At 75.2% G+C, this 57357-nt stretch carries 50 protein-coding genes (1 of these 50 only partly in view); 31 read left to right on the forward strand and 19 right to left on the reverse strand.

The window, feature by feature from the left end; genetic code table 11:
• The 5 genes from scpA to AB0J00_RS03915 all read left to right on the forward strand — a co-directional run.
• Positions 1 to 435 carry the 3' end of a methylmalonyl-CoA mutase gene (gene scpA, locus AB0J00_RS03895; protein ID WP_357740438.1) on the forward strand. Its footprint begins 1788 nt before the window's first position, so 435 of the gene's 2223 nt are visible here — the last part of the coding sequence; its start codon lies beyond the left edge, outside the window; its stop codon occupies positions 433 to 435.
• The gene (meaB, locus tag AB0J00_RS03900) at positions 425 to 1408 is read left to right on the forward strand and encodes a methylmalonyl Co-A mutase-associated GTPase MeaB (protein ID WP_357740441.1); all 984 of its coding nucleotides are present in this window, start codon (positions 425 to 427) and stop codon (positions 1406 to 1408) included. The genes scpA and meaB overlap by 11 nt, the downstream gene beginning before the upstream one ends.
• Before the next feature lie 146 nt (positions 1409 to 1554).
• Complete coding sequence (locus AB0J00_RS03905) at positions 1555 to 2814, forward strand: acyltransferase (RefSeq protein ID WP_357740443.1); 1260 nt, start codon at positions 1555 to 1557, stop codon at positions 2812 to 2814.
• 118 nt (positions 2815 to 2932) lie between these two features.
• On the forward strand, positions 2933 to 4342 hold the full coding sequence (locus tag AB0J00_RS03910) for an NAD(P)H-quinone dehydrogenase (RefSeq protein ID WP_357740446.1): 1410 nt from the start codon (positions 2933 to 2935) through the stop codon (positions 4340 to 4342).
• Positions 4343 to 4467: 125 nt separating this feature from the next.
• Positions 4468 to 7116: a reprolysin-like metallopeptidase gene (locus AB0J00_RS03915; protein WP_357740449.1), complete on the forward strand. Its 2649-nt coding sequence runs from the start codon at positions 4468 to 4470 to the stop codon at positions 7114 to 7116.
• A 60-nt stretch (positions 7117 to 7176) separates the two neighbouring features.
• On the opposite strand, the gene AB0J00_RS03920 is transcribed toward AB0J00_RS03915, so the two are convergent.
• Genes AB0J00_RS03920 through AB0J00_RS03935 form a run of 4 tightly spaced genes read right to left on the reverse strand, consistent with a single transcriptional unit; the run spans position 7177 to position 11438 of the window.
• Positions 7177 to 8949 (reverse strand): biotin carboxylase N-terminal domain-containing protein, encoded by a 1773-nt coding sequence (locus AB0J00_RS03920; RefSeq protein ID WP_357740452.1) that lies wholly within the window; start codon positions 8947 to 8949, stop codon positions 7177 to 7179.
• 49 nt (positions 8950 to 8998) lie between these two features.
• Positions 8999 to 9601, reverse strand: coding sequence for a Maf family protein (locus tag AB0J00_RS03925; RefSeq protein WP_357740454.1), 603 nt, complete (start codon positions 9599 to 9601; stop codon positions 8999 to 9001).
• Positions 9598 to 9813 carry an acyl-CoA carboxylase subunit epsilon gene (locus AB0J00_RS03930; protein WP_357740457.1) on the reverse strand — a complete coding sequence of 72 codons (216 nt, stop codon included), beginning with the start codon at positions 9811 to 9813 and terminating at the stop codon, positions 9598 to 9600. Before AB0J00_RS03930 ends, AB0J00_RS03925 begins: the two co-directional genes overlap by 4 nt.
• Positions 9810 to 11438 (reverse strand): acyl-CoA carboxylase subunit beta, encoded by a 1629-nt coding sequence (locus tag AB0J00_RS03935; protein WP_357740460.1) that lies wholly within the window; start codon positions 11436 to 11438, stop codon positions 9810 to 9812. The genes AB0J00_RS03930 and AB0J00_RS03935 overlap by 4 nt, the downstream gene beginning before the upstream one ends.
• Before the next feature lie 94 nt (positions 11439 to 11532).
• Here AB0J00_RS03935 and AB0J00_RS03940 point away from each other — a divergent pair, with 94 nt between their 5' ends.
• The 4 genes from AB0J00_RS03940 (at position 11533) to AB0J00_RS03955 (ending at position 17397) form a co-directional block, all read left to right on the forward strand.
• The gene (locus tag AB0J00_RS03940; protein WP_357740463.1) at positions 11533 to 12354 is read left to right on the forward strand and encodes a biotin--[acetyl-CoA-carboxylase] ligase; all 822 of its coding nucleotides are present in this window, start codon (positions 11533 to 11535) and stop codon (positions 12352 to 12354) included.
• A gap of 166 nt (positions 12355 to 12520) precedes the next feature.
• Positions 12521 to 13192 carry a PH domain-containing protein gene (locus tag AB0J00_RS03945; RefSeq protein WP_357740466.1) on the forward strand — a complete coding sequence of 224 codons (672 nt, stop codon included), beginning with the start codon at positions 12521 to 12523 and terminating at the stop codon, positions 13190 to 13192.
• A 90-nt stretch (positions 13193 to 13282) separates the two neighbouring features.
• On the forward strand, positions 13283 to 14440 hold the full coding sequence (locus AB0J00_RS03950; RefSeq protein ID WP_357740469.1) for an exonuclease SbcCD subunit D: 1158 nt from the start codon (positions 13283 to 13285) through the stop codon (positions 14438 to 14440).
• Complete coding sequence (locus AB0J00_RS03955) at positions 14437 to 17397, forward strand: SMC family ATPase (RefSeq protein ID WP_357740471.1); 2961 nt, start codon at positions 14437 to 14439, stop codon at positions 17395 to 17397. The genes AB0J00_RS03950 and AB0J00_RS03955 overlap by 4 nt, the downstream gene beginning before the upstream one ends.
• Positions 17398 to 17508: 111 nt before the next feature.
• Here AB0J00_RS03955 and AB0J00_RS03960 read toward each other — a convergent pair whose 3' ends face one another.
• Complete coding sequence (locus AB0J00_RS03960; RefSeq protein WP_357740474.1) at positions 17509 to 18009, reverse strand: GtrA family protein; 501 nt, start codon at positions 18007 to 18009, stop codon at positions 17509 to 17511.
• 149 nt (positions 18010 to 18158) lie between these two features.
• Between AB0J00_RS03960 and AB0J00_RS03965 the strand changes: the two genes are divergently transcribed.
• The 6 genes from AB0J00_RS03965 (at position 18159) to AB0J00_RS03990 (ending at position 26507) form a co-directional block, all read left to right on the forward strand.
• Positions 18159 to 19334, forward strand: coding sequence for a 5-(carboxyamino)imidazole ribonucleotide synthase (locus AB0J00_RS03965; RefSeq protein WP_357741339.1), 1176 nt, complete (start codon positions 18159 to 18161; stop codon positions 19332 to 19334).
• Between the two features lie 4 nt (positions 19335 to 19338).
• On the forward strand, positions 19339 to 19842 hold the full coding sequence (purE, locus tag AB0J00_RS03970; protein ID WP_357740477.1) for a 5-(carboxyamino)imidazole ribonucleotide mutase: 504 nt from the start codon (positions 19339 to 19341) through the stop codon (positions 19840 to 19842).
• Positions 19843 to 19959: 117 nt separating this feature from the next.
• Entirely contained in the window at positions 19960 to 21660 is a 1701-nt protein-coding gene (locus AB0J00_RS03975; RefSeq protein WP_357740480.1) for a class I SAM-dependent methyltransferase, read from the forward strand.
• Positions 21657 to 22016: a DUF6752 domain-containing protein gene (locus AB0J00_RS03980; RefSeq protein ID WP_357740483.1), complete on the forward strand. Its 360-nt coding sequence runs from the start codon at positions 21657 to 21659 to the stop codon at positions 22014 to 22016. The genes AB0J00_RS03975 and AB0J00_RS03980 overlap by 4 nt, the downstream gene beginning before the upstream one ends.
• Positions 22017 to 22079: 63 nt before the next feature.
• Positions 22080 to 23234 carry an acyl-CoA dehydrogenase family protein gene (locus AB0J00_RS03985; RefSeq protein ID WP_357740486.1) on the forward strand — a complete coding sequence of 385 codons (1155 nt, stop codon included), beginning with the start codon at positions 22080 to 22082 and terminating at the stop codon, positions 23232 to 23234.
• Positions 23235 to 23573: 339 nt separating this feature from the next.
• On the forward strand, positions 23574 to 26507 hold the full coding sequence (locus AB0J00_RS03990; protein ID WP_357740489.1) for an arabinosyltransferase domain-containing protein: 2934 nt from the start codon (positions 23574 to 23576) through the stop codon (positions 26505 to 26507).
• Positions 26508 to 26583: 76 nt separating this feature from the next.
• Here AB0J00_RS03990 and AB0J00_RS03995 read toward each other — a convergent pair whose 3' ends face one another.
• The 4 genes from AB0J00_RS03995 to AB0J00_RS04010 are packed head-to-tail and all read right to left on the reverse strand — an operon-like array spanning position 26584 to position 29758.
• Positions 26584 to 27405, reverse strand: a complete 822-nt coding sequence (locus AB0J00_RS03995) for a DUF1028 domain-containing protein (RefSeq protein WP_357740491.1) — start codon at positions 27403 to 27405, stop codon at positions 26584 to 26586.
• A gap of 13 nt (positions 27406 to 27418) precedes the next feature.
• Complete coding sequence (locus AB0J00_RS04000) at positions 27419 to 28087, reverse strand: CoA transferase subunit B (RefSeq protein ID WP_357740494.1); 669 nt, start codon at positions 28085 to 28087, stop codon at positions 27419 to 27421.
• Between the two features lie 3 nt (positions 28088 to 28090).
• On the reverse strand, positions 28091 to 28900 hold the full coding sequence (locus AB0J00_RS04005) for a CoA transferase subunit A (RefSeq protein ID WP_357740497.1): 810 nt from the start codon (positions 28898 to 28900) through the stop codon (positions 28091 to 28093).
• Between the two features lie 54 nt (positions 28901 to 28954).
• The gene (locus tag AB0J00_RS04010) at positions 28955 to 29758 is read right to left on the reverse strand and encodes a TIGR03089 family protein (RefSeq protein WP_357740500.1); all 804 of its coding nucleotides are present in this window, start codon (positions 29756 to 29758) and stop codon (positions 28955 to 28957) included.
• Between the two features lie 81 nt (positions 29759 to 29839).
• Here AB0J00_RS04010 and AB0J00_RS04015 point away from each other — a divergent pair, with 81 nt between their 5' ends.
• Complete coding sequence (locus AB0J00_RS04015) at positions 29840 to 30382, forward strand: phosphatase PAP2 family protein (RefSeq protein WP_357740503.1); 543 nt, start codon at positions 29840 to 29842, stop codon at positions 30380 to 30382.
• On the forward strand, positions 30379 to 31371 hold the full coding sequence (locus AB0J00_RS04020) for a decaprenyl-phosphate phosphoribosyltransferase (protein WP_357740506.1): 993 nt from the start codon (positions 30379 to 30381) through the stop codon (positions 31369 to 31371). The genes AB0J00_RS04015 and AB0J00_RS04020 overlap by 4 nt, the downstream gene beginning before the upstream one ends.
• Here the strand turns inward: AB0J00_RS04020 and AB0J00_RS04025 are convergent.
• Together AB0J00_RS04025 and AB0J00_RS04030 are read right to left on the reverse strand one after the other, a co-directional pair.
• A complete protein-coding gene (locus AB0J00_RS04025) occupies positions 31361 to 32257 on the reverse strand; it encodes a PhzF family phenazine biosynthesis protein (RefSeq protein WP_357740509.1) in 897 nt (298 codons plus the stop codon). The two genes, AB0J00_RS04020 and AB0J00_RS04025, sit on opposite strands and share 11 nt — an antisense overlap.
• 82 nt (positions 32258 to 32339) lie before the next feature.
• The gene (locus tag AB0J00_RS04030; protein WP_357740512.1) at positions 32340 to 33869 is read right to left on the reverse strand and encodes an LCP family protein; all 1530 of its coding nucleotides are present in this window, start codon (positions 33867 to 33869) and stop codon (positions 32340 to 32342) included.
• A 378-nt stretch (positions 33870 to 34247) separates the two neighbouring features.
• Between AB0J00_RS04030 and AB0J00_RS04035 the strand changes: the two genes are divergently transcribed.
• The 5 genes from AB0J00_RS04035 (at position 34248) to AB0J00_RS04055 (ending at position 40813) form a co-directional block, all read left to right on the forward strand.
• Positions 34248 to 34865 (forward strand): hypothetical protein, encoded by a 618-nt coding sequence (locus AB0J00_RS04035; RefSeq protein ID WP_357740515.1) that lies wholly within the window; start codon positions 34248 to 34250, stop codon positions 34863 to 34865.
• Positions 34862 to 38155 carry a hypothetical protein gene (locus tag AB0J00_RS04040; protein ID WP_357740518.1) on the forward strand — a complete coding sequence of 1098 codons (3294 nt, stop codon included), beginning with the start codon at positions 34862 to 34864 and terminating at the stop codon, positions 38153 to 38155. Before AB0J00_RS04035 ends, AB0J00_RS04040 begins: the two co-directional genes overlap by 4 nt.
• 110 nt (positions 38156 to 38265) lie before the next feature.
• Positions 38266 to 39093, forward strand: a complete 828-nt coding sequence (locus AB0J00_RS04045) for an ABC transporter permease (protein WP_357741341.1) — start codon at positions 38266 to 38268, stop codon at positions 39091 to 39093.
• A 2-nt stretch (positions 39094 to 39095) separates the two neighbouring features.
• A complete protein-coding gene (locus tag AB0J00_RS04050; protein ID WP_357740520.1) occupies positions 39096 to 39887 on the forward strand; it encodes an ABC transporter ATP-binding protein in 792 nt (263 codons plus the stop codon).
• Positions 39884 to 40813, forward strand: a complete 930-nt coding sequence (locus AB0J00_RS04055) for a glycosyltransferase family 2 protein (RefSeq protein WP_357740523.1) — start codon at positions 39884 to 39886, stop codon at positions 40811 to 40813. Before AB0J00_RS04050 ends, AB0J00_RS04055 begins: the two co-directional genes overlap by 4 nt.
• Positions 40814 to 40877: 64 nt before the next feature.
• On the opposite strand, the gene AB0J00_RS04060 is transcribed toward AB0J00_RS04055, so the two are convergent.
• Complete coding sequence (locus AB0J00_RS04060; RefSeq protein WP_357740526.1) at positions 40878 to 42845, reverse strand: glycosyltransferase; 1968 nt, start codon at positions 42843 to 42845, stop codon at positions 40878 to 40880.
• A gap of 22 nt (positions 42846 to 42867) precedes the next feature.
• Positions 42868 to 44055: a UDP-galactopyranose mutase gene (gene glf, locus AB0J00_RS04065; protein WP_357740529.1), complete on the reverse strand. Its 1188-nt coding sequence runs from the start codon at positions 44053 to 44055 to the stop codon at positions 42868 to 42870.
• Positions 44056 to 44228: 173 nt separating this feature from the next.
• Between glf and AB0J00_RS04070 the strand changes: the two genes are divergently transcribed.
• From AB0J00_RS04070 to AB0J00_RS04085, 4 genes are read left to right on the forward strand one after another with little or no spacing between them, the layout of a single operon-like run.
• Positions 44229 to 45146 (forward strand): glycosyltransferase family 2 protein, encoded by a 918-nt coding sequence (locus tag AB0J00_RS04070; protein ID WP_357740531.1) that lies wholly within the window; start codon positions 44229 to 44231, stop codon positions 45144 to 45146.
• Positions 45147 to 45148: 2 nt separating this feature from the next.
• Entirely contained in the window at positions 45149 to 46252 is a 1104-nt protein-coding gene (locus AB0J00_RS04075) for a sugar phosphate nucleotidyltransferase (protein WP_357740533.1), read from the forward strand.
• A gap of 31 nt (positions 46253 to 46283) precedes the next feature.
• Positions 46284 to 47054, forward strand: coding sequence for an SDR family NAD(P)-dependent oxidoreductase (locus tag AB0J00_RS04080; protein ID WP_357740535.1), 771 nt, complete (start codon positions 46284 to 46286; stop codon positions 47052 to 47054).
• Between the two features lie 29 nt (positions 47055 to 47083).
• A complete protein-coding gene (locus tag AB0J00_RS04085; protein ID WP_357740538.1) occupies positions 47084 to 48016 on the forward strand; it encodes a DNA-3-methyladenine glycosylase 2 family protein in 933 nt (310 codons plus the stop codon).
• 9 nt (positions 48017 to 48025) lie between these two features.
• Here AB0J00_RS04085 and rfbA read toward each other — a convergent pair whose 3' ends face one another.
• Entirely contained in the window at positions 48026 to 48886 is an 861-nt protein-coding gene (gene rfbA, locus AB0J00_RS04090; protein WP_357740540.1) for a glucose-1-phosphate thymidylyltransferase RfbA, read from the reverse strand.
• 110 nt (positions 48887 to 48996) lie between these two features.
• On the opposite strand from rfbA, the gene rfbB reads away from it, so the two are divergent.
• Complete coding sequence (gene rfbB, locus AB0J00_RS04095) at positions 48997 to 49992, forward strand: dTDP-glucose 4,6-dehydratase (RefSeq protein ID WP_357740543.1); 996 nt, start codon at positions 48997 to 48999, stop codon at positions 49990 to 49992.
• Positions 49989 to 50873: a dTDP-4-dehydrorhamnose reductase gene (rfbD, locus tag AB0J00_RS04100; RefSeq protein ID WP_357740547.1), complete on the forward strand. Its 885-nt coding sequence runs from the start codon at positions 49989 to 49991 to the stop codon at positions 50871 to 50873. Before rfbB ends, rfbD begins: the two co-directional genes overlap by 4 nt.
• An 83-nt stretch (positions 50874 to 50956) precedes the next feature.
• Here the strand turns inward: rfbD and rfbC are convergent, their stop codons facing one another.
• The 3 genes from rfbC to cofD are packed head-to-tail and all read right to left on the reverse strand — an operon-like array spanning position 50957 to position 53634.
• The gene (rfbC, locus tag AB0J00_RS04105) at positions 50957 to 51568 is read right to left on the reverse strand and encodes a dTDP-4-dehydrorhamnose 3,5-epimerase (protein ID WP_357740549.1); all 612 of its coding nucleotides are present in this window, start codon (positions 51566 to 51568) and stop codon (positions 50957 to 50959) included.
• 43 nt (positions 51569 to 51611) lie between these two features.
• Entirely contained in the window at positions 51612 to 52691 is a 1080-nt protein-coding gene (locus AB0J00_RS04110) for a coenzyme F420-0:L-glutamate ligase (protein WP_357740551.1), read from the reverse strand.
• Positions 52684 to 53634 carry a 2-phospho-L-lactate transferase gene (gene cofD, locus AB0J00_RS04115; protein ID WP_357740553.1) on the reverse strand — a complete coding sequence of 317 codons (951 nt, stop codon included), beginning with the start codon at positions 53632 to 53634 and terminating at the stop codon, positions 52684 to 52686. Before cofD ends, AB0J00_RS04110 begins: the two co-directional genes overlap by 8 nt.
• Before the next feature lie 387 nt (positions 53635 to 54021).
• Here cofD and AB0J00_RS04120 point away from each other — a divergent pair, with 387 nt between their 5' ends.
• Positions 54022 to 54285 (forward strand): WhiB family transcriptional regulator, encoded by a 264-nt coding sequence (locus tag AB0J00_RS04120; RefSeq protein WP_357741344.1) that lies wholly within the window; start codon positions 54022 to 54024, stop codon positions 54283 to 54285.
• Positions 54286 to 54331: 46 nt separating this feature from the next.
• Positions 54332 to 55228 carry a hypothetical protein gene (locus AB0J00_RS04125; protein WP_357740555.1) on the forward strand — a complete coding sequence of 299 codons (897 nt, stop codon included), beginning with the start codon at positions 54332 to 54334 and terminating at the stop codon, positions 55226 to 55228.
• Here the strand turns inward: AB0J00_RS04125 and AB0J00_RS04130 are convergent.
• On the reverse strand, positions 55203 to 56249 hold the full coding sequence (locus tag AB0J00_RS04130) for a hypothetical protein (RefSeq protein ID WP_357740558.1): 1047 nt from the start codon (positions 56247 to 56249) through the stop codon (positions 55203 to 55205). The two genes, AB0J00_RS04125 and AB0J00_RS04130, sit on opposite strands and share 26 nt — an antisense overlap.
• Positions 56250 to 56329: 80 nt before the next feature.
• Positions 56330 to 56788, reverse strand: coding sequence for a metallopeptidase family protein (locus tag AB0J00_RS04135; RefSeq protein WP_357740561.1), 459 nt, complete (start codon positions 56786 to 56788; stop codon positions 56330 to 56332).
• Between the two features lie 173 nt (positions 56789 to 56961).
• On the opposite strand from AB0J00_RS04135, the gene AB0J00_RS04140 reads away from it, so the two are divergent.
• Entirely contained in the window at positions 56962 to 57312 is a 351-nt protein-coding gene (locus AB0J00_RS04140; protein WP_357740564.1) for a DUF3499 domain-containing protein, read from the forward strand.
• The last annotated feature ends 45 nt before the right edge of the window (positions 57313 to 57357 follow it).

Genomic DNA, 57357 nt, shown 5'->3' on the forward strand with positions numbered 1-57357 from the left:
CGGATGGCCGAGGAGTTCGCCGAGGCCGAGGGCCGCCGGCCGCGCATCCTGGTGGCCAAGATGGGCCAGGACGGGCACGACCGCGGCCAGAAGGTGATCGCCACCGCGTTCGCCGACCTCGGCTTCGACGTCGACGTCGGCCCGCTGTTCCAGACGCCGGACGAGGTCGCCCGGCAGGCGGTGGAGGCCGACGTGCACGTCGTCGGCGTCTCCTCGCTCGCCGCCGGGCACCTCACCCTGGTGCCCGCGCTGCGCGACGCGCTGGCCGAGCTCGGCGCGGACGACGTGCTGGTCGTGGTCGGCGGCGTCATCCCGCCGGACGACGTGCCGCGGCTGGAGGAGATGGGCGCGGCGGCGGTGTTCCCGCCGGGGACGGTCATCGCCGACGCCGCCCAGCAGCTGCTGCGCACGCTGTCGTCCCGCCTTGGCCACTGACGTCGCCGCCCTCGTCGAGGGGGTGCTGGCCGGTGACCGGCGGTCGGTGGCGCGGGCGATCACGCTGGTCGAGTCGCGGCGCACCGACCACCGGGCGGCCGCCCAGGAGCTGCTCGTGCAGCTGCTGCCGCACGCCGGGAACGCCCGCCGGGTGGGCATCAGCGGGGTGCCCGGGGTCGGGAAGTCGACGTTCATCGACACCCTCGGCGTCCGGCTGACCGCGGCGGGGGCGAAGGTCGCGGTGCTCGCCGTCGACCCGTCGTCCGCGCGGTCGGGCGGGTCGATCCTCGGCGACAAGACGCGGATGAGCCGGCTCGCCGTCGACCCGCACGCGTTCATCCGGCCGGCGCCGACCGCGGGCACGCTCGGCGGGGTCGCGCAGGCGACCCGGGAGTCGATGGTGGTCGTGGAGGCCGCCGGCTACGACGTGGTGCTCGTCGAGACCGTGGGCGTCGGCCAGTCGGAGATCGCCGTCGCGGAGATGGTCGACACGTTCCTGTTCCTCACCCTGGCCCGCACCGGCGACCAGCTGCAGGGCATCAAGCGCGGCATCCTCGAGATCGCCGACGTGATCGCGGTGAACAAGGCCGACGGGCCGGGGGAGTCCGACGCCCGGGTCGCCGCCCGGGAGCTGCGGACGGCGGTGCGGGTGCTGCGCGGGCCCGGCGACGACGTGCCGGTGCTGACCTGCGCCGGGCTCACCGGCACCGGCCTGGACGAGGTGTGGGCCGCGGTCGTCGGTCACCAGGACCGGCTGCGCGCCGGCGGCGAGCTCGACCGCCGGCGCCGCGACCAGCAGGTGCGCTGGACCTGGCAGCTGGTGCGGGACGGGCTGGAGCACCGGCTGCGCACCCACCCCGGCGTCCGGTCGCTCGCGCCCGGGCTGGAGGCCGCGGTCACGGCCGGCGAGCTGACCCCCGCGCTGGCCGCGCGGCAGCTGCTGGACGCCTTCCTCGCCGGCCCCGAGGCCTGACTCCGCGTCCCAGTCGTCCCACGCCCACCGTGGGGAACAGACACCTCGCCGGCTGCCCCGTGCCGGCCGGCGCCGACCTAGCCTCGGCGGGTCGGCCGGACGCACCCGGGTCGCGGGTGCCGCCGACGCGAGAGACGAGGTGTGCGGTGGCCCGCGGGGGGACCGACGTCCGGACCGGCGCCCAGCGGATGCGGGCGCTGGACGCGCTCCGGTTCGTCGCGGCGCTGGCCGTGGTGGCCTTCCACTACACGGGGCGCGACAGCGGCGCCTGGGGTGACAGCGTGCGCACCGTCTTCCCGTCGCTGAGCCGGTTCACCGTCTACGGCGGCTTCGGCCCGTACCTGTTCTTCATCATCAGCGGCTTCGTCGTGCTGATGAGCGCGCAGGGGCGGTCGGCCGCGCAGTTCATCGCCTCCCGGGTCGGGCGCCTGTACCCGGCCTACTGGGTGGGCGTGCTGCTCACCGGCGCCGTCGTCCAGCTGTGGCCGATCGTGCCCGCCTGGCGCGACCTGACCGGCACGGACGTCGCGGTGAACCTCAGCATGTTCCAGTCGGCCTTCGGCGTCCGCGACGTCGACGGCGTCTACTGGACGCTCTGGGTGGAGCTGAAGTTCTACCTGCTGCTGCTGGTCCTGGTGGGCCTCGGCATCACCCGGGCCCGGCTGCTCGCGCTGTGCTTCGCCTGGCCGCTGCTCGGGGCGCTGGCGCTGCAGACCGGCAGCCCGCTGCTCACCGCCCTGCTCGAGCCCCACTACGCCCCGTTCTTCTGCCTCGGCATCCTGCTGTACCTCGTCCACCAGCACGGCTGGAACGCGCCCACCGGCCTCCTGCTCGGCCTCAACTACGTGGCCGCGCTGTGGGTGTCGGCCACCTACTACGTGCAGTGGTCGATCGACGTCGCCGGCCACCCGGTGTCGGTCCGCGGTCTGGCCGTGCTGCTCACCGGCTGCATCGCGGCGGTGGTCGTCGTGACGCTCACCCCGGTGGCCCGGGTGGACTGGCGGTGGCTCACCGTGCTGGGCGCGCTGACCTACCCGCTCTACCTCGTCCACCAGGACATCGGCTGGGTCGTGCTGCACGGCCTGTCGAAGTACGTGCCGGCGCACCTGGCGGTCCCGCTCGTCGTGCTCGGGATGCTCTGCCTGGCGTACGCGGTGCACCGCTGCGTCGAACGGCCCCTCGGCCGGCGGCTGCGGCGGGCCGTCGAGCGCGAGCTCGAGCAGCTCCGGGTCCCCGCCGCCGGCCGGCACGTCCCGGCGCCCCGCCACCCGGCGGCGCAGCCCGCGGCCGGGCCGCCGGCGCCGCCGCGGCACCCGGTCCGGCCCGCGCGGGACCTGCCACCCGCCCCCCGGCCCGCCGGTGTCCCGCCCGAGGCGGCGCCGGTGTCCGGGCGGCAGCCGGGCTGATCGCCGGGCCGGGAACGGGTCGTCCGCGTCGGTCGCGCGGGGCAGCGGGTGCAGCGGGGACAATGGGTGCTGCAACTCAGCACACAGCACACGACGTCCAGCTTGGAGAGCAGCAGCAATGACCCGCGTGGTGATCATCGGTGGCGGACCAGCCGGCTACGAGGCCGCGCTCGTCGCCGCCCAGCTCGGTGCGCAGGTCACCGTGGTCGAGCGGGACGGCATCGGTGGCGCCAGCGTGCTGTCCGACTGCGTCCCGTCCAAGGCCTTCATCGCCGCCGCCGGCGCGATGACCTCCGTCCGCGACTCGGCCGCCCTGGGCCTGCGCGGCACCGACCCGGCCACCGTCGAGCTCGACCTGACCGCGGTCAACAGCCGGATCCAGCACCTGGCCAAGGCCCAGTCCGCCGACATCCACCACCGCCTGGAGTCCGAGGGCGTCCGGATCATCGCCGGGGCGGCGCGGCTGTCCGACGAGATCCGCAACCTCACCGTGCACCGGGTCGAGGTGCTCGGCGCCGACGGGGGCGTGGCGGAGGAGCTCGAGGGCGACGTCGTCCTCATCGCCACCGGCGCCGACCCGCGCGTGCTGCCCGGCGCCGAGCCCGACGGCGAGCGGATCCTGTCCTGGCGCGACGTCTACGACCTCACCGAGCCGCCCGAGCACCTGGTGGTCATCGGCTCCGGCGTCACCGGCGCCGAGTTCGCCTCCGGCTACCTGGAGGCCGGCGTCCCGGTGACCCTGGTCTCCTCCCGCGACCAGGTGCTCCCCGGTGAGGACGCCGACGCCGCCGCCGTGGTCGAGAAGGTCTTCCAGTCCCGCGGCGGGCGGATCGCCGAGCGCGGCCGCGCCGACAAGGTGACCCGCACCGACGACGGCGTGCGGGTCGAGCTCACCGACGGCCGCGTCGTCGAGGGCTCGCACGCGCTGATGACCGTCGGCACCGTGCCCAACACCGCCGGGCTGAACCTCGAGGCGTGCGGTGTCGAGCTCACGCCGTCCGGCCACGTCGTCGTCGACCGGGTCAGCCGCACCACGACGTCGGGCATCTACGCCGCCGGCGACGTCACCGGCGTCTTCCAGCTCGCCTCGGTCGCGGCCATGCAGGGCCGGATCGCGATGTGGCACGCGCTGGGCGAGGCGGTGGCCCCCATCCGGCTGAAGACCGTGTCGGCCAACGTCTTCACCCACCCGGAGATCGCCACCGTCGGCGTGCAGGAGAAGACCCTGCCCGACGGTGCGGACGTCGAGGTCGTGCGGCTGCCGCTGGGCACCAACGCCCGGGCGAAGATGGGCGACCTGCACGACGGGTTCATCAAGCTGTACGCGCGCCGGTCCACCGACGTCGTGATCGGCGGCGTCGTGGTGGCGCCGGGCGCCTCGGAGCTGATCCTGCCGATCGCGCTCGCCGTCACCAAGGGCCTCACCGCCGCCGACCTCGCCCAGACGTTCGCGATCTACCCCTCGCTGTCGGGGTCGATCACCGAGGCCGGCCGCCGGCTGATGGGCATCGACGACGAGCACAGCTGACACCGGCGGCGGGCCGACCGGGCCCGCCGCCACCCGGCCGGCGCAGCGCGCCTGACGGCCGCGCTCAAGCCGCGGCGCCCGGACGCCGATGGAGCACCAGGTCCCTCTCGACTTGGAGCTCCGCCGTGCCCGTCGCCGTCCGCACCCGATCCGCCCGGGTGGCCCTCCTGGCCACCACCGGCGCGCTGGTGGCCGCCTCCGTGCTGGCCGCGCCCGTCCCGGCCCGCGCCGACACCGCCCCGGGCACCGGCAGCACCGTCGTCGGGGAGCTGGTGCAGGGCTACGCCGACCCCGGGCCGGAGCACGACGAGGGCGCCACCGGCGAGCCGCCGCTGCTCAGCTGGGTGCGCACCGACGACACGGCCGCCGTCCGGGTGCCGACCGACGACGTCGACCACCTGGCCGCCGGCTCGACCGTGCGGGTCACCCTCGGCGGCACGGTGCGCGACGAGGCGAGCACCGACGGCCTGGCACCCGCCCGGGACGTCGTCGCCGCGCAGGTCGTCGCGCCCCCGACCACCGACCCGGGCACCCCGCTGGCCGCGGCCGGCAGCGTCGTGCACGAGGTCACCGTCGCGATGGTGGTGCCCGCCGGCGCCGCGGCGCAGCAGGCCGCCGACCCCGCGACCCTCGCCGGCGTGACCGCGCTGGTGAACGGTGCGGTCGACGACTTCTGGGCCGGCCAGACCGGTGGCGCGGTCCGCTTCTCCGCCGTCGCCGGCGCCGACTGGACCCCCTCGGCCGCCACCTGCGCCTCGCCGTGGAGCCTGTGGGCCGACGCCGCCGCGGCCGCCCACTGGACGGCCGGTCCCGGCCGGCACCTGCTCGTCTACGTCCCGAAGAACACCCCCGGCTGCGCCTACGGGCTGGGCACGATCGGTGAGCAGGGCGGCGGCGGTGGCGCCTTCGCCTACGTGCGCGACGACCAGCTCTCGGTGGTCGCCCACGAGCTCGGCCACAACCTGGGCCTGGGTCACTCGTCGGCGCGGCAGTGCGACGGCGCGGTCGACTCCGGCACCTGCCAGGTGCAGTCCTACCGCGACTACTACGACGTCATGGGCTACTCGTGGGGCCCGGTCGGCTCGCTGAACGTGGCGCAGGCCGCGCTGCTCGGTGCCCTCCCGGCCGGCTCGGTCGCGACGGTGCCCGCCGGCGGAGGCACGTTCACGCTGGCCCGGCTCGACGCCCGGGTCGCGTCGGGCACGTGGGCGCTGCGGCTCGACGACGAGGCCGGCCGGGCGAACTGGCTGGAGTACCGGGCGGCGGCCCCCGGCGGCCGCGACGCCTGGCTGGGCACCAGCGCCAACGCGCCGCGGCTCCAGCAGGGCGTGCTGCTGCGGGCGTCGTTCGACGACGGCGACAGCACCTCGCTGCTGCTGGACCCCACCCCCTCGCCGCGCAGCGGCTGGGCCGGTGACTACGCGACCGCGCTGCCGGTGGGCGTCGCGGTGCCGGTGGCCGGCGGGCGCTTCAGCGTGATCGTGCGGTCCGCCGACGCCGACGGGGCGACCGTCGAGGTGCGCTCCGGGGTGCCGGCCGCCGCGCTGACCGCGATCACCGGCTACCTGCGCACCGCGCCGCTGGGCGACCCGGTCGGCTCCTACACCTGCGGCCTGCCCGCCGGTGGCTGCCGGCTGGACCTCACCGGCGGCTCGGTCTACTGGTCGCCGGCCACGGGCGCGCACGCCGTCCGCGGGGCCATCGCGGCCAAGTACGCCGCCTTCGGCGGGCCCGGGCGGCTGGGCTACCCGGTCGGCGAGGAGGGCTCGGACCCGCGGGTGCCGGGCGCCTCGTACTCGAACTTCCAGTACGGCGACGTGATCTGGTCGGCCGGCACCGGTGCGCACGCGGTGGTGGGGGAGCTGCTGCGGTGGTGGCAGCGCCTCGGTGGGGCCACCGGCCGGCTGGGTCTGCCCACCGGTGACGACTCCTGGCTGGCCGGCGGCTCGGTCACGACGTTCCAGGGCGGGACGGTCTACTGGTCGCCGGCGACCGGTGCGCACGCGGTGCTGGGCGCGATCGCGGCGAAGTACGCGGCCTTCGGCGGCCCCGCGCGCCTCGGCTTCCCCGTGGGCGAGGAGGGCCAGGACCTCCGCGCGCCGGGCACGTACTACTCGAACTTCCAGCGCGGCGACGTGATCTGGTCGGCCGGCACCGGTGCGCACGCGGTGGTGGGGGAGCTGCTGCGGTGGTGGCAGCGCCTCGGCGCGGCCGCGGGCCGGCTGGGTCTGCCCACCGGTGACGACAGCTGGCTGGCCGGCGGTTCGGTGACGACGTTCCAGGGCGGGGCGGTCTACTGGTCGCCGGCGACGGGGGCGCACGCGGTGCTGGGCGCGATCGCGGCGAAGTACGCGGCCTTCGGCGGCCCCGCGCGGCTGGGCTACCCGGTCGGCGAGGAGGGCACGGACCGGCGGGTGCCGGGTGCCTGGTACTCGAGCTTCCAGTACGGCGACGTGATCTGGTCGGCCGGCACCGGCGCGCACGCGGTCGCCGGGGAGCTGCTGCGCTGGTGGCAGTCCACCGGGGCGGCCGCCGGCCCGCTCGGACTCCCCACCGGCGACGACACCTGGCTCACCGGCGGCTCCATGACCGCGTTCCAGTTCGGCAGCATCTACTGGTCGCCGTCCACCGGCGCGCGCGACCTGCGGGGCGCCGTCCTCACCGACTACCTCGCCCGCGGCGGGCCCGCCGCGCTCGGCTTCCCGGTGACCGCCACCTACCGCACGGCGGCGGGGCTGCGCGCGGACTTCCAGTTCGGGTCGATCACCCGCTGACGTCCGGCTGCCGGTCCGCGGACCGGCAGCCGGACCACCCTGCTCGGTCCGCGACCGTGCTCAGTCCGCGATCGTGCAGAGGACGGCGCCGCTGCTGACCGTGGCGCCGACCTCGGCGGACAGCCCGCTGACGGTGCCCGCCTTGTGCGCGGTGATCGGCTGCTCCATCTTCATCGCCTCGAGCACCACGACCAGGTCACCGGCGGCGACGGTCGCGCCGTCCTCCACGGCGACCTTCACGATCGTGCCCTGCATCGGCGAGGTGAGGGAGTCACCGGACGCGGCGCTGCCGCCGTGCCCGCTGCCGCGCTTGCGCGGCCTGGCACCGCCCGCCGCCGCGGTCGTTCCACCGCCCACCCCGGCACCGCCGCCGGCCGCGAGCCCCGCGGGCAGCGACACCTCCAGCCGGCGGCCGCCGACCTCGACCACGACGGTCTGCCGCGGCGCCTCCTCGGCCTGCTCGGCCGGGACGGCGACGTAGGGCGGGACCTGGTTGTCCCACTCGGTCTCGATCCAGCGGGTGTGCACGGTGAACGGCTCGCTGGTGAAGGCCGCGTCGCGGACGACGGCCCGGTGGAAGGGCACGACGGTCGCCATGCCCTCCACGACGAGCTCGTCCAGCGCGCGGGCGGCCCGCTGCAGGGCCTCGGCGCGGGTGGCGCCGGTGACGATCAGCTTGGCCAGCATCGAGTCGAACGCACCGGCCACCTCACCGCCGGTCTCCACCCCGGAGTCCCAGCGGACGCCGGGCCCCTGCGGGATCTCCAGCCGGGTCACCGGGCCGGGGGCGGGCAGGAAGTTGCGGCCCGGGTCCTCGGCGTTGATCCGGAACTCGATGCTGTGCCCGCGCGGCGCGGGGTCCTCGGTGATCTCCAGCGGGAGGCCCTCGGCGATGCGGAACTGCTGGCGCACCAGGTCGATGCCGGAGGTCTCCTCGCTGACCGGGTGCTCGACCTGCAGCCGGGTGTTGACCTCCAGGAAGGAGATCGAGCCGTCGGTGCCGACCAGGTACTCGACGGTGCCGGCGCCGACGTAGCCGGCCTCCGCGCAGATGGCCTTGGCCGAGGAGTGGATCCGGGCCCGCTGCTCGTCGGTGAGGAACGGGGCGGGCGCCTCCTCGACCAGCTTCTGGTTGCGCCGCTGCAGCGAGCAGTCGCGGGTGCCGACGACGACCACGTTGCCGTGCGTGTCGGCGAGCACCTGCGCCTCGACGTGGCGGGGCTTGTCCAGGAACCGCTCCACGAAGCACTCACCGCGGCCGAACGCCGAGACCGCCTCGCGGACGGCGGAGTCGAACAGCTCGGGGATCTCCTCGAGCGTGCGCGCCACCTTCAGGCCGCGGCCACCGCCACCGAAGGCGGCCTTGATGGCGACCGGCAGGCCGTGCTCGCGAGCGAAGGCGACGACCTCGTCGGCGTTCTCGACCGGGTCCTTGGTGCCGGGCACCAGGGGGGCGCCGGCCCGGGTGGCGATGTGCCGCGCGGCGACCTTGTCGCCGAGGTCGATGATCGCCTGGGGCGACGGGCCGATCCAGGTCAGCCCGGCGTCGAGCACGGCCTGGGCGAAGCCGGCGTTCTCCGAGAGGAAGCCGTAGCCGGGGTGGACGGCGTCCGCGCCGGACTGCTGCGCCGCCGCGATGATCTTCTCGATCACCAGGTACGAGTCGCCCGGCGTCGTGCCGCCGAGGGCGAACGCCTCGTCGGCGGCCCGGACGTGCAGGGCGTCGCGGTCGGGCTCGGCGTAGACCGCGACGCTGGTCAGCCCCGCGTCCTTGCACGCGCGGGCCACCCGCACCGCGATCTCGCCGCGGTTGGCGATGAGGACCTTCTGCACGGGTCGTTCTCCTTCGAGGGGGCGGGTGTCGAGGTCGGCAGGGGCGCGGTCAGCGTTGCCAGAGGTCGGTGATCGGGACGCCGAGCCGGCCCAGCTGGGTGCGCAGCAGCGGCAGCGACAACCCGATCACCGACGACGGGTCGCCCTCGATCCGGCGCACGAACGAGGCGCCCAGCCCGTCGAGGGTGAACGCCCCGGCCACCTGCAGCGGCTCACCGGTGGCCACGTAGGCCTCGATCTCCGCGTCGGTGGGCTGCGCGAAGTGGACGACGGTCGAGGTGACGCCGACGTCCCGGGCGGCCACCTGGCCGTCGCGCACGTCGAGCACCGCCTGACCGGTGTGCAGGGTGCCGCTGCGGCCGGCCATCCGGCGCCAGCGGGTGCGCGCGTCGTCGGCGTCGGTCGGCTTGCCCAGCGGGCGGCCGCGGAACTCCAGCAGCGAGTCGGCACCGACCACCAGGGCGTCGGCCACGTCCTGGGCCACCGCCTGCGCCTTGGCGGTGGCGAGCAGGGCCACCAGGTCGGAGACCCGCGGCGCCGTCACCGCCGTCTCGTCGACCCCGCTGACCAGCACCTCCGGCGTCAGCCCGGCCTGGCGCAGCAGCTGCAGCCGCGCCGGGGACTGCGACGCGAGCACCAGCCGGCGGCTCACACCGGCCTCCGGGAGGCGGCCCAGGCGCCGGGCCCGGTGCGCGGCAGCGTGCCGAACAGCGCGCTGCGCTCGCCCCAGCCACCCACGGCCACCGACCGGCGGCGGGGACGGCGCTGCTGGGAGAGCGCGGCGACCACGACGGTGAGCGCGGCGAGCTCCTCGGCGTCCGGCGTGCCCCTCACGACGCGCAGCAGAGGGACGTCCCCGCTCACAGGGGCACGTTCCCGTGCTTCTTGGGCGGCAGCGTCTCGCGCTTGTTCGCCAGCAGGCGCAACGAGCGGACCACGTGCAGCCGGGTGTGCGAGGGCGGGATCACCGCGTCGACGTACCCGCGGTCGGCCGCGACGTACGGCGACAGCAGCGCGTCCTCGTAGTCGGTGATCAGCTCGGCGCGGCGGGCCTCGGGGTCCTCGGCGGCCGCGAGCTCCCGGCGGTAGAGGATGTTCACCGCGCCCTGCGCGCCCATGACCGCGATCTGCGCGGTCGGCCAGGCCAGGTTCACGTCGGCCCCGAGGTGCTTGGAGCCCATCACGTCGTAGGCGCCGCCGTAGGCCTTGCGGGTGATGACGGTGATCAGCGGGACGGTGGCCTCGGCGTAGGCGTAGATCAGCTTGGCCCCACGCCGGATGATGCCGTCCCACTCCTGCGACGTCCCGGGCAGGAAGCCGGGGACGTCGACGAAGGTCAGCACCGGGACGTTGAACGCGTCGCAGGTGCGCACGAAGCGCGCGGCCTTCTCGCTGGCGTCGATGTCCAGCGTGCCGGCGAACTGGGTGGGCTGGTTGGCGACGACGCCGACCGGGCGGCCCTCGACCCGGCCGAAGCCGGTGAGGATGTTCGGCGCGAACAGCGCCTGCACCTCGAGGAACTCGCCGTCGTCGAGGACGTGCGTGACGACCTCGTGCATGTCGTACGGGGTGTTCGCCGAGTCCGGGATGAACGTGTCCAGCTCGAGGTCGGTCCCGGTGAGCCCCTCGGGCAGCGCGGCGTCGACCGGCGCGACCTCGAGGGCCGGCAGCGGGTCGAGGTTGTTGCTGGGCAGGTAGCTCAGCAGCGCCTTCACGTAGTCCAGCGCGTCGGCCTCGTCCTCGGCCAGGTAGTGCGCGACGCCGGACTTGGTGTTGTGCGTGCGGGCGCCGCCGAGCTCCTCGAGCGTGACGTCCTCGCCGGTGACGGTCTTCACCACGTCCGGGCCGGTGATGAACATCTGGCTGGTCTTGTCGACCATCACGATGAAGTCGGTGAGCGCGGGGGAGTAGACGTGGCCGCCGGCCGCGGGGCCCATGACCAGCGAGATCTGCGGGACGACGCCGGAGGCGTGCACGTTGCGCCGGAAGATCTCCGCGTACAGGCCGAGGGAGACCACCCCCTCCTGGATGCGCGCGCCGCCGCCCTCGTTGATGCCGATGACCGGGCAGCCGGTGCGCACCGCCAGGTCCAGCACCTTGACGATCTTCTCGCCGTAGACCTCGCCGAGGCTGCCGCCGAACACGGTGACGTCCTGGGAGAAGACGCACACCGGACGGCCGTCGATCGTGCCGTGGCCGGTGACGACGCCGTCGCCGAAGGGCCGGTTCGCGTCCAGCCCGAAGTTCGTGGACCGGTGCCGGGCGAACTCGTCGAGCTCGGTGAACGACCCCGGGTCCAGCAGCGCCTCGATCCGCTCGCGCGCGGTCATCTTCCCCGCGGCGTGCTGCCGCTCGACCGCCCGCTCCGAGCCGGCGTGCGTGGCCTGGCGCACCCGGCGCTCGAAGTCGGCCAGCTTGCCGGCGGTCGTGTGGATGTCGATGCCCTCGGGGACGTGGTCCCCGGCGCTCTCCAGCTCAGCCGCACTCATCGCGACACACCTCGCTCCGCGAGGCCGTTCGCTCCGCTCCTCGCTCGCTGGCGCTCGCTGCGATGCTCACTCACGGAGCCGTAGCGTAGGTGACGTGCCGGGACCCGACCTCTCCACGCCCGCCGGCGACCGGCCCGCGCTGGACCAGCAGGCCCTCTCGACCGAGCTCACGGCCGGCAGCGCGGTGTGGCGGGAGCTGCGCGTGGTCGAGCGGGCCGGGTCCACCAACGCCGAGCTCGCGGCCGCCGCCGCCGACGCGGCCGGGGGCACGGTGCTCGTCGCCGAGCACCAGGACGCCGGCCGGGGGCGCCTGGACCGCGTCTGGACGTCGCCGCCGCGGGCCGGCCTGACCGTGTCGCTGCTCGTGCGCCCCGACGTCCCCGCCGCCCGGCGCGGGTGGCTGTCGCTGCTGACCGGCGTCGCGCTGGCCGAGTCGGTGCGGGACACCGCGGGCGTGCGCGCCTCGCTCAAGTGGCCCAACGACCTGCTCGCCGCCGACGGCCGCAAGCTCGCCGGGATCCTCGCCGAGACCGCCGGGTCCGCGGTGGTGGTCGGCGTGGGGCTCAACGTCTCCACCCGCGCCGACGAGCTCCCCGCCACCGGCACATCGCTGGCCCTGCAGACCGGCGGCCCGGTCGACCGCGGCGCGGTGCTGCTGGGCTTCCTGCGGGCGTTCGAGCGGCGCTACCTGCCGTGGGTCGCCGCGCTGGGCGACCCGGTGGCCTCCGGGCTGGCCCGCGACTACCTGGCCTGGTGCTCCACGGTGGGCGCCGAGGTCTCCGTCACGCTGCCCGACGGGTCGGCGCTGGACGGCGTCGCGGAGTCCGTCGACTGGGACGGGCGCCTCGTCGTCCGCACCTCCGGCGGGGTCGTCGAGCTCGCCGCCGGCGACGTCCGGCACGTCCGGGGGCTGTGACCCGGTCGGCCTGCCGGCCGACACCGCGGCCAGGTGCCGTCCACGGCCTGCGCCGAGCCGTTGCCGGCGTCCTCGTCGGGAGCGTCCGGCCCCGCGACGAGCCCACCGAGCGCGCTGTCGCGCGCCGGTCCGTGACCCGCGGCGGGCGGTCGGTCATCCTGGCGGGATGCCGTACCCGGACAAGCTGCTGGCCGAGGACGAGGAGGTCGTCAGCCACCTCCACCCGCACTGGACGACCGTCTTCTGGCCGATCGTCTGGTTCCTGCTGATCGTCGGCGCCGCCTCGTTCGGCTGCGCCCTCGTCCCCGCGGGCCGCGACCAGGGGGTCTGGCGGCTGGTCCTCGTCGCCGCCGCGCTGCTGCTGGCGCTGGTCGTGGTGGCCCGCCCCCTGCTGCGCTGGCGGACGACGCACTACGTGATCACCACGCACCGGCTGCTCTGGCGCCACGGCGTGCTGTCGCGGACCGGCCGGGACATCGGGCTGAGCCGGATCACCGACGTCTCCTACCGGCAGACGCTGTGGCAGCGGCTGATCCGCTCGGGCACCGTCACCCTGGAGACCGCCGGCGAGGGCGGCCCCACCGTGCTGAGCGCGGTCCCCGACAGCGAGAGCGTGCAGCAGCTGGTCAACCAGCTGGTCGAGGAGGACGCCGACCGCCGGGCGCGGGAGAGCGCCGGCTACATCGGGGAGCACGCCCGCGGCTGGCACGCCCCGGACGACGACGGGTGGGCGGACGACGGGTGGGCGGACGACGACTGGGCGGGCGGCGAGGACCGGTCCGGGCAGCCGGACGAGGGCCCGGACCGCTGGGGCCGCGGCCCGACCCGGCGGCAGTAGCGCACCTCACGGCCCGCCCGGGCAGCCCGGACCGGTTCGTCCCGGCGTGGGGCACCGGTTCTGTCGGAGGGGCCACCTACCGTCGCGGGCATGCGGTTGCTGCACACCTCCGACTGGCACATCGGGCGGTCGCTGCACGGCACCGACCTGCTCGCGGAGCAGGAGGCGGTGCTGGCGCGGCTGGCCGAGGTGGTGGCCGGCGAGTCCGTCGACGTGGTGCTCGTCGCCGGTGACGTCTACGACCGCGCCGTCCCCTCCGCCGACGCGACCGCGGTGCTCAGCCGGGCCGTCGCCCGGCTGCGCCGCGCCGGCGCCGAGGTCGTGCTCACCCCCGGCAACCACGACTCCGCCCGCCGGCTGGGCACCTTCTCCGAGCTGCTCGCCGCCGGTGGGCTGCACGTGCGCGCCGCCACGCCCGCGCTCGACGAGCCCGTGCTGTTCCGCGACGAGCACGGTGAGGTCGCCGTCTACGGGCTGCCCTACCTGGAGCCGGAGGTCGCCCGGCACGAGCTCGGCCTCGACGGCACCGCGCTCGGCCGCAGCCACGAGGCGGTGCTGACGGCGGCGATGGACCGGGTGCGGGCCGACCTGCTCCTCCGGCCGGGCGTGCGCTCGGTGGTGCTCGCGCACGCCTTCGTCGGCGGCGGGCTGCCCAGCGAGAGCGAGCGCGACATCTGCGTCGGCGGGGTCGACCTGGTGCCGGCCCCGGTCTTCGACGGCGTCGACTACGTGGCGCTGGGGCACCTGCACCGGCCGCAGACGCTCACCCCGCGGCTGCGCTACAGCGGCTCGCCGCTGGCCTACTCGTTCGGCGAGGCCGGGCAGCAGAAGCAGGCCTGGCTGGTCGACCTCGACGCCGCCGGGCTGGCCGACGTGCGGCCCGCGCCGCTGCCGGTGCCGCGCCCGCTGACCGTGCTCACCGGCACCCTGCCCGACCTGCTGGCCGACCCGGCGCACGCCCCGGTCGAGGACCACTTCGTCTCCGCCCGGCTCACCGACCCGGTCCGGCCCACCGACCCGATGCGCCAGCTGCGCGGCCGGTTCCCGCACTGCGTGCACCTCGAGTGGTCCGGCGGCGCCGCCGTCGACGACGGCCGCAGCTACCAGGAGCGGCTGCGCGGCCGCAGCGACGTCGAGGTGGCCGAGGAGTTCGTCAGCCACGTCCGCGGCGTCGCCGCCACCGCGGCCGAGCGCGAGCTGCTGGCCCGCGCGCTCGGCGCGGCCGACCGGGTCGAGGTGACCCGGTGAGGCTGCACCACCTCGAGCTGACCGCGTTCGGCCCGTTCGCCGGCACCGAGCGGGTCGACTTCGACGAGGTCGGCGCCGACGGCCTGTTCCTGCTGTGGGGCCCGACCGGCGCGGGCAAGACGACGCTGCTCGACGCGGTCGTGTTCGCGCTCTACGGCACCGTCCCCGGCGCCCGCGGCGAGGAGAAGCGGCTGCGCAGCGACCACGCCGGCGTCGACGTCCGCACCGAGGTCAGCTGCGAGCTGACCCTCTCCGGCGAGCGGCTGCTGGTCACCCGCCGCCCCGAGCAGCAGCGGCCCAAGAAGCGCGGCGAGGGCTGGACGGTCGAGCAGGCCAAGCTCACCGTGCAGCGGCTCACCGACGGTGGCTGGGAGCCGGTGAGCACCCGCATCGACGAGGGCTCCGAGCACCTGCGCACCCGGCTCGGGCTCGACGTCCACCAGTTCTGCCAGGTGGCGCTGCTGCCGCAGGGCGACTTCGCCCGGTTCCTGCGGGCCGAGCCGGAGGACCGCGCGAAGCTGCTGCGCACCCTGTTCGACGTCGGCCGGTTCGCCTCCGCCGAGGAGTGGCTGGCCGGGGAGCGGGCCACCGCCCAGCGGCAGCTGGACGCCGTCCGGGTGCGCACCAGCGGTGTCATCGCCCGGGTCGCCCAGGTGGCCGAGGCCGCCGTGCCCGAGGAGCTGGCGCCCGAGCTGCTCGGGGTGGCGCCCGGCACCCGCGCCAACGCCTGGGTGGCCCGCCTGCGCGCCGACGCCGCCCGGCAGCGGACGGCCGCCGGGACGGCCGCCGAGGAGGCGGGCGCGGACGTCGCCCGCGCCGACGCCGAGCTGGCCGCCGCGCGCGCCGAGGAGGAGCGGCACGTGCGCCGGGACCGGGCCCGCGCGGAGCTCGCCCGGCTGGACGCCGAGCAGCCCGAGCTGGCGCCGCTGCGTGCCCGGCTGGACGCCGGCCGCCGGGCCGAGCCCGCCCGCGACGTGCTCGAGGCCGCCGGCCGCGCGGCGCTGGCCGCCGAGCAGGCCGAGGAGGTGCTCGCCGCGGCCCGGCGGTCCTGGGCCCAGGTGGCTCCCGGCGAGACCGCCGACGGGCTGCGCGCCCGGGAGCTGCGCGACGAGGTCGCCGGGCTGCGCACCCTGCTGCCCGAGGTCGAGCGGGCCGCGCAGCTCGCCCGGCAGGTGCGCACCGGGGAACGGCGGGTCACCGAGCTCACCGCCCGGGTCGGCGGGCAGGAGGCCGAGCTGGCCGGCTGGCCGGCGCAGGTCACCGCCCAGGAGGCCGCCGTCGCCGCGGCGGGGGAGGCGGCCGCCCGGCTGCCCGGGCTGCGGGCCACCGTCACCGCCTCGTGGGCCGCGCTCACCGCCGCCCGGGCCGCCGCCGACCTGGCGCCCCGGGTCGGCGACCAGCGCGCCGCGGTCGCCCGCCTGCACGAGCGCTGGAACGACGCCCGCGAGCGCTGGAACGACCTGCGCACCCGGCGGCTCGACGGGATGGCCGCCGAGCTCGCCGCCGGCCTGGTGCCCGGGGAGGACTGCCCGGTCTGCGGGAGCACCGAGCACCCGGCCCCCGCGCAGCGGGCCGGCGAGCAGGTCACCCGAGCCGACGAGGACACCGCCCGGCAGCGCGCCGAGGCGCTGGAGGCCGAGCTGGCCACCGCCCGCGACGCGCTGGGGGAGGCAGAGCGGTCGCTCGCCGAGCTGACCGCCCAGGCCGGGACCGCACCGGTGGCCGAGCTGTCCGCCGCGCACGACGCGGCGGTCGCCGACGAGCGCGCCGCGGCCACCCTGGCCGGCACCCTCGACGCCGCGCGGGACCGGCTGGCCGAGCTCACCCGCCGGCGCGAGACGGCCACCGCCGCGCTCGCCGCCGCCCGCGAGGAGCTGGGCGTCACCCGCACCGAGGTGGCCGCGGCCCGCGCCGCCGCCGAGGAGGTCACCGCCCGGCTGGCCGCCGCCCGCGGCGACGACCCCGACCTCGACGCCCGCATCCGGCGGCTCACCACCGCCGCGGAGCGCTGCGAGGCGCTGGTGCAGGCCGAGGGCGACGAGCTGCGGGCCCGCACCGCCGCCGGCCAGGCCCGGGAGGCCGCCGAGGAGCGGGTCGCCGCGCTCGGGTTCCCCGACCTGATCGCCGCCGCCGACGCGCTGCTCGACCCGGCCCGTGCCGCCACCGCCGCCCGCCGGGTCGAGGAGCACGACGCGCAGCGCGCCGCCGCCACCGCCCGGCTCGCCGAGCCCGAGCTCGCCGACCTGGGCCCGCGCCCCGACGTCGCCTCGCTCACCGGCGCCTGCCGCTCGGCGACCGCGTCCCGGGAGGCGGCGGTCGCCGCGGCCGAGGACTGCCGGCGGCGGGCCGCGGCCCTCGACGCGCTGTCCGCCGAGCTCACCGGCGCCGAGGTCGAGCTCGACGAGCGCCGCGCGGTCGCCGAGCAGGTCACCGGGCTGGCCGACCTGGTCACCGGCCGGGGCGCCAACACGCTGCGGATGCGGCTGCAGTCCTTCGTGCTCGCCGCCCGGCTCGAGCAGGTCGCCGAGGTGGCCAGCCGCCGGCTGCGGGAGATGTCCGGCGGGCGCTACACCTTCCAGCACAGCGACGCCCAGGGCCGGCACGGCGCCCGCGGCGGTCTGGGGCTGGACGTCCTCGACGAGTACACCGGAACCCGCCGGCCCACCAAGACCCTCTCCGGTGGCGAGAGCTTCATGGCCAGCCTGGCGCTGGCCCTGGGCCTGGCCGACGTCGTCACCGCCGAGAGCGGCGGCGTGCAGCTGGACACCCTGTTCGTCGACGAGGGCTTCGGCACCCTCGACCCGCAGGCCCTCGACGCGGTCATGACCGTGCTCGACGAGCTGCGCCGCGGCGGCCGCACGGTCGGCGTCATCAGCCACGTCGAGGAGCTCCGGCAGCGGATCACCAGCCGGCTGGAGGTCGTCACCAGCCGGGCGGGCTCCCGGCTGGTCGCCTGACCGGCACCGGGCCTCCGCGCACCGGGCTGCCGCACGCCGGGGCCCGGAACGCCGAGAGGGGCGGGCAGGCCACGGCCTGCCCGCCCCTCTCGGCGGTGGAACGGGGGTCGGTCAGGCGGCGCGGTCCATCGGCGCCGGCTGCGCGAACCGCGGGTCGACCGCGGCCGGGTTGTCGGGCGCGACGAAGACCCACTGGCGGTAGCTGAAGAACCGGATGACCGTGCCGACGATGATCGACCCGATGTTGGCCGCCTGGAGCACCAGCGCGCTCTCCTGGCCCAGCGGGTAGCGGACCAACGCCACCACCCCGATGTTGAGCAGGAGGGTGAACACGTTCACCCCGATGAACACGGTGCTCTCCCGCTTGGCGCCGGTGCGCGCCCGGTGCGAGAACGACCAGAAGCGGTGCGCGTAGTACGACACGACGCCCGACACCACGGTGCTCAACAGGCGGGCGGTGACCGCGCCGACGCCGAGCTCGGCGTACAGCAGCTGGAACACGCCGAGGTCCAGCAGGAAGCAGAACCCGCCGACCACGAGGAAGGCCGACACCTCCTTGACCGCGGTCTGCCACTTCTCGGGCAGCCGGCTCTGCACGTCTCTCCAGCTCACCGGTCGAGAGTACGTGCTGGCGGCGACCCCGCGACGGCTAACGTGAGCATGTGTCCGTCCCCTCAGTCCCACGCGTCGCCGGTGTCGGTCCTGTCGCACCGGCAGCACGAGCGGACGGCGTCCCGGCCGGGCTCGACCCGCGCACCGGGCTGCCCGTCGTGGCGATGGTCGGCGGCGGCCAGCTGTCCCGGATGACCCACCAGGCGGCCATCGCGCTGGGCCAGTCGCTGCGCGTGCTGGCGACCAGCACCGACGAGTCCGCGGCGCTGGTCACCGCCGACGTGCGGCTCGGCGACCACCGCGAGCTGGCCGACCTGCAGGCGCTGGCGGAGGGGGCGACCGTGGTCACCTTCGACCACGAGCACGTGCCCACCGAGCACCTCCGGGCGCTGGAGTCCGCCGGCCACCGGGTCGCGCCGGGCCCCGCCGCGCTCGTGCACGCGCAGGACAAGCTGGTGCTCCGCCGGGCGCTGGCCGACGCGGGCGAGCCGCAGCCGGCCTGGGCCGAGGTCGGCACCGTCCACGACGCCGCCGTGTTCGCCGACGAGGTGGGCTGGCCGATCGTGCTGAAGACCCCGCGCGGCGGCTACGACGGCAAGGGCGTGTTCGTCGTCCACGGCCCCGACGCGGTCGCCGACCTGATCGAGCGGCACGGTCCGCTGCTCGCCGAGGAGCGCGTGGCGATGCGCCGCGAGCTGTCCGCGCAGGTCGCCCGCTCGCCGTTCGGCCAGGTCGCGGTGTGGCCGGTCGTCGAGACGGTGCAGCGCGACGGCGTCTGCAACGAGGTCTACGCACCCGCGCCGGGGCTGCCCGAGGAGCGGGCCACCGCGGCGCAGGAGCTCGCCGTCCGGATCGCCGACCGCCTCGGCGTCGTCGGCATGCTCGCCGTCGAGCTGTTCGAGACCGCCGACGGCGTGCTGGTCAACGAGCTGGCGATGCGGCCGCACAACTCCGGCCACTGGACCATCGAGGGCGCCCGCACCAGCCAGTTCGAGCAGCACCTGCGGGCGGTGCTGGACTACCCGCTGGGCGACACGTCGATGACCGCGCCGGTGGTCGTGATGGCCAACGTGCTCGGCGGTGGGGCCGCGGACGACGGGTGGTCCGGTCCGGGCATCGACGAGCGGGTGCACCACTTCATGGCCCACTGGCCCGACGTGAAGCTGCACTGGTACGGCAAGGGCCAGCGCCGGGGCCGCAAGCTCGGCCACGTCACGGCGCTGGGCACCGACCTCGACGAGGTCCGCGCCCGCGCGGTGGCCGCCGCCCGCTACCTGGCCGACGGGGTCGTCGACCCGGCCTTCGCCTTCGCCGAGGAGCACTGACCGCATGAGCGACCCCGTCGTCGGCATCGTCATGGGCAGCGACTCCGACTGGCCCACCATGGAGCCGGCCGCCACCGCGCTGCGGGAGTTCGGCGTGCCGTACGAGGTGCACGTGCTGTCCGCGCACCGCACCCCGCGCCGGATGCTCGACTACGCCGAGGCCGCCGCCGGCCGCGGGCTGCGGGTGCTCATCGCCGGCGCCGGGGGAGCGGCGCACCTGCCGGGCATGGTCGCCGCCGCCACCCCGCTGCCGGTCATCGGGGTGCCGCGGGCCCTGGACCGGCTCGACGGCCTGGACAGCCTGCTGTCGATCGTCCAGATGCCGGCCGGGGTGCCGGTCGCCACGGTCGGCATCGGGGGCGCCCGCAACGCCGGCCTGCTCGCCGTCCGGGTCCTAGCCGCGGCCGACCCGGCGCTGCTCGCGGCGGTCGAGCGGTTCCAGGCCGACCTCGCCGACTCGGTGGTCGAGCGGGACGCCCGGCTGCAGGAGCGCCTGGCCGGGAGCTGACGGCCCGAGGGGGACCGTCCCGTCACGCGTGTGACTCACGGGGCCCCAGGAACGCCTGAAGCGGGACACGCAGGAGGCTGCGGCCGGGCGGCGGGGCCGCCCTGTTCACTCGGCTGCGTGGCAGTCCAGAGCACCCCCGTCCGCACGCTGCGGAGCCCGCGCCCCCGCTCGGCCGCCGACGCCCGGCCGACGGCCCGGACGCACCGGCCCGCGGTCGAGCTCGTCGAGGTGTCCGTCAGCGGCCTCGTCTACGAGGTCCCGACGGCCGGCGCCCGGGTGTTCGACGTGCTGCTCGACGGCCGCCGGGTCTGGTCGTTCACCGAGTCCGACGCGCCCCTGCCGGACGGTCCGGGCCGGTCGGCCGTCGCCGCCGGCGTGCGGCGGGCCCAGCCGTGGCCGCCCGCGCTGGTCCCGTGGCTGCGCGGCCGGTTCCGCGTCGGCCTGCGCGAGGTGGGGGCGGCCGGCACCGCGGAGACCGAGGTCGAGCTCGGCGGCGGCACCGGGCCGCTGGACCTGGCCGACCGCTACGGCCGGCCGCTCGTGGTCAACAAGTGGGGCCGGCTCGGCCACGCCCTCGCCGACGCACCCGAGGGCCTGGTCGAGCGGATGCTGGACTCGATGGACGGCATCCGCGAGGTCGTCCAGCGGGAGCTGGGGGACGTCGTCTACGTCACCGGTGGGACGCTGCTCGGCCCGGTCCGCGAGAACGGCCGGGTGATGCCCCACGACGACGACGCCGACCTCGCGTACCTGAGCGGGCACGAGCACCCCGCCGACGTCACGCTGGAGAACTTCCGGCTCGGGCGCGCGCTGCGCGCCGCCGGGTACGACGTCCTCCGGCTGTCGGTCGGGCACCTGCAGGTCGTCCGGGACCACGACGGCGCCCCGGACCACTACGTCGACGTCTTCACCGGCTTCCTCCTGGGCGGCCGCTGGCACCAGCACTTCCCGATCCGGGCGGAGGCCCGCCGCGAGGACCTGCTCCCGCCCAGCACGGTCACGGTCGAGGGGCGGCCGGAGCCCGCGCCCCGCCGGCCGGAGTTCATGCTGGAGCAGCTGTTCGGCGACGGCTGGCGCATCCCGGACCCCTCCTACCAGTTCGACCTCCCCGCGGCGACGTCCGACCGCTTCTACGGCTGGTTCGCCGACTACAACGTCGAGCGCGAGCAGTGGGACGACGTCGTCCTGCTGGCGCCGGACGGTCAGCAGCCCGCCCGTGGGGGGATGAGCGCGTTCGCCCGGGCGGTGCACGCCGAGACCCCGGAGTCCTCCGCCGTCCTGGAACTGGGCAGCGGGCTCGGGGCCGACGCGCTCGCGCTGGCCCGCGCCGGCCGCACCGTGCGGGCCGTCGACTTCTCCCGGCACGCCGTCCGGCTGGCGCAGGAGGCGGCGGCCGACCTCGCCGACACCGACCTGGCGGGCGCGGACCTGGACCTCGAGGTGCTGAACCTGCTGGACAGCCGCGCCGTCGTCCGGCTCGGGGCCCGGCTCGCGGCCGAGCCCGTCGCCTGGACCGTGTTCGGGCGGCGGCTGCTCAACGCGCTGGAGGACCGCGGCCGGGACAACGTCTTCCGGCTCTGCTCGATGCTGCTGCGCCGCGGCACCGCCGCGCACCTGGACGTCGTGACCGACCACGGCTACGCGGGCATCGCCCCGCACCGCCACCTCTCCGTCGCCCAGGTGACGGAGGAGGCCCGGCGGCACGGCCTCGACCTGGCCGAGGCGGTTCCCCGCATCGAGCCGATGACCTGGTTCGACGCGCCGCAGGAGCGGCTCGTGGAGACCTGCCGCCTGACCTTCCGACGGAGGACCCGATGACCCACCCGACCGCTGCCCGCCCCCTCGCCGCCCCGGTGCGGCTGATCCGCCGGGCGCTCGCCCCCGCCGCGCTGGAGCTGCAGGGCCGGCTGCCCGAGCTCCGCCAGCAGAACGAGGAGCTCGCGCGCCGCCTGGCGCAGGCCGAGGAGCGCCTGGCCGTCCTGGAGGACCGGGCCGCCCAGGCCGACCGGCTCGCCGCGGAGGTCGGCGAGCTGCGGGAGGGGCTGCACGAGTCCCGGCGCCTGAACCTGCGGGTCGCCGAGCTGACCGACCTGGTCACCGAGCTCGTCCTGCCGCTGCACGACCGGGAGATCGACCCCGCGGTGCTGGCGCGGCTCGGCGCCGACACGCTCTGACACCGGGGTCGGGCGCCGGGTGAGGTGCTTCCTGTGCCACCGCGGCGCGGCTAGCATCTACCCGTGAGTAACAACGCTGGGCTGTACGCGCTCACCGAGGAGCACGAGGCCATCCGGGAAGCCGTCCGCGACATCGCCGAGCGGGAGATCGCCCCGCACGCGGCCGAGGTGGACGCCGACTCCCGCTTCCCGGCCGAGGCGCGCAAGGCGCTGACCGCGGCGGGCTTCCACGCCACGCACGTCCCCGAGACGTACGGCGGCGAGGGCGCCGACGCGATCGCCACCTGCATCGTCATCGAGGAGGTCGCCCGCGTCGACGCCAGCGCGTCGCTCATCCCGGCGGTCAACAAGCTCGGCTCGGTGCCGGTGCTCCTGTCGGCGTCGGAGGAGCTCAAGCAGCAGGTGCTGCCCTCGCTCGCGTCGGGCCAGTCGATGTTCAGCTACGGCCTGAGCGAGCGCGAGGCCGGCTCGGACGCCGCGGCGATGCGCACCCGCGCGGTCCGCGCCGGTGACACCTGGGTGCTCAACGGCACCAAGGCCTGGATCACCAACGCCGGCGTCTCCGACTGGTACACGGTCATGGCCGTCACCGACCCGGGGAGGAAGGCCAACGGCATCTCCGCGTTCGTCGTGCACCGGGACGACCCGGGCTTCGCCGTCGGCCCCAAGGAACGCAAGATGGGCATCAAGGGCTCGCCGACCTGCGAGCTGTACTTCACCGACTGCACCATCCCGGCCGACCGGATCATCGGGGCCGAGGGCACCGGCTTCAAGACGGCGCTGCGCACGCTGGACTTCACCCGGCCGACGATCGGCGCCCAGGCCGTGGGCATCGCCCAGGGGGCGCTCGACGCCGCGGTCGCCTACACCAAGGAGCGGCGCCAGTTCGGCTCGGCCGTCGCGGACTTCCAGGGCGTGCAGTTCATGCTCGCCGACATGGAGATGAGGATCGAGGCCGCCCGCCACCTGGTCTACGTCGCCGCCGCCGCGGGGGACCAGGGGCGGCCCGACGTCACCCGGCTGTCCGCCTCGGCCAAGGCCTTCGCCTCCGACGTGGCGATGCAGGTGACCACGGACGCCGTCCAGCTGTTCGGCGGCGCCGGCTACACGCAGGACTTCCCGGTCGAGCGCATGATGCGCGACGCGAAGATCACCCAGATCTACGAGGGCACCAACCAGGTGCAGCGCATGGTGATCGCGCGCAGCCTGCTGCGGTAGGCCCTGCCGATCCCACCCCGCGCGGCGTCCCGCGCCGGGCCGCCCGCGGGTGGGAGGCTGGGCGTCCGCGGGGCGGGGGTGCCCGTGTGACATCTGGTGCCCGGTGGGTGAGATGTGACGGACCGGCCCGTCGCTCCGACCGATCTTGGCCCCGGCCGTGTTCACTGGCATCCCGTGGGAGCACCAACCGTCATCGAACGGCACACAGCAGAGCCAGGCGACGGCCGGTCCGGGCGCACGGTCGACCGGCGCGGTCCGGTCCGCCTCGAGCTCGGGATCCTGGTCACCGCGCTGATCGCGTTCGTGTGTGCTGCGGCCCTGCCCTTCGCCCCCGTCTCGATGAGCACGCCGACGGTCTCCTGGCCGCAGGACCCCGCCCGGCCCGTGTCCACCGAGCTGCAGCTGACCGCCGAGCACCCGCTGGGCCTCGACGTCCGGTTCAGCTGCGCGGCGCTCGCCGACGTCCGCGACAACGCGGACGGCAAGCTGCTGTCGACCACCCAGCCGGGCCGGTTCACCGAGGACGACGGGCTGCAGGTGCGCGCCGAGGGCGACTCGGTGCTGGTGCGCAGCAACCACACCGAGGTCTTCCGGGGCCCGCTGTCCGCCGGCGGCTGCGAGTACCGCCTCACCATGGACGGCGACACGACCCGGCTCACCCTCGACGGCGAGCAGGTGGCCCAGCTCGGCGCGGTGCTCCCCGACGTCGACGTCCTGGCCACCTCCTTCGCGGGGCTCCCCGGCGGCTCGGCCGACGACCTGTCGGTGACCGTCCGCGTCGACGACCAGTTCTCGAACAGCCCCACCGCGGTCAAGTGGGTGCTCTCCGCGCTGCTGGCGCTCTCCTCGATCGCCTGCCTGGTGCTGGTCGCCCGCTGGGACCGCCGGCGCCGGGCCGGGTCGCGCACCGACGGCGCCGACCGCCCCGCCGCGGGCCGGCTGCCCTGGTGGCGGTACCTGTCGGTGGTCGACCTGGCCGTCGTCCTGCTGCTCCTGCTGTGGCTGTTCATCGCCCCGACCACGGACGACGACGGCTACTACGCGGTGATGGCCCGCAGCTCGCTGGACAACGGCTACGTGGGCCAGTACTACCAGCTGCTCAACAACGGCTACACGCCGTTCACCTGGTTCTACCAACTGCTCGGCTACTGGGACCACCTCAGCCACGCACCGGTCTTCCTGCGCATCCCGTCGCTGGTCGCCGGGCTGCTGACCTGGGCCGTGGCCCGCATCGTGCTCAACTCCGTCGGCCTGCCCCGGCCGGCCACCGCGCTGCGCCGGTTCCTGCTGCACGCCGTCACCGGCCTGGTCTTCGCGATGGCCTGGCTGCCCTACTGCCTGGGCGTCCGGCCGGAGTCGATCGTCGCCCTGCTCGCGGTGATGTCGCTCGGCGCCGTCGTCGTCGCCCGCCGCCGGGACAGCCTGGCCTGGTACGCCGGGGCGCTGCTCATCTTCGGCGTCGCGATCACCTGCCACCCCACCGGCATGGTCGCGCTCACGCCGATCCTGCTGAGCATCCCGCAGATGTGGCGGCTGGTCCGGTCCACGACGCTGTGGCGCACCCTCGCCCGGATCGCCGGGCTCGTCGCGCCGGCCGCGCTGGTGGCCGTGCCCGGCTTCCTCGACGGGACGCTGAACGACTTCACCCGCAGCGGTGAGATCTTCGACGAGGCAGCGCCGAAGACCCAGTGGTTCGACGAGATCCTGCGGTACCAGTTCCTGCTGGGCAACGGCGCGATGGGCGCCTACGCCAAGCGGCTGACCGTGCTGCTGGGCCTCGCCTGCTTCCTGTGGTTCGCCGTGCTGCAGCTGGCCTCGGCCGGCCGCGCCACCCGGGCCTTCCCGAAGCTGGTCGCGCTCGCCGGCTGGTCCTACGGCCTGTCCTTCCTCGTGCTGTGGCTCACCCCCAGCAAGTGGACGCACCACTTCGGCAGCATCTCGGGGCTGAGCACCGTCTTCGTCACCGCGTTCCTGTTCTTCGGGGTCCGCACGGCGGTGGCGGCGCAGCGGGGCCGGCGGTCGATCGCCCCCGCCGTCGTGCTGGCCGGCATCTCGCTGGTCCTGGTCGTCGCGCTGTCCATGCACGGCCCGAACCTCTGGGCGTACTCCTGGCTGCTCGGGCTCCCGCACGCCGGCCCGCCGCCGTTCCTGGGCCCGCTGTCGCTGGACAGCCCGGCCGTCTGGGTGCTGGTCGTCGTGGCCGCCGCGGTGGTCGTCACGCTCACCACCCGGCGGGACCGGCGCAGCTGGGGCCGCATCGGCGGCCGCGCGCTGCCCGCCGCGGCCGTCGTCGCGCTGCTGGCCGGGTTCGTCTACCTGGTCGGCGGCTTCGCCCTGGCGACGGTGCGCACCTGGGACGACTACTCGCCCTGGGCGGACGCCCTGCAGGACCCGATGTCGCACGACTGCGCGGCCCAGCAGGCCTTCAGCGCCCCGGCGCTGGACACCGCCCGCGAGCTGCCCGTCGCCAGCAGCACGGGCGCCGTGGCCGAGGGCTTCGGCGCCGGCTGGTACCACCCGACCTCGCCGCCCCCGGCGATCGCCTCGGGCGCTCCGGCGACCTTCGGCAGCTACCCGGCGCTGGGCAGCGAACCCGACCAGGGCCGGCTGGCCACCGACTGGTACACCGTGCCGGCCGAGCAGTCCGACGAGGAGCTGCTGGTGCTGGTCTCCGGCCGCCTCGGCGGGGACAACCGGCTGGCCGTGGAGTGGGGCAGCACGAACGGCTCGACGGTCACCACGCTGGCCGAGCAGCCGGTCGACGACGGGATCGACAACACCTACTGGCGTCAGCTGCGGCTCGTGCCGCCGGCCGGCGAGCGCCCGGACGCCGTCCGGGTGACGGCGACCGACGGGGGCTCCGGCCCCGGCGGCTGGCTGGCCGTCAGCGCACCGCTGCAGGCCCAGGTGCAGAGCCTGGACCAGCTGATCCCGGCCGGTGCGGTCACGCAGGTCACCTGGCAGATCTCGTTCCTGTTCCCCTGCGCCGAGCTGCCGGAGACCGTCGACGGGATCACCCAGCCCAGCGACTACGTCATCGCGTGGGGCAACCGCGGGCTCGACGGCCTCGGCGACTCGATCTTCAACCGGGGCCGCGGCGGCCTGATGTACCCGACGCTGCGCTCCTCGTCGCTGACCAAGCTGGACACCCGGATGCCCACGCACCCGGAGGTCGACTGGTTCCAGGCCTACTCGGTGCAGAACCCGTACCCGACGGACGCCTACACGCTGGACCGCCAGCGCGGGACGAAGTGGGGCTGGGAGAAGCCCTGACCCCACGGGTGGCCGACGACCGCGCCCCCACCGCCGTCCGGCGGTGGGGGCGCGGTCGTGCGTGCGGGGTGCCGGCTCAGCCGAGCAGGCGGGAGACGCCCGAGAGCCGTTCGTCGCCGGCCATCGAGGCCAGCCACGCCGACCAGCCCGGCCGGTTGCGGACCGCCTCGAGCGCGGCCCGCGCCGCGGCCCGGTCGCCGCGGCGGGAGGCGGCCAGCGCCGCGTACAGCTCGCGGGCCCCCTCCGGGGCGAACACGGCGAGCGTCTCGTAGTCGCGCTCGTCGTAGGCGCGCTGCAGGTTGCGCAGCATGCGCAGCTGGGCCACCGGGTCGCCGGAGTCGTCGACGCGCAGGTCGACCCGGACGCCGTCGTCGTCATCGGTCTCCGGGTCGCCGCTGACCACCCGCAGCGCCGCCGACTGCCGCCCGCGCAGGTCGCCGCCGGCGTCCTGCCCCGCGGTCAGCGCGGCGAGCAGCCGGTCGGCCAGCGGGCCGCGGGCGGTGGTGTACGCCTGGGCCATCGCCGGCAGTACGTCCTCGCCGGCCAGCATGTTGCCCTGCACGCTGAACCCCTCGCCGAGCAGGTGCCCGCTCACCGGCAGCGACCCGCGGCCGGTGTCGGCGGCGACCCGGCCCTGCGTGTCCAGCACCGCGATCTGCCGGTCGACGTCCTCCGCGGCGTGCGCCGCCCGGCGCACCAGGTCGGCCGGCGCGGCGCCGCCGGCCAGCCCGGCGAGCAGCGACCCGCCCAGGCCGCGGCGGCTGCGCGCCTGGACGGCGACCACCCCGACGCCGGGCCGCACGCTGGGCACGGCCCGGCCGACGGCGAGGATGCACGAGGAGACCGCGATGCCGAGCTCCCCGGTGCCCGGGTCCCGGGCGATGACGGAGAAGGTCATCGGCCCTCGTCCCTCACACGCCGGCCGGCAGCGCCATGGTCGGGACGTCGTCGGACACCTGCAGCGGCGCGCCGGTCTTCGCGACCACCTCGTCGACGGTCACGCCCGGCGCGACCTCGCGCAGCACCAGCCCGCCGGGGGTGACGTCGATGACCGCGAGGTCGGTGATCACCCGGTCGACGCACGCCTTGCCGGTCAGCGGCAGCGTGCACTCCTCGACGATCTTCGGCGACCCGTCGCGGGCGACGTGCTCCATCATCACGATGACCTCGCGGGCGCCGTGGACCAGGTCCATCGCCCCGCCCATCCCGTTGACCATCTTGCCGGGGATGAGCCAGTTGGCCAGGTCACCGCGGGTGTTCACCTGCATGGCCCCGAGGACGGCGACGTCGATGGCGTGGCCGCGGATCATCCCGAACGACAGCGACGAGTCGAAGAAGCTCGCGCCCGGCAGGATCGTGATCGTCTCCTTGCCGGCGTTGATCAGGTCGGCGTCCTCCTCGCCTTCGAAGGGGTAGGGGCCGACCCCGAGCACGCCGTTCTCGCTCTGCAGCACCACGTGCACGCCGTCGGGGATGTGGTTGGGCACCAGGGTGGGCATGCCGATGCCGAGGTTCACGTACTGGCCGTCGCGCAGGTCGAGGGCGACGCGGGCGGCGAGCTGGTCGCGGGTCAGGCTCATGGCTCAGGCCTCCGTGGTCTCGGTGCCGGCCGCGGCGGGGGAGCCGCTGCCCGGGCGGGGACGGGTGGTGCGCTTCTCGATCTTCTTGCCCGTCACCGGGTCGCGCGGGTCGACGAGCACCACCCGCTGCACGAACACCCCGGGCAGGTGGACCTCCTCGGGCACGATCTCGCCGGGCTCGACCAGCTCCTCGACCTCGGCGATCGTCACCCGCCCGGCCATCGCGGCCAGCGGGTTGAAGTTGCGGGCCGACTCGTGGAAGACCAGGTTGCCGTGCCGGTCGCCCTTCGCGGCGCGGACCAGGCCGTAGTCGGCGGTCAGCGCGGTCTCCAGCACGTACTGGACGCCGTCGAACTCCCGGACCTCCTTCGGCCTGCTGGTCTCCACCACGTTGCCGTCGGCGTCGTAGCGCACCGGGATGCCGCCGTCGGCGACCAGCGTGCCCACGCCGGTGGGCGTGTAGAAGGCGGGGATGCCGGTGCCGCCGGCGCGCAGCCGCTCGGCGAGCGAGCCCTGCGGGGTCAGCTCGACCTCCAGCTGCCCGGACAGGTACTGCCGGGCCAGCTCCTTGTTGCCGCCGACGAAGCTGCTGATCGTCTTGCGGATCCGGCCCTCGTACAGCAGGACGCCGAGCGCCTGGTCGTCGACGCCGCAGTTGTTGGAGATCGTCGTGAGGTCGCTCGCGCCCTGGGCGAGCAGTGCGTCGATCAGCCCGAACGGCACGCCGCACAGGCCGAAGCCGCCGACTGCGAGCGTCGCGCCGTCGCGCACGTCCGCCACTGCCTCGCGCGTGCTGGGGACCACCTTGTCCATGCCGCTGACCACCGTCTCCCGGTCGTTTGCCCGGTCGGGGCCGGGCCGCAGCCGTCAGGCGGGGCGGCCCAGCTCCCTGACCCCGTCCACTCGAAGGCCGAGGGTAGCGGTGACCCGTTCGGCCTCCGCGTGGGCCTGCAGCTGGGCGTTCGTGGCGTTCTCGACCAGGACGAGCGAGGCACCGGCCGCCAGCGGGGCCAGCAACCAGGCCACCGGCCCGGCCTCCTCCGCGGTGCGGTGGTCGACCAGCAGCCGGTCGCCGGCCGCGATGCCGAGCCGGCCGGCCAGCTCCACCGCCGCGGCGACCAGCCCGCCCAGGGTCAGCTCCAGCGCGCCCGCGCGCAGCCCGGGCGCCGCGGGGTCGACCGGCTGCCAGGGGGTGAACACGTCGCCGTGCACCCGCACCTCGAGCGCGAAGTCGCGGGCCTCCCCGGCGTAGTCGGTCATCCCCAGGCCCAGCGGGTGCAGCGAGAGGCCCAGCAGCGGGTCTGCGCCGGCCTCGGTGAACGCGGCCAGCCGGTCCTGGGTGGTGAGGGTCAGGTCGGCGCCGTCCAGCCGGCCGTCGTCCTCCGCGGCGGTGTCCAGCACGGTGGCGCCGCAGCTCCACACGCCCAGCAGCACCGCGGCGGTCTGCCAGTGCACCGGCAGGGCGACGGCGACCGTGCTGCCGGGGGCGACGTCGAACTCGTCCTGCAGCAGGTTGGCGGTCTTCGCCACCCAGTTGGCCAGGGTGGTGCCGGACAGCTCGATGCGCGCGCCGGTGGCGTCGTCGTACCAGGTGACCAGCGGCGCCGCGGGGCTGCGGCGGAGGGTCTCGGCGAGCAGGTCGGCGGGCGCGGCGGGTCCGATGGGAGGCACGGGACAAGAGTGACAGGACGGTCCGGTCACGTCCGTCGGGTCCCTGCCCGGCGGGGGTCGCGCGGCTACAGTCCCGTACCGATGACCAGCTTCCCCGGCACCGCCCTGGCCTCCTTCGACCACGCGGGCCTCCGCACCACCCGGCGCCTGCTCGGTGGCACGCCCGCCGTCCCCGTCGCGCAGGGCATGTCCCACTTCGGCGAGCACGCGCTGGGCTGGATCGCCCTCGGCGCGGCCGGCTGGCTGTCCGGCCGCCGCCGCGAGGAGTGGGCCGGCGGCGTGGCCGGCGTCGTCGCCGCGCACGCCGCCGGTGTGGTGGTCAAGCGGGTGGTCCGCCGGCCGCGGCCCACGCTCCCCGACGTCCCGGCCCTGGTCGGCACCCCCAGCAAGCTGTCGTTCCCCAGCGCCCACAGCTGCTCGACCGCCGCGGCCGCGGTCGGCTTCGGGCCGATGCTCGGTCGCGGGCCGATGACCGCGGTGACCGGTGCCATGCTGGTCTCCCGCGTCCTGCTGGGCGTCCACTACCCGACGGACGTCCTCTCCGGCGCGGCACTGGGAGCCGGGGTCGCCACCCTGGTCCGCCGCCGCCTCACCTCCTCTGCTGCCAGAAAGGCACGATCGTGAGCGCCTACTCGACCCCGAGCGAGAGCTCCTCGAGCCCCGTGGCCCCGCTGACCGCCGTGGCCGGCACCGGCGAGCCCGAGAGCGTCCCCCCGCCCGAGCGCATCCCCGGCTGGCGCGGCTCGCGCCCGTGGGGGTTCGTGCGCTCGCTGCGCCCGCGCCAGTGGGTCAAGAACGTCCTCGTGCTCGCCGCGCCGCTCGCGGCCGGCCGGATCTTCGAGGGCGACGTGCTCGGCCCGACGCTGGTCGCGCTGGTGCTGTTCTGCCTGGCGTCCTCGGCGGTCTACCTGGTCAACGACACGATCGACGTGGAGGAGGACCGGCGGCACCCGCGCAAGCGGTACCGGCCGATCGCCGCGGGCCTGGTCCCGCGCCCGGCCGCGGTGGCCATGGCCGCCGTGCTGTTCGCCGTCGCGCTGACCGCGGCCGCGCTGCTCACCCGCCCGGCGCTGGCCTGGGTGCTGGGCAGCTACGTCGTCATCCAGCTGGCCTACTGCCTGTTCCTGAAGAACCAGCCGGTCATCGACCTGGCCGTGGTCGCCTCGGGCTTCCTGCTGCGCGGGATCGCCGGTGGCGTGGCGGCCGGGCTGTTCCTCAGCCAGTGGTTCCTGCTGGTGGCCGCGTTCGGCTCGCTGTTCATGGTGTCGGGCAAGCGCTACTCCGAGCTCGTGCTCATCGGCGACGCCGCCGCCACCCGCAAGACGCTGCGCGAGTACTCGGCCAGCTACCTGCGCTTCGTCTGGAGCCTGTCGGCCGGCGTCGCCTGCACCGCGTACAGCCTGTGGGCCTTCGAGATGGCCGACACCCAGGACGGCGTCCCGTGGGCGACCATCTCCATCGCGCCGTTCGTCCTCGCCGTGCTCCGCTACGCGGTGGACGTCGACAAGGGCACCGCGGGCGCGCCGGAGGAGATCGTCCTCGGCGACCGCGTGCTGATGGTCCTGGGGGCGCTGTGGGCCGTCATCGTCTGCGTGGGCGTCTTCACCCGCTGACCTCCCCGCGCCGGGCCGCTGCCCGGCGCACAGCGGCACCGCTCCCGAAGGGGCCGGGCCGGCATCGTGCCGGCCCGGCCCCTTCGTCGTCCCGGGGCGCCGGCAGCTCGAGGTGGCCCTCCAGGTGGAAGACGCAGAACCCCTGCAGGTGCACCCGGTCGCCCACCAGCCGGCAGGCCAGCTCGCCGCCGCGCCGGGACGCCTGGTGCGCCAGGAAGCGGTCCCGGCCGGTGCGCGCGGCCCAGAAGGGCACGAGGCCGCAGTGCGCCCCGCCGGTCACCGGGTCCTCGGGGATGCCCTTCGCCGGCGCGAAGCAGCGGCTGACCAGGTCGTACCGGCCGTCCCCGGCCGCGGTCACGACCACGCCCGCGCGGTCCAGCCGGGCGATCGCGGCCAGGTCGGGCACCAGGTCCCGGACGTCGTCAGCCGTGGGCAGCAGGGCGAGGTGGTTGCTGCCGTCGTCCGCCGTCGCCAGCGGGACGATGCCCAGCGCGGCGGCCAGGCCCGGTGGCGGCGGTACCGGGCGCACCGTGCGGGCGGGCAGGTCCAGCCGGTACGCCGCGCCCTCGCGCACGACGGTCAGCGGCCCGCTGGCGGTGTCGAACACGACGCCGGTGCGCCCCGGCTCCAGCCGCTCGGCGACCACGGCGCCGGCGGCCAGCGTCGCGTGCCCGCAGAGCGGCACCTCCACGGTGGGGGTGAACCAGCGCAGCCGCCAGCGGTCTCCGGCCGCCACCAGGAAGGCGGTCTCGGACAGCGCGTTCTCCTCCGCCACGGCCTGCAGCAGGGCGTCGGCGGGGAAGTGGTCGAGCACCACGACGGCGGCCGGGTTGCCCGTGAACTGACGGGTGGCGAAGGCGTCGAGCTGGAAGACCGGGACCCGCATGCGAGCAGGGTAGGGACGACGACGGCCCGGCCCCCGTGGCGGGGACCGGGCCGTCGTCGGGCGCCGTGCGGAGCTGCGGACCTCAGTTGATGCAGGAGGTGTCCTCCGCCGTGCGGGCCTCCTCGGTCGGGGTCGCGGCGGCGCTGGACGGCGGCTGGGCCGTGGTCTGCCGGCCGACGCCGTTGAAGTCCTTGCCCAGCACCAGCTGCACCGTGCCCGCCGTCGCGGTGGCCACCTGCTTCGTGGTCGCACCCGGGACGGCGGCGGCCAGGGTGGCGGCCAGCGCGTCGTCGCCGGCGGCGAACCGCACCTCGGTCGTCGCGTAGGTCGAGGAGTCGGCGTTGGCCGTGCCGGCCACCTCGAACCCGGCGGTGGTCAGCTGGGTGGCGGCCTTGGCGGCCAGGCCCTTGACGCCCAACCCGTTGAGGACCTGGACCGACACCTGGGCCGGCGCGACGGTCTCCGGCGCCGCCGGCGCGCTCGGCGTCGCGGCACCCGGGGCGGGCGCCGGGTCGGCGGAGAGCTGGGCGAAGAACGTGTGCAGCGTGTCGGCGTCGGCGAGCTTCACGATCGAGGTGCCGGAGGGCAGCTTCGCCTCACCGACGTTCGGCACGGTCTGGAACTCGATCGCCCCGGGCTTCACGCCCTGCATCTGCCGCGCGAGCTCCATCAGCTCGAGGTCCTTGTCGATCGTGACCGAGCCCGCCACCGCCTGCACCAGCTCGCGCTGCTTGGCAGGGTTGAGCAGCACCTTCTCGCTGAGCATCTTGCGGACGACGCCGGCGATGAACACCTGCTGGCGGCGGATGCGGTCGAAGTCGTTGCTGGTCTTGCCGATGTTGTGCCGCTGGCGGACGAACTTCAGCGCGTCGGCGCCGCTGATCGTCTGCACGCCGGCGGGGAAGTAGGCGCCGGACCACCGGCGGTCGTCGACCGCCTGGCAGAGGTTGACCTCGACGCCGCCGACGACGCTGGTCAGGTCGAAGAAGCCGAGCAGGTCCACCTCCGCGTAGTGGTCGATCTGCAGCCCGGAGAGCTGGCTGATCGTCTGCACCAGCAGCTGCGCGCCGGCCGCCTGCTGCTGCTCCTGGCTCGCGCCGGAGGCGGCGCTCTGCATGCCGTAGGCGTAGGCGGCGTTGAGCTTGTCCTTGCCGTGGCCGGGGATGGTCACGTAGGAGTCGCGCGGGAACGAGACGAACGAGGCCGCGGAGCCGTCGGCCGGCACGTGCACCAGGATCATCGTGTCGGTGTTGATGCCGGAGTCCTTGCCGGCGTTCAGCTCCTCGAGCTGCTGCTTCGTGAGGTTCGCCCGGCTGTCGTTGCCGACCAGCAGCAGGTTCATCGCCGCGCCGGTGTGCACCGTCTCCTTGTTGCCGGAGTCCGGGATGGCGTCGGTGCGGCTGACCGAGGCCTCGGCGACCCGGCCGAGGTACCAGCCCCAGCCGCCGGTCCCCAGCAGGGCGACCGACAGCAGGGCCGCCAGGCCGCGGAGTGCCCACGCCAGGCGGGTGCCCGAACCGCCACGGCGGCCGGTGGCCGCGCCGGCCCGGGGGTCGAGTCGAGGTGGCAGCGAGCGGGCGGTGCCCGGCTCGTCGCGGTCGGATGTGCTCACGGGGGAAGTCCTCACGTCGGGCTGCCGACGTCGGTGTCGTGCCCGGAGGCCCCGTCGTCAGGCGGCGTGTCGCCTCCGGACAGTACGGGCCCGACCGCGGCCGGCTCGGCTTCCTGCGGGCTCCACGAGCACGTGTCCCGCCCCCGCGGACCCATTCGTCACACCGGACCCGCAGGCGTCACCGCGTCGGGCCGCGGGGCCGGCAACGCCCCACGCGTCACCCCCGTCACGAGCCTGCGTGGCGCAGCGTGACGGAACTGCTCCCCTCGGTAGCTTCAGCGCCACTTGCGCGCCACGGCCGTCCACCGACGTCCGGTCCTGCGCCCGCTCCGTTGCCCTGGCCCGTCCGTGTCGGCGGCGTTCCCCGGGAGTCTGCTCATGCCTCGTACCACCTCGTCCCGTCGCCGCGGCCCCGCCGCGGTGGTGCTCCTCGTGCTGGTGGCCGCCGCCGTCGGCCTGCTGGTCTGGTGGCGTGCCGACTCGGGGTCCGACACCGCACCGGCCGCGGACGCCGGCCCGACCGCCGCCGCGGGCACCACCAACTCCGCCGGCGGCGGCGCCCCCGCGACGGGCACCCGCCCCGCCGGCAGCGGCGCGACCACCGCGCCGGCCGGCGACGCCACCACCTCCGCCGCCCCGAGCAGCAGCACCGCCGCCACGACCCCGGCCGCCACCGGCACCGCCACGACGTCCAGCGCGCTGCGCACGGTCGACGTCACCACCACCTACGCCGGCTGGGACGCGACCGCCGGGCAGGCGGTCGTCAACGGCTTCGTCTCCGGCGTCATCGAGGACGGCGGCACCTGCACGCTCACCGTCACCAAGGGCGACCGCTCGCTGCGGGGTGAGGCCGAGGGCGCGGCCGACGCCGCGACCACCGCCTGCGGTGACGTCGTCGTCGCCGGGCTCGGCTCCGGCTCCTGGACCGCGGTGCTCAGCTACCGGTCGGCCACCAGCAGCGGCCGGTCGGCCGCGGTGACGGTGGTGGTCCCGTGACCCGCCGTCGCGTCGTCGTCACGGCGCTCTCCCTGGTCGCCCTCGCCGTCGCCCTGGTCGGCGCGCTGCTGGTCGTGCACCGCTCGGACCTCTCGCCCAGCGCCGACCTGCGCCAGTTCGACCCCGGCCAGATCGTCACCGACACCGTCTTCTACGACAGCTCCACGATGACCGCCGGCGACATCCAGCTCTTCCTGGACGCCAAGGGCAAGAACTGCAAGTCCAACTGCCTGCGCAACCGCGTCGAGACCACCTACGACCGGGCGGCCGACAGCCGCTGCGGCGCCGTCCAGGGCGGGACCGACAGCGCCGCCTGGATCATCTACAAGGTGGCCCGCGCCTGCGGGATCAACCCGCAGGTGCTGCTGGTGACGCTGCAGAAGGAGGTCGGGCTGGTCACCGGGACCGCCCCGACCGACAAGTCCTACAGCCGGGCGATGGGCTACGGCTGCCCGGACAACGCCGGCGGCGCCTGCGACACCCAGTACTACGGCCTCTACAACCAGCTGTACTGGGCCTCGCACCAGTTCCAGAACTACCGGGCGAACCCGACGCGGTACGGCTACGTGGCCGGCCGGAACAACACCATCGGCTACCACCCCAACGCCGCGTGCGGCAGCACCACGGTCTACATCAAGAACCAGGCGACGGCGGCGCTGTACAACTACACGCCCTACGTGCCCAACGCGGCCGCGCTGGCCAACGAGTACGGCACGGGCGACTCCTGCTCCTCGTACGGCAACCGGAACTTCTACTCGTACCTCACCGACTGGTTCGACGGCCCGCAGTCGATCCGCAACCGCGCGGCGACGGCGAACCTCGGGCCGCAGCTGGGCGACATCTGGTGCGACCAGCCGCGCGGCGGCTGCCGCCAGCGGTTCACCTACGGCGACATCTACTGGTCGAGCACGACCGGTGCGCACGCGGTGAAGGGCGCCATCCTCGCCACCTTCTTCAGCTCCGGCGGCCCCGCCTACATGGGCTACCCGACCGGTGAGGAGGCGCAGGACCCGAAGTCGCCGGGCACCTACTACTCGAACTTCGAGCAGGGCGACATCATCTGGAACACCGCGGTCGGCGCGCACATGGTGCGCGGCGAGCTGCTCAAGGAGTGGCAGTCGATGGGCGCCGCCAGCGGCCGGCTCGGCCTGCCCACCGGCGACGACCAGGCCGTCGCGTACGGGCGGATGAACCGGTTCCAGGGGGGCGTCGTCTACTGGACCCAGGCCACCGGCGCGCACGCCGTCATGGGGACCATCCTCGACCGGCTCACCGCGCTGGGCGGCCCGGGCACGATCGGCTTCCCGGTCGCCGACGAGGGCCAGGACCCGAAGTCGCCCGGCACGTACTACTCGAGCTTCGAGCGCGGCGACATCGTCTGGAACGCCAAGGTCGGCGCGCACGACGTGTGGGGGCCGCTGCTCAAGCGCTGGCAGGCCGCCGGCGCGGCCTCCGGCCCGCTGGGGCTGCCCACCGGCAACGACACCCACGTGGGCGCCGGCTCGGTCAGCCCGTTCCAGGGCGGCACCGTGTTCTGGACCCAGGGCACCGGTGCGCGCGTGGTCAAGGGCGCGATCCTGCAGCGGCTGTGGGACCTGGGCGGCCCGGCCGCCATCGGCTACCCGATCGGGGAGGAGGGCCAGGACGCCGCGGCGCCGGGCACCTACTACTCCAACTTCCAGTACGGCGACGTCATCTGGAACGCCAAGGTCGGCGCGCACGACGTCTGGGGGCCGCTGCTCAAGCGCTGGCAGGCCGCCGGCGCGGCCTCCGGCCCGCTGGGGCTGCCCACCGGCAACGACACCCACGTGGGCGCGGGCTCGGTGTCCGCGTTCGAGAACGGCACCGTGTTCTGGACCCAGACCACCGGCGCCCGCGTCGTCAAGGGCCCGGTCCTCGAGCGGCTGTGGGGCCTCGGCGGCCCGGCCGCCATCGGCTACCCGACCGCCGAGGAGGGCTCGGACCCCGCGTCGCCGGGCACCCTGTTCTCCACGTTCCAGAACGGCGACATCATCTACAACCCGTCGGTCGGCGCCCACGACGTGTGGGGGCCGCTGCTCAAGCGCTGGCACGCGGCCGGCGGCGCGACCGGCCCGCTGGGGCTGCCGACCGCCGACGACACCCACGTCGGCGCCGGCTCGGTGAGCGAGTTCCAGGGCGGCACCGTGTTCTGGACCCAGGCGACCGGGGCCCGCGTGGTCACCGGGGCGATCCTGGCGAAGCTGACCGCCAGCGGCGGCGTCGCCTACATGGGCTACCCGACCGGCGAGCAGGCACCGGACACCCGGGCGCCCGGCACGACCTACGTGAACTTCCAGCAGGGCGACATCATCTCCGGTGCGACCGGCACCTTCCTGGTGCGCGGCGAGCTGCTGAAGAAGTGGCAGGCGACCGGCGCGGCCGCCGGCACGCTCGGCCTGCCCAGTGGTGACTCGACGGCGATCACCGGCGGTGCGGTCAGCGACTTCCAGCGCGGCTCGGTCTACTGGTCCTCGGCCACCGGCGCGCGGATCGTCAGCGGCGCGATCCTGACCAAGTACCGGCAGGGCGGGGTGCTGGCGCTGATGGGCTTCCCGACCTCCGACGGGGGCCAGGACACCCGGGTCGCGGGCACGACGTACGGCAACTTCCAGAACGGCGACATCGTCGCCAACCCGGCCACCGGCGCGCACTACGTGCGCGGCAACGTCCTCAAGGCCTGGCAGGCCGCCGGCTCCTCCGCCGGGTACCTGGGGCTGCCGACGGACGACGAGTCGCAGCTCCCCGGCGGCGGGCTGAAGAGCGACTTCCAGCGGGGGTCGGTCTACTGGTCGTCGGCCACCGGGGCGCGGGCGCTGAGCGACCCGATCCGGGCGCAATACGAGGACCTCAACTCGGTGGCGTTCCTCGGCTACCCGACCACCGACGTCGTCGCCATCACCGGCGGCCAGCGCGCCACCTTCACCGGCGGCGAGATCTACTGGTCGGCGGCGACCGGGGCGCACGCGGTGCGCGGCGCGATCCTGAACACCTACCGGGCCGCCGGCGGCCCGGCGGTGGTGGGCTTCCCGAAGACCGACGACGCCGTCGCCCCCGGCGGGGGTGGCTGGTACACGGACTTCGAGAAGGGCTCGGTCTACTGGTCGCAGGCCACCGGGGCGCACCTGCTGCTGAACCCGCTGAACGGGACCTACCTGGCCGACGGGGGCACCGCGACGTCGCCGCTGGGGTACCCGACCAGCGACACGACCGTGGTGAACGGGCAGCAGCGGGCGACGTTCCAGAACGGGACCCTGCCCAAGCAGCAGTGACGGAACGGCTCGCGGGGACCGGCGGGGCGGGTGTGACGACCCGTTCCCTCCGGCCTCGCGAGCCGACGTCCCGGCTCCCGCGACCGCAGGTAACGTGGCTCCACGTGGCAATGGCACAGCCGGCCGGCCGGACGTGGGGCGCGGCCCTCGCCGACCTCCGCCGCGGATGGGAACAGCGCTCCCTGTGGGGGCACCTGGGCTGGCAGGACATCCGGCAGCGCTACCGCCGGTCCTTCCTCGGCCCGATCTGGATCTCGATCACGATGGCCATCACGGCCATCGCGCTCGGCGTCCTCTACGCGGGCCTGTTCGACAACGACATCGACGTCCTGCTGCCGCACCTGCTGGTCGGCTTCATCGTCTGGAACTTCATCTCCGGCTGCGTCAACGAGGGCGCGGAGGTCTTCACCTCCAACGTCGGGCTGATCACCCACCTGCCCGCACCGCTGAGCGTGCACCTGTACCGGCTGGTGTGGCGGCAGACGCTGTTCTTCCTGCACAACCTGGTCGTCTACGTGGTGATGCTGTTCGTCTTCCCGCAGCACCTGCACTGGACGGCGCTCGCCGTCCTCCCCGCGTTCGGCCTGCTGGCGCTCAACGGCGCCTGGGCGGCGCTGCTGCTGGGCATCGTGAGCACCCGCTTCCGCGACCTGGTCCCGATCGTCCAGTCGATCATGCAGCTGGCGTTCTTCATGACGCCGATCGTGTGGATCTACCAGGACCTGCTCAACAGCCCCAACCCGACGGTCCGCGAGCGCGCGACCCTCGCCGAGTTCAACCCGTTCCTGCACTTCCTGGAGATCGTCCGGGCACCCCTGCTCGGTCAGGACCAGCAGCTGCACCACTGGGTCGTCGTCCTGGCGATCACCGTGGTCGGCTGGGCGCTCACCATGTACGTGCTGCGCCGCTTCCGTGCCCGTGTCCCGTATTGGGTGTGACCATGTCCCTCGCCACTGACCAGCAGATCAGCATCACGACCAAGGACGCCTGCGTCGACTTCCCGATCTTCGACGCCAAGAGCCGTTCGCTGAAGAAGACGGCGATGGGGCTGGTCGGCGGCAACATCGGCAGCGACAGCAAGGTGCCGGTCATCGAGGCCCTGCGCGACATCACGCTGCACCTCGAGCACGGCGCCCGGATCGGGCTGGTCGGGCACAACGGCGCCGGCAAGTCGACGCTGCTGCGGCTGCTGTCGGGCATCTACGAGCCCACCCGCGGCACCGCGCAGATCCACGGCCGGGTCGCCCCGGTGTTCGACCTCGGCGTCGGCATGGACCCGGAGATCTCCGGGCTGGAGAACATCATCATCCGGGGCCTGTTCCTCGGCATGACCCGCAAGCAGATGGACCAGCGGGTCGACGACATCGCCGAGTTCACCGAGCTCGGCGACTTCCTCCGGATGCCGCTGCGCACCTACTCGACCGGCATGCGGGTGCGGCTGGCGCTCGGCGTGGTCACCAGCATCGACCCGGAGATCCTGCTGCTCGACGAGGGCATCGGCGCCGTCGACGCGGCCTTCCTGGAGAAGTCGCGCAAGCGGCTGGCGGACCTGGTCGAGCGCTCGGGCCTGCTGGTCTTCGCCTCCCACTCCGACGAGTTCCTGCGCGAGCTGTGCGACACCGCGATCTGGATGGAGCACGGCCAGATCAAGATGCACGGCGACATCGAGGACGTGCTCAAGGCGTACAAGGGCCCCGAGTACCGGGCGCCCGAGAGGAGCGCGCGGGCATGAGCGGCCCCGCCGGCAGCACGCCCCCGGACGGGGACGGCGAGCGGGTCGTCGTCGTCATCGTCACCCGGCACCGGCGGGAGCTGCTGACCGAGAGCCTGGCGGCGATCGCCGGCCAGACCCGGCCGGTGGACCACGTGGTGGTCGTCGACAACGGCCCGGACCAGTCGGCGGAGCCGGTGGTGGCCGCCAGCGGCCTGCCGGCCACCTACCTGCCCAGCGAGCGCAACCTCGGCGGCGCCGGCGGGTTCGCGCTCGGCATGCTGCACGCCCTCGCGCTGGGCGCGGACTGGGTGTGGTGCGCGGACGACGACGGCCGCCCCGCCGACGGGACCGTGCTCGCCACCCTGCTCGACGCCGCCCGCCGGCACGGGCTGGCCGAGGTGTCGCCGATGGTCACCGACCAGGCCGACCCCGACCTGCTGGCGTTCCCGCTGCGCCGCGGGCTGCGCTGGCGCCGCCGCCGCAGCGACTTCGCCGGCATCGAGGTGCTGCCCTCCTACGCCTCGCTGTTCAACGGCGCGCTGTTCCGGGCCGAGGCCCTCGACGTCGTCGGCGTCCCGGACTACCGGCTGTTCTTCCGCGGCGACGAGACCGAGGTGCACCGGCGGCTGCTGCGCGCCGGGCTGCCGTTCGGCACCTGCGTCGCCGCCGCCTACGTGCACCCGGAGGGCACCAGCGAGTTCCAGCCGATCCTCGGCGGCAGGCTGTCCGCCCAGTACCCGGCCAACGACGTCAAGCGGTACTTCACCTACCGCAACCGCGGCTACCTGATGGCCCAGCCCGGCATGCGCTGGCTGTACCCGCTGGAGTTCGTCCGGTTCGGCTGGTTCTTCCTGGTCACCCGGCGGGACCGGGCCGGCTGGCGGGAGTGGCTGCGGCTCACCCGGGCCGGCCGCCGCGAGCGGATGACCCGCCAGGACGGCTGAACCGCCCCTGGTACGGCGGAGGGCCCCGACCGGAACTCCGGTCGGGGCCCTCCGCCGTGCGGGCCTAGACCCGCTCGTAGCCCCAGTCCTCGAACGCCCGGGTCCAGCGGTCGACCGAGGTCAGCTCCGCGTTGGCGGCGCGGTAGCGCTCGCGCAGCTCCGGGAAGTCCTGCGACATCTGGCGCAGCAGCTGCACCGAGGTGGTGACCAGGCGGCGGAACGTGGCCGGGTCGCGGCGGCGGAAGGTGACGCCCCGGCCGTCGGCGGTGCCCACGGTCGCGCTGTCGAGCCGGGACAGCAGGAACCACTGGGCGTCCTGGAACGCCAGGTTCAGCTCCGGGGTCTCGACCTTGTCCTGGTCGACCCGGCGCACGTTGTGCGCCAGCGCCTTGACCAGGGTGGTGCCGATCTGCCGCGCCCCGACCGGGATCCGGCGGAACCGGACGGCCTTGGCGGTGGGCATCGACGGCAGCGGCAGGTCCGCCGAGGAGTCGAGCACCTGGCCGTCGGCGTGCGTGGCGCGCACCTTGCGGGCCTCGACCACCGAGCCCGGCATGTCCGCGAACAACTGCTCCGGGCCGGCCAGGAAGTCCCGGTAGGCCTTGTGGTGCAGCTCCACGGTCGAGTACTGCAGGTTGATCAGGAACCGCAGGTCGGCCTTGATCATCTCGCGGAACATCCGCCCACCGTGCCGGTAGGGGGAGTGCAGCGCGGCGGCGATCAACCGGTTGCGGATGTGGAAGTACGCCTGCCAGTCGCTGGCGTCGTCCTTGTCACCCCACGACAGGTGCCAGATCGCCGTGCCCGGGAGGGAGACGGTCGGGAAGCCGCCGGCGAAGGCGCGCAGGCCGTACTCGGCGTCGTCCCACTTGATGAACACCGGCAGCGGCATGCCCACCTGCTCGACGACCGCGCGCGGGATGAGGCACATCCACCAGCCGTTGTAGTCGACGTCGATGCGGCGGTGCAGGTCCTTGGACTCGCGCAGCGTCCGCTCGCCGAAGTCGTGGTGGTAGGTGGTGTTCGGCGCGTTGGTCCAGAAGAAGTCCGACCGGTCGACGATCTCGCCCATGCTGTGCAGCACCGAGCGGTTCTGCAGCGCCAGCATCTGCCCGCCGACCAGGGTCGGGGTCTTGGTGTAGGCCGCGAAGGCGCGCGCCCGCAGCAGGCTGTCGGGCTCGACCATGATGTCGTCGTCCAGCAGCACGACGTGGGTGGCGTCGCTGTTGGTCAGCGCCTCGTGGATGGTGCGGGCGAAGCCGCCGCTGCCCCCGAGGTTGGGCTGCTCGATCACGTGCAGGCGGTCACCGAGGGCGGCCTTGACGTCGGCGTAGCCGGCGGCGTCCTTCACGTGGTTGTTGCCCTGGTCGGCGATGGTGACCAGGGTGAGCCGGTCGCGCACCGCCGGGTCGTCGACCAGCGCCCGCGCGGCGGCCAGCGCGTCGACCGGGCGGTTGTAGGTGCAGATGCCGACGGCCAGCCGCGGCTCCTCGGCCGGCGCCTGCGGGGCGTACCAGCCGGACTCGTGCACCTGGGTGTCGGTGTCGGCGGTGACGTCGAACCAGTACCAGCCGCCGTCGATGAACGGCGCCAGGTCCAGCTCGAACTCCACGGTGCGCCGGCCGCCGCTGTGCGCGACACCGGTGACGTGCATCGACTCGCCGTCCGCCTTGGAGCGGTAGACGTCGATGCGGCAGGTGCCGTCGACGGTCACCTGCAGCACCACGGAGCGCAGCACGCTCCAGCGGCGCCAGTAGCTGGCCGGGAAGGCGTTGAAGTAGGTCGCGAAGGAGACCTCGGCGCCGGCCGGGATGGTGGCCGAGAGGCGACCGTCCTGCTTGACCCGCTCGGGCGCGTTCTCCTCGTCGAGGTAGAGGCTGCGGACCTTGAGCTGGTCGGCCTGGCGCGGCATGAGCACCCGCTGCAGCAGGTGGACGCCCTTGTCGGGCACGAGGTCGTCGGCGGCCGGCTCGCTGACCGTCTCCGGCGACACGGGCGCGTCGGCGGACTGTGCGGCGTCGGTCGTGGTCATGGGGGAGATCAGTCCTCGGTGCTCAGTCTTCGAGGCGGCCGTCGAGCTCGCCGCCCTGGTCGAAGAAGGGTCGGATGCGGTTGTCGAACATGCTCAGCGCCGACCCGATCGCCATGTGCATGTCCAGGTACTTGTAGGTGCCCAGCCGGCCGCCGAAGAGCACGCGCTTGTCCGCGGCCTCCTTCTTGGCCAGCTCCCGGTAGGTCTCGAGCTTCGCCCGGTCCTCGGGCGTGTTGATCGGGTAGTACGGCTCGTCGCCCGGCTCGGCGAAGCGTGAGAACTCGCGGACCACGACGGTCTTGTCGGTCGGGTAGTCCCGCTCCGGGTGGAAGTGCCGGAACTCGTGGATCCGGGTGAACGGCACGTCCTCGTCGGCGTAGTTCATCACCGACGTGCCCTGGAAGTCGCCGATCGGCAGGACTTCGGTCTCGAAGTCCAGGGTGCGCCAGCCGAGCTCGCCGGCGGCGTTGTCGAAGTACTTGTCGATCGGGCCGGTGAAGACCGTCGGGACGTCGGTCGGCAGCTGGTCGCGGACCTCGAAGAAGTCGGTGGACAGCCGCACCTCGATGTTCGGGTGGTCGGCCATCCGGGTCAGCCACGCGGTGTAGCCGTCGACCGGCAGGCCCTCGTAGGTGTCGTTGAAGTACCGGTTGTCGAACGTGTAGCGGACGGGCAGCCGGGCGATGACGGCGGCGGGCAGCTCGGTCGGGTCGGTCTGCCACTGCTTCTTCGTGTAGCCGCGGATGAACGCCTCGTAGAGGGGGCGGCCGATCAGCGAGATCGCCTTCTCCTCGAGGTTCGCCGCCTGGGCGGTGTCGAACTCGCCGGCCTGCTCGGCGACCAGGGCGCGGGCCTCGTCGGGGGAGAAGCTGCGGCCGAAGAACTGGCACAGGGTGGCCAGGTTCATCGGCAGCGAGTAGGTCTGGCCGTCGTAGATCGAGTAGACCTTGTGCTGGTACTTGGTGAACTCGGTGAACTGGTTGACGTAGTCCCAGACCCGCTTGTTCGACGTGTGGAACAGGTGGGCGCCGTAACGGTGCACCTCGATGCCGGTCTCGGGCTCGGGCTCGGAGTACGCGTTGCCGCCCAGGTGGTCCCGTCGGTCGATGACGAGGACCTTCCGGTTCAGCTGGCTGGCAACGCGCTCGGCCACGGTGAGGCCGAAGAAGCCGGAGCCCACGATGACGATGTCGGGACGTGCGTCAGTCACGGGACCCGACGCTACCTGCCTGCGGCCCGGGATTCCGCTCCACCGGCGGGTCGGCGGCGTGTGAGCCGACCCGTTCCGTCACATCGGTCCCAGCAACCCCGCGCGCCCGGCCGCGGTGGCGGGCACGGCGGCACCGGTCCGGCGTCCGCGCCCGCAGTGCCTAGGGTCGACCCGTGCCCGACCCCACCCCGCAGGACACCCCGCTCCGCGTCGTCGCCGTGACCTACTCGCCCGGCGAGTCCCTGGCCGGCTTCGTCGAGTCGCTGGCGACGGCGACCACCCGGCCGGTCGAGGTCGTGCTGGCCGACAACGGCTCGACCGACGGGGCGCCCGAGCAGGCCGCCGCCGAGCACCCGCACGTCCGGCTGCTGCGCACCGGCGGCAACGTCGGCTACGGCGCCGCGGTCGACGCCGGGCTGGCCGACGTCCGCACCGGCTGGGCGATGGTCGCCAACCCCGACGTTCGGTTCGAGCCCGGTTCGGTCGACGAGCTGCTCGCGGCCACGGCCCGCTGGCCGCGGGCGGCGACGCTGGGCCCGGCGATCCGGACGCCGGAGGGGGAGCTGTACCCCTCCGCCCGCGACCTGCCCCGGCTGTCCACCGGCATCGGTCACGCCGCGTTCGGCTGGTTCTGGCCGGCCAACCCGTGGACGGCGCGCTACCGGCGCGAGCGGGAGGCCCCGCGGGAGCGCCCGGCCGGCTGGCTGTCCGGCTCCTGCCTGCTGGTCGACCTCGAGGCCTTCCACTCGGTGGGCGGCTTCGACCCCGGCTACTTCATGTACTTCGAGGACGTCGACCTCGCCGACCGGCTGGGCCGCCGCGGCTTCCTGCACGTCTACGTGCCCTCGGCGGTCGTCGTCCACGAGGGCGGGCACGCCACCCGCCGCCAGCCGCACCGGATGGCGCGGGTGCACCACACCAGCGCGCTGCGGTACCTCTCCGCCCGGCACCCCGGTCTGCGGAACGCCCCCCTCCGGGTGGGTCTCCGTTCCGGTCTGGGCGCCCGGATGCTGTTGTCGTACGTGAGCGGCCAGGTGGCCGCCGGTGCCCGCTTCCAGCGCGGCGCCGACGAGCTCGACCGAGGGGTGTGACCGTGCGGCACGCGGTGATCATGGCGGGTGGGTCCGGTACGCGGCTGTGGCCGCTGTCCCGGGCCGGCCGGCCCAAGCAGCTGATCGACGTCGTGGCGGCCGAGGGCGGCGCGCCGGCGCACAGCCTGCTCGCCGAGGCGTTCGCCCGGCTGGAGGCGGTGCTGCCGGCGGAGCAGATCTGGGTGTGCACCGCCGCCCGGTACGCCGACGCGGTGCGCGCGGCGCTGCCGCGGCTGGGCGCCGACCGGCTGCTGCTGGAGCCGGTGCCCCGCGACACCGCCAACGCGGTCGGGCTGGCCGCCGCGGTGGTCGCCGACACCGACCCCGACGCCGAGCTGGCCGTGGTGAGCGCCGACCACGTGATCCGCCCGGTCGACCGGTTCGCGGCCGCGCTGACCACCGCGTACGACCTGCTGGCCGTCCGGCCCGGTGCGCTGGTGACCTTGGGTGTCACCCCGACCGCCCCGGCCACCGGGTTCGGGTACGTGCAGAAGGGGGCGCCCACCGAGGTGCCCGGCGCCTCGGAGGCCGCGGCGTTCCGGGAGAAGCCGGACCTGGCGACCGCCTGGGAGTACCTGAACTCCGGGCAGTACGTGTGGAACTCCGGGATGTTCGTGTGGCGCGCGCGGACCGTGCTCGACGCGCTGCGCGACCACCTGCCGGCGTCGGCCGAGGGCCTGGCCCGGATCGTCGCGGCGCCGGCCGGGCCGCAGCGGGACGCCGTCCTGGCCGAGGTCTTCCCGACGCTGCCGAAGATCAGCGTCGACTACGCGGTGCTCGAGCCGGCCGCCGCCGAGCCGGGCCGGGTCGCCGTCGTCGACCTGGACGTCGACTGGCTGGACGTCGGCTCGTGGCCGGCGCTGTCGCAGACGCTGGACGCCGACGCCGACGGCAACGCCGTGTCCGGGCCCGCCGTGCTGGTCGACAGCGCCGGCAACGTGGTGTTCTCCGACGACCCCGACCACCTGGTCGCGCTGGTCGGCGTCCGCGACAGCGTGGTCGTGCACACCCGCGACGTGACGATGGTGTGCCCGGTCGCCGACGCCGAGCGGGTCAAGCAGCTGCTGGCCGCCGTCGAGGAGCGCTGGGGGCCCCGGTACAGCTGACCGGGCGGCCCGCCGGGTTACCTTGGCGCTCGTGAAGGACTTGGACGTCGCTGCTGTCGTCACCGGTGGGGCCTCCGGCCTCGGCGCCGCCACCGCCCGGGCGCTGACCGCCGCGGGCGCGGCGGTCACCCTGCTGGACCTCGACGCCGAGCGCGGGCACGCGCTCGCAGCGGAGCTCGGCGGGCACACCTCGTTCGTGCGCACCGACGTCACCGACGAGGCGTCGGTGGCCGCCGCGCTCGAGGAGGCGACGGGCAAGGACCGGCCGCTGCGGATCGCGGTGAACTGCGCGGGCATCGGCTGGGCGCAGCGGACCCTCGGCCGCGACGGCACCCCGCACGAGCTGGGCGCCTTCAGCCGCACCGTGACGGTGAACCTGGTCGGCACCTTCAACGTGCTCCGGCTGGCCGCCGCCGCGATGGCGCGCACCGAGCCGGGGGAGGACGGCGAGCGGGGCGTGGTGGTCAACACCGCCTCGATCGCCGCCTACGACGGGCAGATCGGGCAGATCGCCTACGCCGCCTCCAAGGGCGGCATCGTCGGGATGACCCTGCCCGCGGCCCGCGACCTCGCGTCGGTGGGCGTGCGGGTGGTCACCATCGCGCCGGGGATCGTCGACACCCCGCTGCTGGCGGCGCTGCCGGAGCAGGCGCGCACCGCGCTGGCGGAGAACGTGCCGTTCCCGCACCGGCTGGGCCGGCCGGAGGACTTCGCCGAGCTGGCGCTCGACGTCGTCCGGCACGGCTACCTCAACGGCGAGGTCATCCGGATGGACGGCGCACTGCGGATGGCGCCGCGCTGAGCGCGGCACTCCAGGGGGAGCAGGGGGAAATGGGCACCACCACCGTCGCCGCGGCGGACGTCGCGGCGGTCTGGCAACCGGACTGGCCGCTGGACGTAGGCCGGGTGCTGTCCCGCGACCGGCGGGGCACCGGTGACCCGACGCTGCGGTACGCCGACGACGGCGTGTGGCGGACGACGACCACCCCCGACGGCCCGGCGACCGTCCGGCTGGCCGGCGGCCCCGGCGGGGTGCAGCTGCTCGGCTGGGGGCCCGGTGCGGCGTGGGCGGTCGACTGGGCGCCGCGCTGGCTGGGCGCCGACGACTCCCTGGACGGGTTCGAGCCGGGCCACCACCCGCTGGTCGAGCGGACCCACCGGGCGAGCCCCTGGCTGCGGATCGGCCGCACGGGGCGGGTCTGGGACGCGCTGCTGCCCGCCGTCCTGGAGCAGAAGGTGACCGGCCTGGAGGCGCACCGCACCTTCCGCGAGCTGCTGCGGCTCACCGGCGGGCCGGCGCCGGGCCCCGCACCCGAGGGCATGCGGGTGGTGCCCCCGGCCGAGCGGGTGCTCGCCGTCACCGACTGGCAGTGGCACGGCTGCGGCCTGGACGGCGCCCGGCGGCGGGCGCTGCGGGCGGTCGCGTCGGTGGCCGGCCGGCTGGAGACCGCCGCCTCGCACGACGACTGCGACCAGCTGCGCCGCCGGCTGCAGTCGGTGCCCGGCATCGGCGTGTGGACCGCCGCCGAGGTCGCGCAGCGCGCGGTCGGCTGCCCGGACGAGGTCAGCGTCGGCGACTACCACCTGAAGAACCTGGTCGGCTGGTCGCTGGCCGGCCGCAAGACCGACGACGCCGGGATGCTGGAGCTGCTCGAGCCGTGGCGCGGCCACCGGCAGCGGGTGGTGCGGCTGCTGGGCATCGGCGGCAGCATGCCGCCCAAGCGGGGCCCGCGGATGGCCCCGACGAACTACCGCCGGCTCTAGCGGCGGGGCTCAGTCGAGCAGGCCGAGCAGGTAGTCGCCGTAGCCGCTCTTGGCCAGCGGCTCGGCGGCGGCGCGCAGGCCGGCGTCGTCCAGCCAGCCGTTGCGCCAGGCGACCTCCTCGATGCAGCCGACCTTGAGGCCCTGCCGCTCCTCGACGACCGAGACGAACTCGGTGGCCTGCCGCAGCGAGGTGAAGGTGCCGGTGTCCAGCCACGCGGTGCCGCGGTCGAGGACGGTGACGGTGAGCCGGTCCTCGCGCAGGTAGTGCTCGTTGACGGCGGTGATCTCCAGCTCGCCGCGGGCGCTGGGCGTGATGCCGCGGGCCACCTCGACCACGTCGCCGGCGTAGAAGTACAGGCCCGGCACGGCGTAGGAGCTCTTGGGCTGCTGCGGCTTCTCCTCGATCGACAGCACCCGGCCGGCGCGGTCAAACTCCACGACGCCGTAGGCGGTGGGGTCGGCGACGTGGTAGGCGAACACGTGCCCGCCCGCGGGCTCGGGCAGGCGTGACAGCGCCGTCCCCAGGCCGGCGCCGTAGAAGATGTTGTCGCCGAGCACCAGCGCCACCGGCTCCCCGGCGAGGAACTCCGCGCCGATGAGGAAGGCCTGGGCCAGGCCCTCGGGCCGGGGCTGGGCGGCGTACTCGATCCGCATGCCCAGCCGGGAGCCGTCGCCGAGCAGCCGCTGGAACGCCGCGGAGTCCTCGGGGGTGGTGATCACCAGGACCTCGCGGACGCCGGCCATCATCAGCGTCGACAGCGGGTAGTAGACCATCGGCTTGTCGTAGACCGGCATGAGCTGCTTGCTGACGGCCTGGGTGATGGGGAACAACCGGCTCCCGGTCCCGCCGGCCAAGATGATCCCGCGCACGTCCCGGACCGTACGGGAAGCGGGGGCGCCGGTCAGGACGAACTCACCCCGCGGGATGACGGCGGCGCGGCCAGGAGCCGCCGGACCTGGCCAGTGGATACGGTCGGGCCATGCGCATCCTGGTGACCGGCGGGGCCGGCTTCATCGGCTCCCACTACGTCCGCACGATGCTGACCGGCGGGTACCCGGGCTTCGAGGACGCCGAGGTGACCGTCTTCGACAAGCTCACCTACGCCGGGAACCTGGCCAACCTCGCCCCGGTCGCGGACAGCCCCCGCTACCGGTTCGCCCACGGCGACATCTGCTCCCCGGCCGACCTGGACGCCGCGCTCCCCGGGCACGACGCCGTGGTGCACTTCGCCGCCGAGTCGCACGTCGACCGCTCGATCAACGGGGCGGCCGGCTTCGTGCTGACCAACGTGGTGGGCACCCAGCAGGTGCTGGAGGCCGCGGTCCGGCACGGCGTGGGCCGGGTCGTGCACGTGTCCACCGACGAGGTCTACGGCTCGATCGACGAGGGGTCCTGGACCGAGGACCACCTGCTGGAGCCCAACTCGCCGTACTCGGCGTCCAAGGCGTCCAGCGACCTGCTCGCCCGGGCCTACGCGAAGACGTACGGGCTGGACGTCTCGATCACCCGGTGCAGCAACAACTACGGGCCGTACCACTTCCCGGAGAAGGTCATCCCGCTGTTCGTCACCAACCTGCTCGACGGGCTCACGGTGCCGCTGTACGGCGAGGGCGCGAACGTGCGCGACTGGCTGTTCGTCGACGACCACTGCCGCGGCATCCAGCTGGTGCTCGAGCACGGCGCGGCCGGGGAGTTCTACAACATCGGCGGTGGCCGGGAGCTGTCCAACCGGGAGCTCACCCAGCTGCTGCTGGACGCCACCGGCCGCGACTGGAGCTACGTCGAGCACATCGTCGACCCCCGCGGCGGCGGTCACGACCTGCGCTACTCGGTCGACCACTCCAAGACCGCCGCGCTGGGCTACGCCCCGCGGATGCCCTTCGAGGAGGGCCTGGCGCTCACCGTGCAGTGGTACCGCGACAACCGGGCCTGGTGGGAGCCGCTCAAGGCCGCCGCCGCCACCGCGCTGGCGTGAGCGGCGCACCCGCCTGGCTGGTCACCGGCGCGACCGGGCAGCTGGGCACCGACCTGCAGGCGGTGCTGGCCGGGCAGGACGTCACCGCGCTCGGCCGCGACCGGCTCGACCTCACCGACGAGCAGCAGGTGCGCGGCGTCGTCCGGGCCTGGCGCGACGAGGCGCTGGCCCGCGGCGCCCGGCCGGTGGTGCTCAACGCCGCCGCCTACACCGCCGTCGACGCCGCCGAGACGGACGAGGCCACCGCGCACCGGGTCAACGGGCTGGCGCCGGGCTGGCTGGCCGAGGAGCTCGCGGACGCCGGCCGGCTGGTGCACGTCTCCACCGACTACGTGTTCGCCGGCGACGGCACCCGGCCCTACCGGACCGACGACGAGCCGGCGCCCCGCACCGCCTACGGCCGCACCAAGCTGGCGGGGGAGCGGGCCGTGCTCGCGGCCGGCGGCGACGCGCTCGTCGTCCGCACCGCCTGGGTCTACGCCGCGCACGGCAGCAACTTCGTGCGCACCATGCTCCGGCTGCTGGCCGAGCGGGACACCGTCTCGGTGGTCGCCGACCAGACCGGCAACCCGACCTGGTCGCTGGACCTCGCCCGCGGGCTGGTCGAGGCCGCGCAGCGCCCGGTGCGCGGCGTCCTGCACGCGACGGGCGCCGGCACCACGACCTGGCACGGGCTGGCCCGGCTGGTGTTCGCCCTCGCCGGCGCGGACCCCGAGCGGGTGCACCCGGTGACCACCGCCGACTTCCCCCGGCCCGCCCCGCGGCCGGCCTGGTCGGTGCTCGACCCGGCCGCCTGGACCGCCGCCGGGCTCACCCCGCTGCCGGCCTGGGAGCAGTCGGTGCGCGGCTGCCTCGCCGAGCTCGGCGCCCTCCCCGCCTGACCCTCCCGCCCGCCGCCCGGCTTTCCAGCGAGAAACCGGGCCGGTTCCTCGCGAGGAACCGGGTCAGGGGGTGCGGAGCGCAGTCACCCCTGGGCTGCCGCGCGCAGCGCGGCGTAGCGCGCGGTGCAGGACTCCATCGTCGGCAGCAGGCCCTGCTCGCGGGCCTCGGCGAGGGACGGCGCGGCGAGGTCCTTCGCCGACAGCTGCACCTCGACGTCGGCCGGCCACGGCAGGTCGAGCTCGGGGTCCAGCGGGTGGACGCCGAACTCGCGGGTGGGGTCGTAGCCCGTCGACACCAGGTAGGTGACCGAGCTGCCGTCGGCCAGCGCCACGAACGCGTGCCCGAGCCCTTCGGCCAGGTACACCGCGCGCGGCTGCTCGCTGTCCAGCAGCACCGCGTCGGAGACGCCGAAGGTCGGCGAGCCCACCCGCACGTCGACCACGACGTCCAGCACCCGGCCGACCGGGCAGTAGACGTACTTGGCCTGGCCGGGCGGCACCAGCGCGAAGTGCACCCCGCGCAGGGCGCCGCGGGCGGAGACGCTGTGGTTGGCCTGCACCAGCGGCAGCGGGTGGCCCACGGCCCCGGCGAGCACGTCGGCGCGGTACCACTCGGTGAACCGGCCGCGGGAGTCGCCGTGGGCCACGAGGTCGAGCACGTAGCTGTCGGGCACGGCGAGCTCACGGATGTCCACGCCGGAACGCTAGATCACCCCGCCCGCCGGGGTCAGACGGCGGTCACCCCTGCGGAGGGGTCCCGCCCAGCCACAGCCGGCCGGCCAGCGACGCACCGCCGAAGGTCGCCGCGGGCTCCCAGCGGGTGGCCCAGCCCTCGGCGTGCAGCTGCACCAGCGCCGCGCCGACCACGGCACCGAGCGCGAACGCGGCACCCGGCACGACCGGGTCGCTCAGGTGCACGTCGACCACCGGCGCCTCGTCCTCGACCAGGTAGCGGAACACCACCGGGAACTCGGGCAGGGCGGCGACCGCCGCGCGGAACGCGGCCGCGGCCGCCTCCAGCACCCCGGGCCGGGGCTCGACCACCGGGGACGGCGCCCGGGTGGGGACGACGTCGCGGGTGCCGTGGCTGAACAGGTCGCCGGCGCCCAGCCGCACCAGCGGGCGGGTGCCATGGTCGTCGGCGGGCTCGGGCAGCACCAGCCCGCGGACGACGGCGACCGGCACCCCGTCGAGCTTGCCCTTCACCAGGTCCGCGGCCGAGGCGAGCTCGTCGACGACGGCGACCTGCGTGGTCTCCAGCCGGTTGCCGTGCGCGTCGACCCGGCCGCGGTGGTCGACGAGCGCGGGCAGGCCGGCCGACCCGATGGCCACGTCGGTGAGCCCGTCGCGCCAGGTGCGGCCGAAGGTGTCGCTGACCACGACACCGACCCGCACGCCGAGCAGCGCGGCCAGCCGGTCGCGCAGCGCGCGGGCCGAGGCGTCGGCGTCGACGGGCAGCAGGACGAGGGCGTCGGCGGCGACGTTGGACGCGTCGATGCCGGCCGCGGCGACCACCCAGCCGTGCCGGGTCTCGACGATCCGCAGCGGGCCCCGGCGGGCGACCACCCGGACCGTCTCGGCGTCGATGGCCCGCTGGCGCGCGACCTCGCGGTCGGCGTCGGGTTCGACGGCGACCAGGTTGCCCTCGACCTTGGAGACCACCTTGGAGGTCACCACCACCACGTCGCCGTCGGCCAGCCAGGGCGCGGCGCCGGCGATCACGGCGGCGAGGTCGTCCCCCGGGGCGAACTCCGGCAGCCCGCGGACCGGGTGGACCGAGAAGCCGGGTCCAGGACCCGCTGCCGCTGCCTCAGACACCGGCGGCGTCCAGCGCGGCGCGGGCCATGTCGCGGGTGGCCTCCGGTGAGCTCATCAGCAGCGGGACCGCCCGGACGTCGACGCCGGGGACCTCCGCGGCGTCGCCGGTGTGCACCAGCCACGCGTCCAGGACACCGCCGGCCGAGCGGGCGCCGTAGTGCCGGCCCACGCCCTCGGCGCTGACCTCCACCCCGACGACGGGCAGGCAGCGGTCGGCCATCCCGCGCACCGCCTCGCCGCCGACGATGGGGGAGAGCCCGACGACCCGGCCGCGGGCGGCGCGCAGGGCGTCGCGGACGCCGGGGACGCCGAGCACGGTGCCGATCGACACGACCGGGTTGGACGGCGCGAGGAGCACCGCGTCGGCCTCCGTGAGCGCCTCGACGACGCCGGGGGCGGGCCGGGCGTCGTCCACCCCGACCTGGACGAAGGCCGACGCGTCGAGCGACGCGCGGTGCCGGACCCACCACTCCTGGAAGTGGACAGCCCGCTGCCGGCCGGTCTCCGGGTCGGGGACCACGACGTGGGTCTCCACCCGCTGGTCGCTCATCGGCAGCAGCCGGACCCCCGGCTGCCAGCGGTCGGCGAGCGCGGCGGTGACCTCGGAGAGCGGGTAGCCGGCGTCGAGCATGCGGGTGCGCACGAGGTGCGTGGCGAGGTCGCGGTCGCCGAGGCCGAACCAGGTGGGCTCGGCGCCGTAGGCGGCCAGCTCCTCCTTGACGGTCCACGTCTCACCGCGCCGGCCCCAGCCGCGCTCCTCGTCGATCCCGTCACCGAGCGTGTACATCACGGTGTCCAGATCGGGGCAGATCCGCAGCCCGTGCAGCGTCACGTCGTCGCCGGTGTTGACGACGGCGGTGATCTCGGCGTCCGGTGCGGCCATGATCACACCGCGCAGGAAACGGGCTCCGCCGACGCCCCCGGCCAGCACGACGATCCTCACGCCCCCATCGTGCCTGATCGTCCGCCCTCGGCAGATTCCGACTGTCAGGTACCGGGGGAGCGATACCAGGTTGCTGAAAGACCAGCCGGGCCGTGGACAGAAGATGCCTAAGCCGGCGGCGTGTCGAGGGCTCCTGTGACCACATCAGGACAATGTGTGACTGGTGGTGCGGATGGGGTCGAGCGTTACACCGACCCAACTTGACCTCGACTCAACGACACGCGTGTAATTCCGACGTTGTCATCAGCACCGGCCACTCGGGAACCGCCCGGGAGTCCGGGCCGGGGACGGAGCGAGAGGGGACGCAACGTGATGGCCGAGGTGTCGTGGATGAGCGAGTACCGCAGTTCCGCGGCGGGCGCCGCGCCGGCTCCCGACGTGCTCGGGATGGCCGGCGTGTTCGACGCCGGTCTCCCCGGCATCGACGGCGAGGACCAGGGCTGGCAGGAGAAGGCCCTGTGCGCCGAGACCGACCCCGAGGCGTTCTTCCCCGAGAAGGGCGGCTCGACCCGCGAGGCGAAGAAGATCTGCACCGGCTGCGAGGTCCGCGCCGAGTGCCTGGAGTACGCGCTGAGCAACGACGAGCGCTTCGGCATCTGGGGCGGGCTGTCCGAGCGGGAGCGCCGCCGCCTCCGCCGTCGCGCGATCTAGCCCCCACCCGCCCTCCGCGACGGGCCCGCCTGGCACCCTCGGCCGCATGCTGACGCGGGTGGCCGACGGCCGGGCCCGGGTGGTCCGGGAGATCCGGGCGGCCGCTCCCCTCGTGGCCGCCCTCGCCTCCCCGGTGACCGCCCGCGGGCCCTGGCTGACCGCCGCCCTGCCGCCGCCGTCGGCCGGCCCGCTGCACCGCGCCCACCCGCGCGCCGTCGTGGTGGAGCGCGAGCTGTCCGGCCGGCCCGACGGGCTGGCCCTGCTGACCACCCGCCGGCGCGGCCCGGTGACCGCCGTCGGGCTGCTCGGCACCGCGCCCGCACCCCTGCCCGCCGGGCGCCCGACCGCCCGGCTGCACGCCCGGGACGACGCGGTCGCGAGCCGCCTCGCCGAGGGGCTGCACGACCTGCTGACGTCGCTGCGCGGGCCGTGGACCCTGCACCTGACCGGCCTGCCGCTGGGCGACCCGACGGTGCGCGCCCTCTCCGCCCGGCTGTCCGCCGCGCGGATCCCGCCGGCCCACTCCACCGACCGCAGCCGGGTGCTCGTCGACGAGCTGGACCAGGTGGCCGACGTCCGGCGCACCCGCGACCCCGCGACCGTCGACCGCTGGCTGCCGGCCGTGCTGGACCGGCTGCCCCGCCCGCAGCGGGCGTTCGTCCGCACCGCCGTCCGGGTGCACGCCGCGCTGGGCGAGCTGGAGCTGGGCGTCGTCCCGCGGGGTGACGGGGTGGCCGCCGCCGTGCTGACGTTCGTCGACGGCGCCGACCGCTGGCCGTGGTGGGGCGTCAGCGACCTCGGCGGGCTGCGCGCCGAGCTCGGCATGCCGCTGGTGTCGCTGTCTGCGTCGGCCGGCCTGACCGGCGGGGTGTCCGACGCCGTCTGGTGGGCGGCCGGGAAGCTGACCGGCCGCGGCGTCAGCGGGGCAGCAGCAGCAGGTTGACGCCGGGCGCGGCGACGGTGGGTGCCGAGCCCAGCCCGATCCGCACGACACCGGCCGCGGCGGCCCGCCCGTCCTCGACCGCGCCGTCCGGCGCGGCGGAGGCGGAGAGCTCGTAGGACCGGCCGGTCCACGCCGGCGCGCTGCCGGTGGGCCGGAGGTAGGTGGGGAAGGACCCGGCCACGTCGACCCGGTCGCCGTCCCGGCTGACCCGCAGCGCCGGGCCGGCGAGGTCGGCGTACTCGACCAGCGACCGCGCGCACCCCGCGGACGCCGGGTCGGCGGGCGGCTCGGCGGTCAGGCAGTTCCAGGTGGGCAGCCGCAGGTGCGCCAGCGACCGCGAGCCGTCGGTGGTCACGCTCAGGCTCGGGTAGGTGACGGTGAGCCCGACCGCGCGCTGCTCCAGCACCACGCCCCCGAACGTCGCGCTCACCGCGAGGCCGGCGCGGCCCAGCGGCACCGACGTCCAGGCCGCGGCGCCGGGTGCGTCGTCGGCCGGCGCGGCGGACGGCGGCGGCGTCGGGACGACGACCGGCTCCGGGGGAGGGGGCGGCGACGCGGGCGGGTCCTCGGCGGCCGAGGACCGGGTGTCGCCGCCGCCGACCAGCGCGACGACGACCGCGGCCACCAGCAGCGCCGCGGCGCCGGCGGTGCCCAGCGTGGTGGCCCGGTCCGGCGTCCGCCCCGCAGCGGGACCGGCGGTGGCGCCGGCGGCGGGCGGGCCGGCCGGGGCAGCCGGTGGCTCCCCCGCGGGCGGGGCCGGGACCACGGGCGACCCGGGCGGCGACTCCAGGAAGCCGGGCAGGTCGTCGACCTCGAACCGGGCCGGCGCGGGCGGGGCCGCCGGGGGAGCGGGCGGGGCGGGCGGAGGAGCGGCGTGCCGGGCGGGGCGGCGTCCGGCACGGGCGGCGCGGGCCCGGCCGGCGGCGGCCAGCAGGATGCCCAGGAGCAGGGCCAGGGCCAGCCCGACGAGCACGCCGACGGTGATCCAGGTGCCCGGCTGGGCGTCTGCTGCGGTGCTCATGTCGCCGTGCAGCATCGCACCCGGCCCCGTCCCGAGGCTCGGCCCGAGCTCGCGAGGGCTGAGGAGGACGGGGTCCTCCGTCAGCCCGTGGGGTCGATCTCCTCCGGGTCGCGGCCGAGCAGCACGGCCACCTGGTCGACGACGACCTCGCGCACCAGGTCGGCCAGGTCGTCGCGGTCGGCGGCGCGGATCTCCAGCGGGCGGCGGTAGACCACGATCCGCGGCGGCACCTCGCGGCCGCCCTCGCGGTGCGCGGGCAGCACCCGGGCCAGCGGCACGCTGCCGTCGTCGAGCACGTCGGAGTCCAGCACCACCTCGTCCGGGCTGGAGTGCTCGACCCACGGCACGTCCTCGACCGCGAACTCGACGCCGGCCAGCTCCCGCTCCCAGCGCCGCTCGAGGTCCTCGACCGCGTCGAGCACCAGGTCGTCGAACTGCTCGGCCCGGCTCCGCGACAGCGGCACCGACGGCGGCACGAGACGACCGCGCAGGCCACGGCCGTGGCGGTCGCGGCGGGGGCGGGCAGGGGGACGGTCCATCGCGGGGGGAGCCTACGTCCCCGGGGGTGCCCGGGAGCCGCGCACGGCCCCCGGACGGCGGGTCCGGCGCCGGTCCGCGGCCACCCGGCAGGGCCCGACGCGCCCGCTCCACGGTGTCGTTGCTGCCCCAGGGGCGCGACCGGGTTTACTGTGCTGTCCGTGAGGAACCGGTGGTGAGGCAGTCACGTCGCTGCTCGCGCAGCGGCTGCGCGCAGCCGGCAGCGGCCACCCTGACCTACGTGTACGCGGAGTCGACCGCGGTCGTGGGCCCGCTGGCGACGTACTCGGAGCCGCACAGCTACGACCTGTGCGAGTTCCACGCGGAGCGGCTCACCGTCCCGCGCGGCTGGGAGGTCGTCCGGCACGAGGTCGACACCGACGACGCCGGCCCGACCGGCGACGACCTGCTCGCGCTGGCCGACGCGGTGCGCGAGGCGGCCCGCCCGGAGCCCGAGCGCAACCCCGCCGACGACGGCAGCGGTGTCCGCCGCGGGCACCTGCGCGTCCTGCCCAACATCCCCTGACGGCCTCGTCGCAGGGGCCCGCGGCGAGCCTGCGAGCCGTGGGGG

The sequence above is a fragment of the Modestobacter sp. NPDC049651 genome, assembly GCF_040659695.1.
Classification (GTDB): Bacteria; Actinomycetota; Actinomycetes; order Mycobacteriales; family Geodermatophilaceae; genus Modestobacter.

Bases quoted from the DNA above. Each gene is read 5' to 3' on its own strand.
- AB0J00_RS04060 (WP_357740526.1), bottom strand. From the start codon at position 42,845: ATGACCACGACCGACGCCGCACAGTCCGCCGACGCGCCCGTGTCGCCG.
- AB0J00_RS03910 (WP_357740446.1), top strand. From the start codon at position 2,933: ATGACCCGCGTGGTGATCATCGGTGGCGGACCAGCCGGCTACGAGGCC.
- AB0J00_RS04035 (WP_357740515.1), top strand. From the start codon at position 34,248: ATGCCTCGTACCACCTCGTCCCGTCGCCGCGGCCCCGCCGCGGTGGTG.
- AB0J00_RS03950 (WP_357740469.1), top strand. From the start codon at position 13,283: ATGCGGTTGCTGCACACCTCCGACTGGCACATCGGGCGGTCGCTGCAC.
- AB0J00_RS04050 (WP_357740520.1), top strand. From the start codon at position 39,096: ATGTCCCTCGCCACTGACCAGCAGATCAGCATCACGACCAAGGACGCC.
- AB0J00_RS04055 (WP_357740523.1), top strand. From the start codon at position 39,884: ATGAGCGGCCCCGCCGGCAGCACGCCCCCGGACGGGGACGGCGAGCGG.
- purE (WP_357740477.1), top strand. From the start codon at position 19,339: ATGAGCGACCCCGTCGTCGGCATCGTCATGGGCAGCGACTCCGACTGG.
- AB0J00_RS03995 (WP_357740491.1), bottom strand. From the start codon at position 27,405: ATGACCTTCTCCGTCATCGCCCGGGACCCGGGCACCGGGGAGCTCGGC.
- AB0J00_RS03935 (WP_357740460.1), bottom strand. From the start codon at position 11,438: ATGAGTGCGGCTGAGCTGGAGAGCGCCGGGGACCACGTCCCCGAGGGC.
- AB0J00_RS03945 (WP_357740466.1), top strand. From the start codon at position 12,521: ATGCCGTACCCGGACAAGCTGCTGGCCGAGGACGAGGAGGTCGTCAGC.
- AB0J00_RS04120 (WP_357741344.1), top strand. From the start codon at position 54,022: ATGGCCGGCGTGTTCGACGCCGGTCTCCCCGGCATCGACGGCGAGGAC.
- AB0J00_RS04135 (WP_357740561.1), bottom strand. From the start codon at position 56,788: ATGGACCGTCCCCCTGCCCGCCCCCGCCGCGACCGCCACGGCCGTGGC.
- AB0J00_RS04130 (WP_357740558.1), bottom strand. From the start codon at position 56,249: ATGAGCACCGCAGCAGACGCCCAGCCGGGCACCTGGATCACCGTCGGC.
- AB0J00_RS04025 (WP_357740509.1), bottom strand. From the start codon at position 32,257: ATGCGGGTCCCGGTCTTCCAGCTCGACGCCTTCGCCACCCGTCAGTTC.
- AB0J00_RS04045 (WP_357741341.1), top strand. From the start codon at position 38,266: ATGGCACAGCCGGCCGGCCGGACGTGGGGCGCGGCCCTCGCCGACCTC.
- AB0J00_RS04000 (WP_357740494.1), bottom strand. From the start codon at position 28,087: ATGAGCCTGACCCGCGACCAGCTCGCCGCCCGCGTCGCCCTCGACCTG.
- AB0J00_RS04085 (WP_357740538.1), top strand. From the start codon at position 47,084: ATGGGCACCACCACCGTCGCCGCGGCGGACGTCGCGGCGGTCTGGCAA.
- AB0J00_RS04015 (WP_357740503.1), top strand. From the start codon at position 29,840: ATGACCAGCTTCCCCGGCACCGCCCTGGCCTCCTTCGACCACGCGGGC.
- AB0J00_RS04125 (WP_357740555.1), top strand. From the start codon at position 54,332: ATGCTGACGCGGGTGGCCGACGGCCGGGCCCGGGTGGTCCGGGAGATC.
- AB0J00_RS03990 (WP_357740489.1), top strand. From the start codon at position 23,574: ATGAGCACGCCGACGGTCTCCTGGCCGCAGGACCCCGCCCGGCCCGTG.
- rfbB (WP_357740543.1), top strand. From the start codon at position 48,997: ATGCGCATCCTGGTGACCGGCGGGGCCGGCTTCATCGGCTCCCACTAC.
- AB0J00_RS03980 (WP_357740483.1), top strand. From the start codon at position 21,657: ATGACCCACCCGACCGCTGCCCGCCCCCTCGCCGCCCCGGTGCGGCTG.
- AB0J00_RS04005 (WP_357740497.1), bottom strand. From the start codon at position 28,900: ATGGACAAGGTGGTCCCCAGCACGCGCGAGGCAGTGGCGGACGTGCGC.